We start from the raw sequence: 52,665 nt of genomic DNA, 5'->3' as shown, positions 1-52,665 counted from the left end.
GTGTCCCGTCTGTCCCGGGTCATGACGGGACATGTCCCGGTATTGTCCCGTCTGTCCCGCTCATGAGTATTTCCAGAGAAACGGCAGGATCGCAGGCGAGATAGACATCATCGGTCGCGGTCATCTTTCCGTAATCGACAAGGTCCTTGCGCACTCTCTGGAAGGCCTTCTTTTTGGCTTCCGAGGTGTCTCCCGTATGCTTTCGATAGAACTCCGCCCGCCAGTCCTCCAACTGCACGCCCTTGAACGCCCCATCATCCCAGACGCCATGAGCAAGGGCCGCTGTCTTGTATGTCGTGAGGCCAAGCATCTGCGTTGCCGTGAGGCGCACGCGCCTGACAACTGCCTCTCCTTCGACCAGCACCGCAGACGATCCGCCTCTTTCGAGATCAACCGTTTCCAGCGCAAAGACCTGATCGACGGGCGGCTCTGCGTCCTTCATCTTTGTGTTGGTCAGGGTCAGCGCATCCCCTTCCTTTTCGAGCCGGTATTCGAAGTCGAGGGCACCCTTGAGTGCCATAGCACCGCGTGCCCGTTGCTTCTCTGCATGGCCGGAATGGTGAACGATCAGTAGCACGCACTCGGGCCAGTTTGACCGCAGATCGTCCATCGCTGCGATGAACTGCCCCATCTCTTGGGTGCTGTTCTCGTCGCCTCCACCGAAGTTTCGGGCCAGAGTATCGACGACGATCAGCGCCGGTTCCCCGACCTTGGCAGCCAGTGAGCGCACAGCATTTGTGACCGATTGCGCTGATGCGCCGTCGAGGAACTGTGCCGCCCGTTCGCTCTTGAACATCGGCACGCCTTTCAGGCTGCGCCCGTGATGCTGCGCCCAGGCGTTGAAGCGACGCGCCAGACCGTTATGACCTTCGCCCGCAATATAGATCACGGTCCCCTGTTTTACCGCACGCCCGTGAAACGGCTCCCCAGTGGCTACGGACAAAGACAGGTCCGCCGCGAGGAATGACTTGCCGCAACCCGGATCCCCAAAGAGAAGGCCAAGCGTCTCTGTCTCGATCAACCCTTCGGCAAGGAATACAGGCGGGCGATATTCCAGATCTCCGACCGCAACGAGGTTGAAGGTCTTTGGAGCAACCGCCTTCTGCGCAGGGGTCTGCAACAGATAGAAGATCGTGCCCGCGTTCGAAGTCCCGTCCGGCTTGGCCGTATCCCAGACCCGTTCGGCCTCGCCTTGCTTCTTTTCGCCGGGGAAGCGATTGCAGAAGTCCAGCCACGCCTCTCGCCCGTCATCTCCGAGAGCGTGCTTGAGGGCGAAGCAGAGCCGCACCCAATCTTCGCGCGACAGGTCATTCGGGGCGTCAGCAAGCCGATGCAGGATCAACAGCCGGTCGTCTTCCGTGACGGTCTGCTTTGCCCCTTCCGGCGCACCAGCCTTGCGAGGCACCCAATCGGGGCACGGTTCCGGCTCGTCGTCAGTCTCGAAGCGATATTGCCCGCCCTCAAAGGTCGATGGTTCGAGGAGGATATAGCCCTTGTGCTTGATATCGACGCCTTGGCACAGCTTTCCCAGATACTCGACGCCTTGCTCTGCCTGATAGATGTAGTGGGTTCCGCCGCGCGCCGATTTCTGGATCAGTGTCCACGGGGCTTCACGGCCTTCGATATAGTTCTGCCAGCCGCAATCGGGCTTGTATGTGTCCGCATCCAGCACCACGAGGCCAGAGGCTTCGAGGTTCAATCCGATGTTCGCATCCGGCCATTGCATCCACCATTTGCGCACCTGATCTGGGTCAGACGTGGCGTTGTGATAGCCGCCGTGTCCGGTCAGGTGATCGGACTTGGTGCCGTCCCGGAGCGGGCACACCTTCCAGCCGCGCCCGGCGTATGCGAGCGCGGCCTGTCCTTTTTCTGAGAGGGTTTCGGTTCTTGCGTTCAAGCCCGCCCCTCCTTCTTGTGCAGCCGCACGTGATGCTTGCGGCACAGCCAGATCACCTTGAGCGGGAAGCGATAGTCTGGGTGATGGGCTTCGGATTTCGGATTGCCACAAACCGCGCAGGGCTGTGACTCGATCTCGCCGCGCCGCTTGGCGCGATCAACGGCAAGGTGCGCGTGGTAACGGCTGGGGTGAGCCAGCCGCCACGCCTTTTGACGTGTTACCTCCATCCTAGAGACCGTCCCGCTCCGAGAAGTCGAAGTCCGGGTCGAGGCGAACACCATCCGACACGTAGGAGCGGACCAGCTTGCGCATGTAGGTGAGTTGCGAGGCACTCGGATCCCATCCGGGACGCATTGCCTGCAACTCGATCTTTTCCGCGAACGCCCAGTCTTGCGAGCTCATCGGCACACGAATCATCACGGTGGGCCAGAGACGGATGCACTCTTCGGCGCTATGTTCAGGGGTGAACATCTTGGAACGGAAGGCGCGCATCAGTCCACCTCCCAATTCACGCTGTCAATCACGTCGATCAGCGCCGCGAGCATCGAGACAACCGCTTCCAGATCAAGCCGGTCGCTGCGGTAACCCCCAAACATCACGTCGGCGTTCAGTCCCGTGTCGGTGGCGAGGATGTGGGTCTGAAGGATGCTGATCGCGAACCGCAGGTTGTCTTCGGGCGTGCCCATCTTCACGGGGGTGAACTTGAACATATCGCTCATTCCGCACCCCCGATCTTGCGCAGAGACACGCTGTCGAGGCCGTTGTTCAGTTCGTCGGCCATGGATTGGATCTTCGCAAGCAAGGCCACCGCAATATCGTGATGCTCCTTGTAGTCGATCACGGCATTCAGGGCCTCGGCCAGGCATTCCAGCTGCAACGCCTTCGTCTGCATATCGCTGAGGTAGGTCGCAAGTTCCTTTCTCATGCCTGCACCTCCGCGCGGGAACCGATCCACTCGACCACATCGCAGACGCGCCAGAACGACTTGCGCCCAATCTTCACGGCCTTCGGGAAGCCAGCTTCCGGGTTATGTGTCAGGCGATACAGCGTTGCTTCGCTGATGCCGCCGAGAAGTTCCTTGCGCATGGCCGCAGGTGCCATGAGGCGCGACGGGTGCTCCATGCCTGTCTCAGACACGGATTGCGGAATCATCACCGTCATGGGATGTTGCCTCCTGATTGAGGGTTTCCTTGGTCACCGGGGCAGCGGGGGCGTGGTCGCCAAACTGGACCCCCGCTGCCTTCATCATTGCGCGAACCGCGCGAACCACTTCCGAGTTTTGACTTGAACGGTTGAGCGCTGCTTGTTGCTCAAGCCATTTCTTCATCTCGACGGGGAAGCGGATACCGACCTGAATGGTCTGCATATTCCCTCCTTATGGTCACAACGTGTGAGTATAGTCACACTGAGTGAGCATTGCGTCAAGGGGCTATAGTCACATATTGTGATTTTCTATCGGAATACGGATAGGGGCAGATCCAAATGGCACGAAGCAAGAATGAAGAGACGGGCCAGATCGTTATCCGTCCGCCTGCGGGGATGCGGGCCCGGATCAAAGCCGCCGCCGAAGCGAACAATCGCTCCATGAACGCCGAGATCGTGGCCACGCTGGAGGAGAAGTATCCTGCTCCCGATGACGACCTGGATAGCGCGACAATGACCGAATGGATGGACTATGTCGACAATGCGACCAGCTCCCACGACAGGATAGACCGCATTGAGCAAATCAATGATAGGCTTTCAAAGAGCCCTAAGTATGGCTTTCTTCAGATAAAACTCGTCGACATGAAAGATGGGAACTCCGCAGCCTTTTTCACAACGAAGGATAAGTGGACAGACCTTTCCGCTAAGTTTCTGGCAGACGAATCTGATGACCAGAAATGACAACGCCCGGCAGGCTCTCACCTCCGGGCGCAATACGTCTGTTGGCATCGTTGCAAGGGGGGCTCTTTTTGTCAAGCGTGCGGATAGCCCTCTGCCATCCGAAGGCAGCGCCCGTTCACGATACGCCCCTCTTGCCGCGCGCAGCGTCGACGTGTCGAAGATCCCCGTCCTCGTCGCGGCCTAACCCCTGATCCGCACCACATTATCGGCCTTGCCGTTGACGATCTGCTCCACCAGACCCGCCCAAGCATCGAGCGCCTTGCGCTTTTCGTCGGCATAGTCGTGGCGCTGATAGACCGCAACAATCCCGCCGCCTGTGCCCGAGACATGGTTCAGCACCGCCTCGGTCACGCGCACAGGGATACCGATCCGGGCCATGCCGGTCGCGGCTGTCCTGCGCAGGTCATGGAATATCCAGTGAGGGATTTCGACCGGCTCGCCCCGCTCCTTTGAGGCGATGGCGTTCATGCGGGCGTTGAGTATTTTCATGGCCCTGCTGAAGCCACTGACAGGCGTCTTGCCCGTCGTGGTGAAGATATACCCGGCGGGAGAGTCGAGCCTGCGCAGGCCTGCTATGGTGGTGCGCACGGGGTCGGTCAGCGGCACATCATGCGGGTGCCCGTTCTTCGTTCGCTCCGCCGCGAGGTGCCACACATCGCCGTCGATCTCAGCATCGGTCATCTGAGAAACCTCGCGGAGACGCTGCCCTGTGAGCAGAAGCAAGCGCGCCATAGGACCGAACGGATATGCGGCCTCTCCTGTCGCCTGCCAGAGCCACCGGATTTCATCGTCGGTCAGCACCCGGTCACGCTTGTATTCCTTCACCGGGGCTTTGACCCCCAAAGTTGGAGGCACTTCAATGATGTCGCGGCTGGCACACCAGTTGAAGAACTTGGACAGGATTGTCCTGATCCGGTTCGCCGTCACCGCCGTGCCCGCGTCAACGATCCCATCGAGAAGGTCGATCACGTCGCGCCGGGTGATGGACTGGATTTCCCGCTCTCCCCAGACAGGCAAGACATGAATGTTGAGCCGCTGACGGGTGCCGCGCCCATCACGCAGCTTCGAAAGGTGGCGTCTATCGAACTGTTCGATCAGCGTCTTGACCTTGTCGCGCTCCGTGAGTTCCGCCTCTGCCCGGTCCGCCTTTGCGCGCTTTCTCTCAGCGGCAGGGTTCACGCCTTCCTCTATCCGGCCTTGCGTATCAGCCGCCGCCTTGCGCGCATCCGCCAGCCCCATCAGAGGCCAGCGCCCGAGCGTCAGCTTGGCAGGCTTCCCGCCGAACCGATACCGCAGCGCCCATGATTTCACCCCCGAAGGCTGAACGACCAGATACAGCCCCGCCAACGCCGGGTCCGGTATCTCAATTCGTCTCGAAGGGTTCGGCTTGAGGTTTTCGACGGTCTTCGCAGTCAGGGATTTGGGCATCTCATGCGCTCCGGGGTAACGCTGGGGTAACACTTTCGGGTGGCTGCAAGAGAATGCTCGTGAACGCTTGGGAATGCAATAGAACGTATCAAGCGACGTAATATCAATGCCTTAGTAAAATATTACGAATGTTTCAGACACCCAGAGAACGGAACTGAAAGCTGCTGAAATGCAAGGCTTTCGGTCTCCAAAACCGAGGGTCGTGGGTTCGAGTCCCCCAACCCCTGCCAGGCCGCTTTCCGGACATCGCGACACATCAGACGGGCGGCAAGCCGCTTGTAATCCTGTGGCCGAGCGCGTATCTGGAGCCGGTCGCGAACAAGAGGATCACGTGCATGGCAAACCCCGTTCAGTTCCTGCAGCAGGTGCGCTCGGAAGTGGGCAAGATTGCCTGGCCGACCCGCCGGGAAGTTTTCCTGACGACGGTCATGGTCTTCGTGATGGCGGCGCTGACGGCGCTGTTCTTCTCGCTCGTCGACTGGGCGATCCGCCTCGGCGTCACCGCGGTGATCGGCTGAGGCGGCAAGGCTGCGGCCCCGCGCAATTTGCTTGAAATCATGGGGCTGGGGCGCTAAAGGGGCGGGACCTTTCCGGAACCGGCGTGCAACGATTCGGGTCGTGCGCGCTTTTTTGTTCCGGAATTCGGGGGAACCCGTTGGGGAAATGGAATTTTCGGCGGTCACCGCCGGTGGAAGAGGCAGTGGGCATGGCGAAGCGGTGGTATTCGGTGAGCGTTCTCTCGAACTTCGAGAAGAAGGTCGCCGAGCAGATCAAGCAGGCCGTGGTCGAGAAGGGCCTCGAGGATGAGATCGAAGAGGTTCTCGTTCCCACCGAAGAGGTGATCGAGATTCGTCGTGGCAAGAAGGTCACCTCGGAGCGCCGCTTCATGCCCGGCTATGTGCTGGTGCGGATGGAGATGAGCGACCGGGGCTATCACCTGATCACCTCGATCAACCGGGTCACCGGCTTCCTCGGCCCGCAGGGGCGGCCGACGCCGATGCGCGACGCCGAGGTGAACGCGATGCTGAACCGCACCAGCGAATCGGGTGAGGCGGTCGCGCCGCGCAACCTGATCCGCTTCGAGGTCGGCGAGAATGTGAACGTGACCGACGGGCCCTTCGAGGGCTTCTCGGGCATGGTCGAGGAGGTCGACGATGCGGCAGGCCGCCTGAAGGTCACCGTGTCGATCTTCGGCCGGCCGACGCCGGTCGAGCTGGAATTCACCCAGGTGTCCAAGGTCGCCTGAGTGGGAGCTGCGGGAGGCGAGGGCGACGCCCCGGACCGCACCGCTAAACTTCGCGCCTGATGGCGTGACAGTGAAAAGGAGCAGGCCAGATGGCCAAGAAAGTTATCGGGCAGCTGAAGCTGCAAATCAAGGCCGGGCAGGCCAACCCCTCCCCGCCGGTCGGCCCCGCGCTCGGTCAGCGCGGGATCAACATCATGGAATTCTGCAAGGCGTTCAACGCTCGCACGCAGGAAATGGAACAGGGTTCGCCCGTTCCGGTGGTGATTACCTACTACGCCGACAAGTCGTTCACCTTCGAGACCAAGACCTCGCCCGCCTCCTTCCTGCTGAAGAAGGCCGCCGGTCTGAAGCCTGTCGGCAAGCGCAACCGTCCGAAGGGCTCGGCGAAGCCGGGCCGCGAGGTTGCCGGCACCGTGACCGCCGCCCAGGTGCGTGCGATCGCCGAAGCCAAGATGAAGGACCTGAACGCGAACGACGTCGAAGCCGCGATGCACATCATCCTGGGCTCGGCGAAGTCGATCGGTATCGAGGTTAAGGGGTAAGCCATGGCGAAGCTGGGTAAACGCACGGCCGCCGCGCGCGCCGCTTTCGAAGGCAAGGCGAACCTCTCGGTCGAGGACGCCGTCAAGCTGATCAAGTCGGCCGCTGCGGCGAAGTTCGACGAGACGCTTGAAATCGCCATGAACCTGGGTGTGGACCCGCGTCACGCTGACCAGATGGTCCGCGGCGTGGTCCAGCTGCCGAACGGCACGGGCAAGACCGTGCGCGTGGCGGTGTTCGCCCGCGCGGCCAAGGCTGACGAGGCCAAGGCTGCCGGTGCCGATATCGTCGGCGCCGAGGACCTGATGGAAACCATCCAGTCGGGCAAGATCGAGTTCGATCGCTGCATCGCGACGCCGGACATGATGCCGCTGGTCGGCCGTCTGGGCAAGATCCTCGGGCCGCGCAACCTGATGCCGAACCCGAAGGTCGGCACCGTGACCATGGACGTCGCCAACGCGGTCAAGGCCGCGAAGGGCGGTGAGGTCCAGTTCAAGGTCGAGAAGGCCGGCGTGATCCACGGCGGCATCGGCAAGGTCTCGTTCACCGAGGAAGCCCTCGCCCAGAACGTGCGCGCCTTCGTCGAGGCCGTGTCGAAGGCGAAGCCCGCCGGCGCGAAGGGCACCTACCTGAAGAAGGTGTCGCTGAGCTCGACCATGGGCCCGGGCGTGACCGTCGACCTGTCGTCGGCGACCGCCAACTGAGAATTTGCCGGGAAACCGGCGAATGGCGGGGCGGTGACGCCCCGTCCTGTCCGAGACGGAGGGAGCCGGTTCCCGGCTTAATATCCTTCCTGAGATGGGGAACGAGAAATTCCGGGGGTGACCTCGGGCGATCTTCTCGGGAACCGATCGGACCCGACCTCCGGGCAATCGCCCGAAGGAAATGAGAGCAGGGGGGAAACCCCCGAACTTGGAGTGTAACCGTGGATAGAGCCCAGAAAGAGAAAGTGGTCGAGGAACTCGGCCAGATCTTCGCAAGCTCTGGCGTCGTGGTGGTTGCCCACTACGAAGGCATGACGGTTGCTCAGATGCAGGACCTCCGGGCGCGCATGCGCGAAGCCGGTGGTTCGGTCCGCGTTGCCAAGAACACGCTCGCCAAGATCGCCCTTGAAGGAAAACCCTGCGAAAGCATGGGGAAACTTCTGACGGGGATGACCGTCCTTGCCTTCTCCGAAGACCCGGTGGCTGCGGCCAAGGTCTCGGTGGACTACGCCAAGGCGAACGACAAGTTCGCCATCCTTGGCGGGGCCATGGGCACGGAGGCTCTGGATCCGGCCGGTGTCAAAACCGTGGCTGCCATGCCGTCGCGCGAAGAGCTCATCGCTCAGATCGCCTCGTGCATCGGTGCTCCGGCTTCGAACATCGCCGGCGCCATTGGCGCGCCTGCTTCGAACATCGCGGGTATCCTCAAGACTCTTGAGGAGCGGGAAGCCGCCTGACGCAACCAATTGCCTTCGTCGGAACCGACGTTGGATAACCCTATATCAGAATGGAACGGAAAAATGGCCGATCTTAAAGCCCTTGCCGAGCAGATTGTTAACCTGACCCTGCTCGAAGCCCAGGAACTGAAAACCATCCTCAAGGATGAATACGGCATCGAGCCGGCTGCCGGTGGCGCCGTCATGATGGCTGGCCCGGCTGCTGGCCCGGCTGAAGCCGCCGAAGAAAAGACCGAGTTCGACGTCGTCCTGACCGACGCCGGCGCGAACAAGATCAACGTGATCAAGGAAGTCCGCGCGATCACCGGCCTTGGCCTCAAGGAAGCCAAGGACCTGGTCGAAGCTGGCGGCAAGGTCAAGGAAGGCGCGGCGAAGGCCGAAGCCGAAGAGATCAAGAAGAAGCTCGAAGAAGCCGGCGCCAAGGTCGAGCTCAAGTAATCGGGCCGGATGCGTCTGCATCCGCTTCTGTGAAAATGGGCTGGGTCCGGGGTCTTCCCGGGCCCAGCCGAACCTGTCTTGGCGAGGGCTTCGGCCCGAAGCCTTGTCCAAGGCGGCGTTCGCGGTTCGGGAGCCTTCCGGTGGGACGGAAGGCAGGTATGGAACCGCCCCCCTTGATCGCCACGCGCCGCGCACCGGGCCCCGACGGTGCGTGCGCCCGCGAAACGACGAAAGGTCACGACGAGCATGGCTCAAGCTTACGTTGGTCAGAAGCGCATCCGCCGTTACTACGGTAAAATCCGCGAAGTCCTTGAAATGCCGAACCTCATCGAGGTTCAGAAAGCGTCCTACGATCTGTTCCTGCGCTCGGGCGATGCCGACAAGCCGCTGGATGGCGAGGGCCTCCAGGGCGTGTTCCAGTCGGTCTTCCCGATCAAGGATTTCAACGACAACGCGATCCTCGAATTCGTGAAATACGAACTCGAGAAGCCGAAGTTCGACGTCGAAGAATGCATGCAGCGGGACCTGACCTATTCCGCGCCGCTGAAGGTCACGCTCCGGCTGATCGTGTTCGATGTCGACGAGACGACGGGCGCGCGTTCGGTCAAGGACATCAAGGAGCAGGACGTGTACATGGGCGACATGCCGCTCATGACCTCGAACGGCACCTTCATCGTGAACGGCACCGAGCGTGTCATCGTGTCGCAGATGCACCGCTCCCCGGGCGTGTTCTTCGACCATGACCGCGGCAAGACCCATTCCTCGGGCAAGCTGCTGTTCGCCTGCCGCATCATTCCCTATCGCGGCTCGTGGCTCGATTTCGAGTTCGACGCGAAGGACCTGGTGTTCGCGCGCATCGACCGTCGCCGGAAACTCCCGGTGACGACGCTGCTGTACGCGCTTGGTCTCGACCAGGAAGGCATCATGGATGCCTATTACAACACCGTCACCTTCCGCGCCGAGGGCAAGCGTGGCTGGGTCACGAAGTTCTTCCCCGAGCGCGTGCGCGGCACCCGTCCGACCTATGACCTGATCGACGCCGCCACCGGCGAGGTGATCCTGAATGCCGGCGAGAAGGCCACGCCGCGCATGGTCAAGAAGTGGAGCGACGAGGGCAAGGTCACCGAGCTGCTCGTTCCCTTCGAGCACATCCTCGGCCGCTATTGCGCCAAGGATCTGGTGAACGACCGCACCGGCTTCATCTATATCGAGGCCGGCGAGGAGCTGACCGCGGAATATGACAAGGAAGGCCAGCTCTCGGGTGGCTCGATCAAGACGCTGATCGACAACGGCATCACCGAGGTGCCGGTGCTCGACATCGACAACGTCACCGTCGGCCCCTACATCCGCAACACCATGGCTGCGGACAAGAACTGGAACCGCGACACGGCGCTGATGGATATCTATCGCGTCATGCGTCCGGGCGAGCCGCCGACCGTGGAAGCCGCCTCGACGATGTTCGACGGGCTGTTCTTCGACTCCGAACGCTATGACCTCTCGGCCGTCGGCCGCGTGAAGATGAACATGCGCCTCGACCTCGATGCGCCCGACACGCAGCGCACGCTGCGCAAGGACGACATCATCGCCTGCATCAAGGGCCTGGTGGAACTGCGTGACGGCAAGGGCGAGATCGACGACATCGACCACCTCGGCAACCGCCGCGTGCGCTCGGTCGGCGAGCTGATGGAAAATCAGTATCGCGTCGGCCTGCTGCGCATGGAGCGCGCGATCAAGGAACGCATGTCCTCGGTCGAGATCGACACGGTGATGCCGCAGGACCTGATCAACGCGAAGCCCGCGGCGGCTGCGGTGCGCGAGTTCTTCGGCTCGTCGCAGCTCAGCCAGTTCATGGACCAGACCAACCCGCTGTCGGAAGTGACGCACAAGCGGCGCCTGTCGGCCCTCGGGCCGGGCGGTCTGACCCGCGAGCGCGCCGGCTTCGAGGTACGCGACGTGCACCCCACGCACTACGGCCGCATGTGCCCGATCGAGACGCCGGAAGGTCAGAACATCGGTCTGATCAACTCGCTCGCCACTTTCGCGCGGGTGAACAAGTATGGCTTCATCGAAACCCCCTACCGCAAGGTCGTGGACGGCAAGGTGACCGACGAGGTCGTCTACATGTCGGCCACCGAGGAAATGCGCCACACCATCGCGCAGGCGAACGCCAAGCTCGATGCCGAGGGCCGTTTCGTCGACGAGCTGATCTCGACCCGTCAGTCGGGCGAGTTCATGCTGAACCCGGCCGAGGCGGTGGACCTGATCGACGTGTCGCCGAAACAGCTGGTTTCGGTCGGTGCGGCGCTCATTCCCTTCCTTGAAAACGACGACGCCAACCGCGCCCTGATGGGCGCGAACATGCAGCGTCAGGCGGTTCCGCTGCTGCGTGCCGAGGCGCCCTTCGTCGGCACCGGCATGGAAGCGACCGTGGCGCGCGACTCGGGCGCCGCGATCATGGCGAACCGCGGCGGCATCGTCGACCAGGTCGACGCGCAGCGTATCGTGATCCGGGCGACGGAAGATCTGGGCATCGGCGACGCCGGCGTCGACATCTACCGTCTGCGCAAGTTCAAGCGCTCGAACCAGTCCTCGACCATCAACCAGCGCCCGATCGTGAAGGTGGGCGACCAGGTGGCGAAGGGCCAGGTGATCGCCGACGGTCCGTCGACCGAGCTCGGTGAACTGGCGCTCGGCCGCAACGTGGTCGTCGCCTTCATGCCCTGGCAGGGCTACAACTACGAAGACTCGATCCTCGTGTCGGAGCGCATCCACCACGACGACGTGTTCACCTCGATCCACATCGAGGAATACGAAGTCGCGGCGCGTGACACCAAGCTCGGGCCGGAAGAGATCACCCGCGACATCCCGAACGTCGGCGAGGAAGCGCTGCGCAACCTCGACGAGGCGGGCATCGTCTACATCGGCGCCGAAGTGGGGCCGGGCGACATCCTCGTGGGCAAGATCACGCCGAAGGGCGAAAGCCCGATGACGCCGGAAGAGAAACTTCTGCGCGCCATCTTCGGCGAAAAGGCGTCGGACGTGCGCGATACCTCGCTGCGCCTGCCGCCGGGAGCCTATGGCACGATCGTCGAAGTGCGTGTCTTCAACCGTCACGGCGTCGACAAGGACGAGCGTGCGCTGCAGATCGAGCGTGAGGAAGTCGAACGTCTGGCCCGTGACCGGGACGACGAGCTCGCCATTCTCGAGCGCAACATCTACGCGCGTCTGCGCTCGCTGATCCTCGGCAAGGTCGCGGTGAAGGGGCCGAAGGGCGTGAAGCCGGGGTCGGAAGTGACGCCGGAACTGCTGGGCACCCTCTCGAAGGGCCAGTGGTGGCAGCTCGCGCTTGAAAACGAGGCCGATGCCAAGGAAGTCGAGGCGCTGAACGACCAGTTCGACGCGCAGAAGCGTGCCCTCGATCTGCGGTTCGAGGACAAGGTCGAGAAGGTCCGTCAGGGCGACGACCTGCCTCCGGGCGTGATGAAGATGGTCAAGGTCTTCGTCGCGGTGAAGCGCAAGCTGCAGGCCGGCGACAAGATGGCAGGCCGCCACGGCAACAAGGGTGTCGTCTCGAAGGTCGTTCCGAAGGAAGACATGCCCTTCCTCGCCGACGGCACTCCGGTCGACCTCGTGCTGAACCCGCTGGGCGTGCCGTCGCGCATGAACGTCGGTCAGATCCTCGAGACGCACATGGGCTGGGCGGCCCGCGGCCTCGGGTTGAAGATCGACGAGGCGCTGCGCGAATACCGGCGTTCGGGCGACATGACCCCGGTGCGTGATGCGATGCGGTACGGCTATGGCGACGAGACCTATGAAGAGGTCTTCTCGGACATGGACAGCGACCGCTTCGTCGAATGCGCCGAGAACGTGCGTGGTGGCGTGCCGATCGCGACCCCGGTCTTCGACGGCGCCAAGGAAGCGGACGTCAACGATGCGCTGACGCGCGCGGGCTTCGATACCTCGGGTCAGTCGGACGTCTATGACGGCCGCACCGGCGAGAAGTTCGCCCGCAAGGTCACCGTCGGCGTGAAGTACTTCCTCAAGCTGCACCACCTTGTCGACGACAAGATGCACGCACGCTCGACCGGTCCGTACTCGCTCGTCACCCAGCAGCCGCTGGGTGGTAAGGCGCAGTTCGGCGGCCAACGTCTCGGCGAGATGGAAGTCTGGGCCCTCGAAGCCTACGGCGCCGCCTACACCCTGCAGGAAATGCTGACGGTGAAGTCGGACGACGTGGCAGGCCGGACCAAGGTCTATGAGTCGATCGTCAAGGGTGAGGACAACTTCGAGGCGGGCGTGCCCGAATCGTTCAACGTTCTCGTGAAAGAGGTCCGGGGCCTCGGCCTCAACATGGAACTCCTGGACTCGGAGGAAGAGGAGTGAGCGCCGCGGCGCTCACCACCCTCTGACCTCTCACTCAAGGAATAGCAGATGAACCAGGAACTGACCCAGAATCCGTTCAACCCGCTCGTGTCGCCGAAGGCCTTTGACGAGATCAAGATCTCGCTGGCCTCGCCCGAGCGGATCCTGTCGTGGTCCTATGGCGAGATCAAGAAGCCCGAGACCATCAACTACCGGACCTTCAAGCCCGAGCGCGACGGCCTGTTCTGCGCCCGCATCTTCGGGCCGATCAAGGACTACGAGTGCCTGTGCGGTAAGTACAAGCGGATGAAGTATCGCGGCGTCGTCTGCGAGAAATGCGGCGTCGAAGTGACGCTGCAGAAGGTCCGTCGCGAGCGCATGGGCCATATCGAGCTGGCCTCGCCCGTCGCCCATATCTGGTTCCTCAAGTCGCTGCCCTCGCGCATCGGCCTGATGCTGGACATGACGCTGCGTGACCTCGAGCGCATCCTCTACTTCGAAAACTACGTCGTCATCGAGCCGGGCCTGACGGATCTGTCCTACGGCCAGCTGATGACCGAAGACGAGTACATGGACGCGCAGGACCAGTACGGTTCGGACGCCTTCACCGCCAATATCGGCGCCGAGGCGATCCGCGAGATGCTGGCCGCGATCGACCTCGAGGCGACCGCCGAACAGCTCCGCGAGGAGCTGAAGGAAGCCACGGGCGAGCTGAAGCCGAAGAAGATCATCAAGCGTCTGAAGATCGTCGAGAGCTTCATCGAGTCGGGCAACCGTCCCGAATGGATGATCCTCACGGTGCTGCCGGTGATCCCGCCGGAACTGCGCCCGCTGGTGCCGCTTGATGGCGGCCGCTTCGCGACCTCGGACCTGAACGACCTCTATCGTCGCGTCATCAACCGCAACAACCGTCTGAAGCGGCTGATCGAGCTGCGTGCGCCCGACATCATCGTGCGCAACGAAAAGCGCATGCTGCAGGAATCGGTCGATGCGCTCTTTGACAACGGCCGTCGCGGCCGCGTCATCACCGGCACCAACAAGCGTCCGCTGAAGTCGCTTTCCGACATGCTCAAGGGCAAGCAGGGCCGGTTCCGTCAGAACCTGCTCGGCAAGCGCGTCGACTTCTCGGGCCGTTCGGTCATCGTGACCGGGCCGGAACTCAAGCTGCATCAGTGCGGCCTGCCGAAGAAGATGGCGCTCGAGCTGTTCAAGCCCTTCATCTATTCGCGCCTCGAGGCCAAGGGCCTGTCGAGCACCGTGAAGCAGGCGAAGAAGCTGGTCGAGAAAGAGCGTCCCGAGGTCTGGGATATCCTCGACGAGGTCATCCGCGAACATCCGGTCTTCCTGAACCGCGCGCCGACGCTGCACCGTCTGGGCTTCCAGGCGTTCGAGCCGACGCTGATCGAAGGCAAGGCGATCCAGCTGCACCCGCTCGTCTGCTCGGCTTTCAACGCCGACTTCGACGGTGACCAGATGGCTGTGCACGTTCCGCTGTCGCTCGAAGCGCAGCTCGAAGCGCGCGTGCTGATGATGTCGACGAACAACGTTCTGTCGCCGGCTAACGGCTCGCCGATCATCGTTCCGTCGCAGGATATGATTCTCGGCCTCTACTACACCACGATGGAGCGCAAGGGCCTGCCGGGCGAAGGCATGGTCTTCAGCACCATCGAGGAAGTCGAGCACGCCCTGTTCTCGGGCGCGGTGCACCTGCACTCGAAGATCTCGGCGCGGGTGAAGCAGATCGACGAGGAAGGCAACGAGGTCTTCAAGCGTTTCGAGACCACGCCCGGCCGTCTGCGGCTTGGCGCGCTCCTGCCGCTGAACGCCAAGGCGCCCTTCGACCTGGTGAACCGCCTGCTGCGCAAGAAGGACGTGCAGAACGTCATCGACACCGTCTACCGCTACTGCGGCCAGAAGGAATCGGTGATCTTCTGTGACCAGATCATGTCGATGGGCTTCCGCGAGGCCTTCAAGGCCGGCGTGTCCTTCGGCAAGGACGACATGGTCGTTCCCGACACCAAGTGGACGATCGTCAACCGTGTCCGCGATCAGGTGAAGGAATTCGAGCAGCAGTACATGGACGGCCTGATCACTCAGGGCGAAAAGTACAACAAGGTGGTCGACGCCTGGTCGAAGTGCTCGGACGAAGTCGCCGGCGAGATGATGAAGGAAATCTCCGCCGTTCGCGTCGATGACGCGGGCATGGAGAAGGAACCGAACTCGGTCTACATGATGTCGCACTCCGGTGCGCGTGGTTCGCCGGCGCAGATGAAGCAGCTCGGCGGGATGCGCGGCCTGATGGCCAAGCCCTCGGGCGAGATCATCGAGACGCCGATCATCTCGAACTTCAAGGAAGGCCTGACCGTGCTCGAGTACTTCAACTCGACCCACGGCGCCCGCAAGGGTCTGGCCGACACCGCGCTGAAGACCGCGAACTCGGGCTATCTGACCCGTCGTCTGGTCGACGTCGCCCAGGACTGCATCGTGCGCTCGCATGACTGCGGCACCGAGCACGCGATCACCGCGACCGCGGCCGTCAACGACGGCGAAGTGGTGGCGCCGCTCTCCGAGCGCGTCCTCGGCCGTGTCGCGGCCGATGACGTGCTGGTTCCGGGCACTGACGACGTGATCGTGCGCAAGAACGAGCTGATCGACGAACGCAAGGCCGACCTGATCGAGGCGAACGGCGTGCAGTCGGTGCGGATCCGCTCGGCGCTTACCTGCGAGGCCGAGGAGGGCGTCTGCGCGCTCTGCTACGGTCGCGACCTGGCGCGCGGCACGCTCGTCAACATCGGCGAGGCGGTCGGCATCATCGCCGCCCAGTCGATCGGCGAACCGGGCACGCAGCTGACCATGCGTACCTTCCACATCGGCGGCATCGCCCAGGGCGGCCAGCAGTCGTTCCAGGAAGCGTCGCAGGAAGGCAAGATCGAGTTCCGCAACCCGAACCTGCTGGTGGCCGAGAACGGCGACCAGATCGTCATGGGCCGGAACATGCAGATCGCCATTGTCGATGAGCACGGCACCGAGCGCGTGTCCTACAAGCTCAGCTACGGCTCGAAGCTGCACGTCAAGGAAGGCGATGCGGTCAAGCGTGGCGCCAAGCTGTTCGAATGGGACCCGTACACCCTGCCGATCATCGCCGAAAAGGCCGGTATGGTGCGGTTCGTCGACCTCGTCTCGGGCATCTCGGTGCGCGAAGAGACCGACGAAGCGACCGGCATGACGCAGAAGATCGTCACCGACTGGCGTTCGGCGCCGAAGGGCAACGACCTGAAGCCGGAGATCCTGATCGTCGACGCCGACGGCGAGCCGGTGCGCAACGATGCCGGTCACCCGGTCACCTACCCGATGTCGGTCGACGCGATTCTGTCGGTCGAGGACGGGCATGAGGTGAAAGCCGGCGACACCGTCGCGCGTATCCCGCGCGAAGGTGCGAAGACGAAGGACATCACCGGCGGTCTGCCGCGTGTGGCCGAACTCTTCGAGGCGCGTCGTCCGAAGGACCACGCGATCATCGCCGAGATCGATGGCTATGTGCGCTTCGGCAAGGACTACAAGAACAAGCGCCGGATCGCGATCGAGCCGACGAAGGAAGGTCTGGAGCCGGTCGAATACATGGTGCCGAAAGGCAAGCACATCCCGGTGCAGGAAGGCGACTTCGTGCAGAAGGGTGACTACATCATGGACGGCAATCCGGCGCCGCACGACATTCTGCGCATCATGGGGGTCGAGGCTCTGGCCGACTACCTCATCGACGAGGTGCAGGACGTCTATCGTCTGCAGGGCGTGAAGATCAACGACAAGCACATCGAGGTGATCGTTCGCCAGATGCTGCAGAAGATCGAGATCCGCGACTCGGGCGACACCACGCTGCTGAAGGGCGAGAACATCGACCGGCAGGAGTTCGAGGAAGAGAACGCCAAGGTCGAGGCCCGTGGCGGCCGTCCGGCCTCGGGCGAGCCGGTGCTTCTGGGCATCACCAAGGCTTCGCTGCAGACGCGCTCGTTCATCTCGGCGGCCTCCTTCCAGGAGACCACCCGCGTGCTCACCGAGGCTTCGGTGCAGGGCAAGCGCGACAAGCTGGTCGGCCTGAAGGAGAACGTGATCGTCGGCCGTCTGATCCCGGCGGGCACGGGTGGCGCCACCACCCGCGTGCGCAAGATCGCGACCGAGCGCGACAGCAAGGTGATCGAGGCGCGTCGCGCCGAGGCGGAAGCGGCGGCGGCCCTCGCGGCGCCGATTGACACCTCCTATGGCGAAGAGGACTTCGGTCCGGTGGACACGCCCGAAAGCCGCGAGTGATCGCGGCCAAGGCCTGAAAATCAGCCCCCGCGCGATCGCTCGCGCGGGGGTTTTCCGTTTCCGCGACGGGTTGACGCAGCCCCGACAGAGGCGCAGGACTGACCCGTTCCACGGGAGAACGGCGCGCAGGTGCCGTGCGGAACACGGAGGACAGAATGAACAGGATCACCCAGGCTGCGCTTGCGGCCGTCCTTGGGACGCTGGCGCTGCCGGCGCTGGCGAGCCCTTTCACCGATGCCGAGGCGCAGCTGCGCGCGGTCTATGGCGACTATCGCGCGGCACTGTTTCTGTCGAATGCCGGAAAGGCGCCCGAGACGGCGAAGGCGTTGGCGGGGTTCGACACCGCCTGGAGCGAGATGTCGGCGCAATGGGGCACCACCCCGCCGCCGCAATACGCCGCCGATGCCGCGCTGCCGCAGACCTTCGACGCGGTCTCGGCGCTGATCGGCAAGGCCCGCGACGAGGTCGCGGCGGGCAAGCTGCCGGCGGCGCATGAGACGCTCGAGGGCGTGCGGGCCGAGATTGCAGGGCTGCATGAGCGCGCCGGGCTGATCGGCTTTTCCGACCGGATGAACGCCTATCACGCCGCGATGGAAGAGGTTCTGGGGCGCGACTATGCGGCGATGGGGCCGGGGGCCGCGGCGGCGTTGGCGGGGGATGCGGCGGTGCTCGATTATCTCGCGGCACAGATCGTCGCGAACCCGGCGCCCGAGGCGGAAAATCCCGCCTATGCGCCGCTGGTCGATGCTTTCGCAGCCTCGGCCAGGGCGTTCCGGGCCGCGGCCGACAGCGGGGACGTGGCCGGGGCCCTTGCGGCCCGTGGCGCGCTGAAGGTGCCCTATTCCAAGCTCTTCGCCCAGTTCGGCTGAACCGTGCCGAGCGCCGCGCCGGGGGCGGCCCCCGGCGCGTGCTCCGTTTACAACTTCGGGGCCTGCGGGTAAGAGGTGGCGGCCCGTGCCGGGCGGAAAGGGCCGCGACAGATGACCGAAGTTTCCATCGTGATCCCCGCCAAGAACGAGGCGGAAAACATCGAGACGCTGCTCGACGGGATCGACGCGGCGCTTGCGGGCCGCGACTACGAGGTGATCGTGGTCGACGATGCCTCGGACGACGGCATGGCCGAGATTCTGCGCGCGAGGCTGGCGCGGGCGCCGCGGCTGCGGGTGCTGCGCCACGACCTGTCGGGCGGGCAGTCGGCCGCCGTGAACTCGGGTGTGCGCGTGGCGCAGGGGGCGATTTGTGCGACGCTCGACGGCGACGGACAGAACCCGCCCGAGGAACTGCCGAAGCTGATCGCGCCGCTCGAGGCACCCGGGTCCGAGGCGATCGGGCTGGTCGCCGGGCAGCGCGTGGCGCGTCAGGACACGCTGTCGAAGCGGCTGGCGTCGAAATTCGCGAACGGGCTGCGGGCGCGGGTGCTCAATGACCACACCCGCGACACCGGCTGCGGGCTCAAGGCCTTCCGTCGCGCGGCCTATCTGGAGCTGCCTTATTTCAATCACATGCACCGCTATCTGCCGGCGCTCTTCGCGCGTGACGGCTGGGGCGTGGCGCATGTCGACGTGAGCCATCGGCCGCGCGGCGGCGGGCGCTCGCATTATTCGAACCTGCAGCGCGGACTTGTCGGCATCGTCGATCTGGCGGGCGTTGCCTGGCTGATCCGGCGCCGCAAGACGGCGCGCCCGACCGAGGTGACGAAATGACCGAATGGCTGGAAAAGCTGCTCCATGTCGGCTCGATGACCGAGCTCGCATGGGTGATCTTCGGCCTTGCCGCGCAGCTGATGTTCACCGCGCGCTTCCTGCTGCAGTGGATCGCGTCGGAGCGCGCCAGGGACTCGGTGATGCCGGTGGCGTTTTGGTATTTCTCGCTTGCGGGCGGGGTGATGCTGCTCGCCTATGCGCTTTACCGCGCCGATCCGGTGTTCATCCTGGGGCAGGCGCTTGGCGTGGTGATCTACGCCCGTAACCTGTGGCTGATCTATGCCAAGCGTCGACGTGAAGCCTGAGGCGCGCGGCTGGCTCGGCCCGGCGCTGGCGATCGTCGCCGCAGTGACGGTCGCGCGGGTGCTGGCACTGGCCTTCGACCGCACCGACCTCTTCGTCGACGAGGCGCAATACTGGCTCTGGGGCCAGCGCTTCGATTTCGGCTATTACTCGAAGCCGCCGCTGATCGGCTGGCTGATCCGCGCTGTGACCGATCTGGCGGGATCGAGCGCGCCGTTCTGGGTGCGGCTGCCGGCGCCGCTGCTGCACGGGCTGACCGGTGTGATCCTTGCGGCGCTTGCCGCCCGCATCGCCGGGCGCGGCGCGGCGATCTGGACCGCGGCGCTTTACGTCACGCTGCCCTTCACCGCCGTCGGCTCGGCGATGATCTCCACCGACACGGTGATGGCGCCCTTCTTCGCGGGCGGCATGCTGTTCTTCTGGCGCCTTGGCGAGAGCCGGCGGGCGGGCGATGCGCTGGCGCTTGGCCTGTGCGCGGGCTTTGCCTTCATGGCGAAATACGTGGCGCTGTTCCTGCCGGCGGGGATCGTGCTGGCGGTGCTGGTCGCGCCCACGCGGCGGATCAGCTGGGGCAATGCGCTGCTCGCGACGCTGGCCTTCGCGCTGGTGATCGCGCCGAATGTCGCCTGGAACATGACGCATCAGTTCGCCACGCTCGAGCACACGATGGACAATGTCGGCTGGCTGCGCGAGGGCGAGAGCGCGGGGCTGAACTGGGGCTCGATGGGCGGCTGGCTTGTGGCGCAGATCGCGGTCTTCGGCCCGGTGACGATGGGCGGGCTGGTCTTCGGCGTGTTGCGCGCGCGCACGGCGGAACGGCGCGTTCTGGCCGTGCTGACGCTTCCGCCGCTGCTCGTGGTGACGCTGCAGGCGCTGCTCGAGAAGGCCTATGCGAACTGGGCAGTCTCGGCCTATCTCGCGGGGGTGATTCTGGCCGTTCTGGTGCTGCCGCGGTGGGGCCGGTGGCTGGCGCTGGTGACGAATCTTGCCGCGGTGACGGCGGTCGCGGCGCTGACGGTGCTGGCCCCGTGGCCCGCGCCGGGCGGCAAGCCGCTCCTGAACCGCTATCTCGGCCGCACCGAGCTGAGCCGGCGCATCCTCGCCCTTGCCACCGCCGAGGGCGTGCCGGTCTACAGCGACGACCGCGACATCCTTGCTGATCTCTTCTACACCGGCCGCGATGCCGGGGTGACGATCTATGCGCCGCGCCCGACGGGCCGGCCGATGAACTATTACGAGCAGAATTTCCCATTGCCCGCGGGTTTTGCCGGCCGCATTCTGGTCATTCGCCGCAGCCCGATCGACTGCGGCGCGGGGCCCGTGCCGCCGGCAGGAATGCTGAACGGCTCGGGCACCTGGGAGGGGAAGGGGGTCACCCCCTACATCGTGCCGGGAGAGTGCCTGAATGCCGCGTCTTGACCTGAGCCTGACCGGACGCTGGCTGCTGGCCGGCTGGTTCGCCGCGGTGATGCTGTTCCGTGGCGCGCCCTCGGTCGATCTGGCGGTCTCTGGGCTGTTCTGGCATGCGGGATCTGGGTTCGACGTGATCACCAACCCGTTGTGGGAATGGCTGCGGCAGCGGCTGTGGGATCTGGCGTTGATCGTGCTTGCGGTGGCGATCGTCGCCGGGCTGCGCGCCTTTGCCAAGGGGCGCAGCGTCTGGGGCCTGCCGGCGCGGGCCTGGGGATTCGTCGTGGCGCTTTATGTCCTCGGGCCGGGGCTGATCGTGAACGGCTTTCTCAAGGCCTATTCCGGTCGCGCCCGCCCGGCCTTCGTGACCGAGTTCGGTGGCACCAAGCTGTTCACCCCGGCAGGCACCTTTACCGACCAGTGTGCGCGCAATTGCTCCTTTGTCTCGGGCGAGGTCTCGGCGGCGGTGGCGCTCGCCGTGGCGCTGTGGCTTGCCTCGGTGCTCTGGACCCGGATCGAGGGCTGGCAGCGGCTGTATCTGCGCGCTGTCGCACTGTTCATCCCCGCCTTCGTCATCGTGCAGCGGGTGGCGACGGGGCGGCACTTCGCCTCGGACGCGGTCTTTGCCGCGCTGATCACCCTGACGCTCGCCTGGGGGCTCTACGCCCTCTTCGCCGGCCAGCTCGGGACGCGGCGCAATGCCGCCGGGGCGCCCTGAGGGCGCTGTTGACAAGGGGTCCGACTCCTCCTATAGCCGCCGCTACCTGATGGGCGCAGTGTGTCCTGAAGGTGGATTTCAGCGGTCAGGACCGGCCAACCGGCCTCTTTCCCTGAAGACGACGACGCATTCGCCCCGCCGCAAGACGGGAAGGGTGCGGTTTGGCGTTTCACGATCTGCGTGAAGCGCCGTCGAGAAGCGGCTCAGCCTCGCGCGGGGATCCCACCGGGCCGGGTTGAGAGTATTGACAGAGCAAACACGGGGAACCGGAATGCCTACCATCCAGCAGCTGATCCGCAAGCCGCGGCAGCCCAAGGTGCAGCGATCGAAATCGCAGCACCTTCAGCAGTGCCCGCAGAAGCGCGGCGTCTGCACGCGCGTCTACACCACGACGCCGAAGAAACCGAACTCGGCTATGCGTAAGGTCGCCAAGGTGCGCCTGACGAACGGCTTCGAAGTCATCTCCTACATCCCGGGCGAAAAGCACAACCTGCAGGAGCACTCCGTTGTGCTCATCCGCGGCGGTCGTGTGAAGGACCTTCCGGGTGTGCGCTATCACATCCTGCGCGGTGTTCTGGATACCCAGGGCGTCAAGGATCGTCGTCAGCGTCGTTCGAAATACGGCGCGAAGCGGCCGAAGTGAGGAGTGTGAAGCATGTCTCGTCGTCACGCCGCTGAGAAGCGCGAAGTTCTGCCCGACGCCAAATATGGCGATCGCGTGCTGACCAAATTCATGAACAACCTGATGATCGACGGCAAGAAGTCCACTGCCGAGCGGATCGTCTACAATGCCCTCGAACGGATCGAAGGCAAGCTCAAGCGCGAGCCCGTGGAAGTCTTCCACGAGGCGCTCGACAACGTGAAGCCTTCGGTCGAAGTGCGTTCGCGTCGCGTCGGCGGTGCCACCTACCAGGTTCCGGTCGAAGTGCGTCCGACCCGTCGTGAGGCGCTGGCGATTCGCTGGCTCATCACCGCGGCGAAGAACCGCAACGAGCACACCATGGAAGAACGCCTTGCGGGCGAACTTCTCGATGCGGTGAACTCGCGCGGCTCTGCCGTGAAGAAGCGGGAAGACACCCACAAGATGGCCGACGCCAACAAGGCGTTCAGCCACTACCGCTGGTAAGAGAGGAACCCCTCATGGCACGCGAATATCCGCTGGAGCTCTATCGCAACTTCGGGATCATGGCCCACATCGATGCGGGCAAGACCACGACGACGGAGCGCATCCTCTACTACACCGGCAAGTCCCATAAGATCGGCGAAGTCCACGACGGCGCCGCGACGATGGACTGGATGGAGCAGGAGCAGGAACGCGGTATCACCATCACCTCGGCTGCGACGACCACCTTCTGGCAGCGCACCGAGACCGGCACCCATGAGGGGCCGAAATACCGCTTCAACATCATCGACACCCCCGGCCACGTCGATTTCACCATCGAAGTCGAACGCTCGCTGGCGGTGCTCGACGGTGCTGTGTGTCTGCTCGACGCCAACGCTGGCGTCGAGCCGCAGACCGAAACCGTGTGGCGTCAGGCTGACCGCTACAAGGTTCCGCGTATCGTCTACGTCAACAAGATGGACAAGATCGGCGCTGACTTCTTCAACTGCGTGAGGATGATCAAGGACCGCACCGGCGCCACCCCGGCCCCGGTCGCCCTGCCGATCGGCGCCGAAGACAAGCTGGAAGGCATTGTCGACCTCGTCACCATGGACGAATGGGTCTGGAAGGGCGAAGACCTCGGCGCGAGCTGGGTCCGTCAGCCGATCCGTGACGAGCTGAAGGACGTCGCCGACGAATGGCGCGGCAAGCTCGTCGAGCTGGCCGTCGAACAGGACGACGCCGCGATGGAAGCCTACCTCGAGGGCACCGAGCCCGAAGAGGCGGAACTGCGCAAGCTGATCCGCAAGGGCACCCTTGCCATGGCCTTCGTTCCGGTCCTCGCCGGTTCGTCGTTCAAGAACAAGGGCGTGCAGCCGATGCTGAACGCCGTGGTCGACTACCTGCCGAGCCCGGTGGACGTTCCGGCCTACGTGGGCTTCGCCCCGGGCGACGAAACGGAAACCCGCAACATCGAGCGTCATCCGGCGGACGAAGAGCCCTTCTCGGCTCTGGCGTTCAAGATCATGAACGACCCCTTCGTCGGCTCGCTGACCTTCACCCGCATCTACTCGGGCGTCCTCAAGAAGGGCGACTCGATCCTGAACGCGACGAAGGGCAAGAAAGAGCGCATCGGTCGTATGATGATGATGCACGCCATCAACCGCGAGGAAATCGAAGAAGCCTTCGCGGGCGACATCATCGCGCTGGCCGGCCTGAAGGAAACCACCACGGGCGACACCCTGTGCGACACCGCCAAGCCGGTCGTCCTGGAAACCATGACCTTCCCCGAGCCGGTGATCGAGATCGCCGTCGAGCCGAAGTCGAAGGCTGACCAGGAAAAGATGGGCATCGCTCTGGCGCGTCTCGCGGCCGAGGATCCGTCCTTCCGCGTCGAGACCAACTTCGAATCGGGCCAGACGATCATGAAGGGGATGGGCGAGCTTCACCTCGACATTCTCGTCGACCGCATGCGGCGCGAATTCAAGGTCGAGGCGAACATCGGTGCGCCGCAGGTGGCCTATCGCGAGACGATCTCGCGCGAAGCCGAAATCGACTACACGCACAAGAAGCAGACCGGTGGTACCGGCCAGTTCGCGCGCGTCAAGCTCGTCATCACCCCGACCGAACCGGGCGAAGGTTATTCGTTCGAGTCGAAGATCGTGGGCGGTGCGGTGCCGAAGGAATACATCCCCGGCGTCGAAAAGGGCATCAAGTCGGTGATGGACTCGGGTCCGCTCGCGGGCTTCCCGGTGATCGACTTCAAGGTGGCGCTGATCGACGGTGCGTTCCACGACGTCGACTCCTCGGTGCTCGCCTTCGAAATCGCGACCCGCGCGGCGATGCGTGAAGGCCTGAAGAAGGCCGGCGCCAAGCTGCTCGAGCCGATCATGAAAGTCGAAGTGGTGACCCCGGAAGAATACACCGGCGGCATCATCGGTGACCTCACCAGCCGTCGCGGCATGGTGCAGGGCCAGGACACCCGCGGCAACGCGAACGTGATCAACGCCTTCGTGCCGCTCGCGAACATGTTCGGCTACATCAACAACCTGCGGTCGATGTCCTCGGGCCGCGCGGTCTTCACCATGATCTTCGATCACTACGAAGCCGTGCCGCAGAACATCTCGGACGAGATCCAGAAGAAATACGCCTGAGGTTGACGGCGTCCGGGGGCGACCCCGGGCGCCTCTTCCCAGGTTCACGGACTACAGGAGGCCAGTATGGCAAAGGCAAAGTTTGAACGGACGAAACCGCACGTCAACATCGGCACGATCGGCCACGTTGACCACGGCAAGACGACGCTGACGGCTGCGATCACCAAGTACTTCGGTGAATTCAAGGCCTACGACCAGATCGACGGCGCGCCGGAAGAGAAAGCCCGCGGGATCACGATCTCGACGGCGCACGTGGAATACGAGACGGCCGCGCGTCACTATGCGCACGTCGACTGCCCCGGCCACGCGGACTACGTGAAGAACATGATCACGGGTGCTGCGCAGATGGACGGCGCGATCCTGGTGGTTTCGGCGGCCGACGGCCCGATGCCGCAGACGCGCGAGCACATCCTGCTCGGCCGTCAGGTCGGCATCCCGTACATCGTGGTGTACATGAACAAGGTCGACCAGGTGGACGACGAAGAGCTGCTGGAGCTCGTGGAAATGGAAATCCGCGAACTTCTGTCGGCCTACGGCTACCCGGGCGACGAGACCCCGATCGTCAAGGGTTCGGCTCTGGCCGCGCTCGAAGGCCGTGATCCGGAAATCGGCGAGAACTCGATCCGCTCGCTGCTGGCGGCGGTCGACGAGTACATCCCGACCCCGGTGCGCGCTGTCGACCAGCCGTTCCTGATGCCGATCGAAGACGTGTTCTCGATCTCGGGCCGCGGCACGGTTGTGACCGGCCGTGTCGAGCGTGGCGCCGTGAACGTGGGCGACGAACTCGAGATCGTCGGCATCCGCGACACCAAGAAGACGACCTGCACGGGCGTCGAGATGTTCCGCAAGCTGCTGGATCGCGGCGAGGCTGGCGACAACATCGGCGCGCTGCTGCGCGGCATCGACCGTGACGGCGTGGAGCGTGGTCAGGTTCTGTGCAAGCCGGGTTCGGTGAAGCCGCACACGGAGTTCGAGGCCGAGGCCTACATCCTGACGAAGGAAGAAGGCGGCCGTCACACGCCGTTCTTCGCGAACTACCGTCCGCAGTTCTACTTCCGCACCACGGACGTCACCGGCACCGTGAAGCTGCCGGAAGGCACCGAGATGGTGATGCCGGGCGACAACCTGAAGTTCACCGTCGAGCTGATCGCCCCGATCGCGATGGAAGAGAAGCTCCGCTTCGCCATCCGTGAAGGCGGCCGCACCGTCGGCGCCGGCGTCGTCTCCAAGATCCTCAAGTGATCGGGCGGCGGGGCGACCCGCCACCGACATCGAGATGCGAATGAATGGTGCGCCTTCGGGCGCACCATTTGCTCTTGACAGACTCAGGTGCCTCCCGTAGAGCGCCCCGGATCTCCAAGAGATTGTGGTTCGATGCAGGCGTCGCATTCGGCGGTGTCTGCCTCTCAACCTGATAGCCCCTGCGAGAGGCAAGACTAAATGAGTGGTCAGAACATCCGCATCCGGCTCAAGGCGTTCGATTACCGCGTGCTGGACGCCAGCACCCAGGAAATCGTGAACACCGCCAAGCGTACCGGTGCACAGGTCCGCGGGCCGATCCCGCTGCCCAACAAGATCGAGAAATTCACGGTTCTCCGTGGTCCGCACATCGACAAGAAGTCGCGCGACCAGTGGGAAATCCGCACGCACAAGCGTCTGCTCGACATCGTCGACCCGACCCCCCAGACCGTGGACGCGCTGATGAAGCTCGACCTCGCCGCTGGCGTCGACGTCGAGATCAAGGTCTGAGGAGGCACGCCATGACTCAACGTTCTGGTGTTATCGCCAAGAAGCTGGGCATGACCCGGCTGTTCCTCGAAGACGGCAAGCAGGTCCCGGTGACCGTGCTGCAGCTCGACAACCTCCAGGTCGTCGCGCAGCGCACCGTCGAGACCGACGGCTATTCGGCCGTTCAGCTCGGCGCCGGCGAAGCCAAGGCGAAGCGCGTGTCGGCTGCGATGCGTGGTCACTTCGCGAAGGCGAACGTCGCTCCGAAGCGCAAGCTGGCCGAGTTCCGCGTGGACCCGGAAAACCTGATCGAAGTCGGTGCCGAGATCTCGGCTGAGCACTACAATGCCGGCCAGTTCGTCGACATCGCCGGCACCTCGATCGGTAAGGGCTTTGCGGGCGTCATGAAGCGCCACAACTTCGGCGGTCTGCGCGCCTCGCACGGCGTGTCGATCTCGCACCGTTCGCACGGTTCGACCGGCCAGTGCCAGGACCCGGGCAAGGTGTTCAAGGGCAAGAAGATGGCTGGCCATCTGGGTGCCGTGCGTGTCACCACGCAGAACATCCAGGTCGTCAAGACCGATGCCGACCGCGGCCTGATCCTGGTGAAGGGCTCCGTGCCCGGCGCCAAGGGTGGCTGGGTCACCATCAAGGACGCCGTCAAGAAGCCGCTGCCGTCGGACGTTCCGATGCCGGCCGGTCTGAAGACGGCTGCCGCTGCTCCGGCCGAAGAAGTCTCGGTCGAAGGGGGTGAAGCATGAAACTCGATGTGATCACGCTTGACGGCGGCAAGGCCGGCTCGATCGATCTGGACGATGCGCTGTTCGGCCTCGAGCCGCGCGCCGACATCCTGCACCGCGTCGTGCGCTGGCAGCGCGCGAAGGCCCAGGCTGGCACCCACTCGGTGCTCGGCAAGTCGGACGTGTCGTACTCGACCAAGAAGATCTACCGCCAGAAGGGCACCGGTGGCGCGCGTCACGGTTCCAAGAAGGCTCCGATCTTCCGTCACGGTGGCGTCTACAAGGGCCCGACCCCGCGGTCGCACGCCCATGACCTGACGAAGAAGTTCCGCGCGCTCGGCCTGCGCCACGCGCTCTCGGCCAAGGCGAAAGCCGGCAACCTCGTGGTTCTGGATGCGGCCGACATGGCCGAAGCCAAGACCAAGCTGCTTGCCAAGGCCGCGAAGGAGCTGGGCTGGAAGAAGGTTCTGGTGATCGACGGCTCCGCCGTGAACGAGAACTTCGCCAAAGCCGCGCGCAACATCGAAGGCATCGACGTGCTGCCCTCGATGGGCGCCAACGTCTATGACATCCTCAAGCGTGAGACCCTGGTCCTCACGAAGGCGGGTGTCGAAGCTCTGGAGGCTCGCCTGAAATGAGCGCGAAACCCGAACACTACGACGTGATCGTGAAGCCGATCATCACCGAAAAGGCCACCATGGCCTCGGAGAACGGCGCGGTGGTCTTCCAGGTCGCGAAAACGGCTACCAAGCCGGCGATCAAGGAAGCCGTCGAGACCCTCTTCGGTGTCAAGGTGAAGGCGGTCAACACCACCATCACCAAGGGCAAGACCAAGCGTTTCCGCGGCATGGCCGGCGTGCGCTCGGACGTGAAGAAGGCCTATGTGACGCTGGAAGACGGTCAGACGATCGACGTCTCGACCGGCCTCTGAGCCGATCTGTCAGAACCTGGAAAGGCCCTCGCGCAAGCGGGGGCCTTTTGCTTTGGGGTAGCATAACGTCGGGTGTTTTTGTCGGGGCGAGGAGGCGGTCTAATCGTAAAATGGAAGATATATTTATAATAAAAGATCTTTAATCACAAATAAGGAAGTCATATGCGAGTTTAAGGGTTGACTCGCGTGCCTTTGTGGTGTATGTTTTGTGTTATGGGCAAGGGTGCCCTGGATTAAAAAAGGAGAACCATTATGATGGATAACATTGATACCAACGTCGTCGCTGCAGTTCGTGCACTTTATGCTTCGGACGAGAATGCGAAGCTTTTCTTGGACTGGTGTGCCGAGAAGCAGAGGGATGTTCGGGAAACCACAATCGAACGGATGATGCAGGTGATCGATATTTCTCGATCGGCTGCCGTTGCGTTGGCTCGGGCTCTTGAGGCTGCCGGCTGCGGTGAGTTCCTGGTCGGCCGCCGTGGCGCTACGTCGAGGTTCGTGTGGGCGTACAGCCGGATTAGTATTGGGCAAATCGCTGCGGGGGAAGTCGAGGAACTCGAGGGGGTCATCGACCCTGTCGATGAGGACGAAGAGGGGGCGTCAGGTGTTCGGCCGCTGACTATTCGCGAGGCAAAAAACTTGCTGGCTGACAGCCTCGGGGTCTCGGTGGAGCAGATCGAGATTCTTGTGAGGGCATAAGGCGCATTGGTGGGGTGGGTTCCCCCTAGACTCCCCACCCCAACCCTGCTACATCGCGCCAGTCCCGCAGCCCCGGATTCGTTCCGGGGCGCTTGACTATTGAACTCGGGGACCTTCGGGGCCCTTTACACACAGACAGGCGGGGCAACCCGCCGCAAGCTAACGGAAGACAGAAAGCATGGCACTCAAGTCGTATAAGCCGACGACGCCGGGCCAGCGTGGGCTGGTTCTGATCGACCGTTCGGAGCTTTGGAAAGGCCGTCCGGTCAAAGCCCTCACTGAGGGCCTGATCAAGACCGGTGGCCGGAACAATACCGGGCGCGTCACGATGTGGCACAAGGGTGGTGGCGCCAAGCGTCTCTACCGCGTCGTCGATTTCAAGCGTCGCAAGTTCGACGTCCCGGCGGTCGTCGAGCGGATCGAATACGATCCGAACCGTACCGCCTTCATCGCGCTGATCAAGTACCAGGACGGCGAGCTCGCCTACATCCTGGCGCCGCAGCGTCTCGCCGTCGGCGACACCGTTTTCTCGGGTCCGAAGCACGACATCAAGCCGGGCAACGCGATGCCGTTCTCGGGCATGCCGATCGGTACGATCGTGCACAACGTCGAGCTGAAGCCGGGCAAGGGCGGTCAGCTGGCCCGTGCCGCGGGCACCTACGCCCAGTTCGTCGGCCGTGACGGCGGCTATGCCCAGATCCGCCTCTCGTCGGGCGAGCTGCGCATCGTGCGTCAGGAATGCATGGCCACCATCGGTGCCGTGTCGAACGCCGACCACTCGAACCAGAACTTCGGTAAAGCCGGCCGTATGCGCCACAAGGGCATCCGTCCGACCGTCCGCGGCGTCGCGATGAACCCGATCGACCACCCGCATGGCGGTGGTGAAGGCCGGACCTCGGGTGGCCGTACCCCGGTGACCCCGTGGGGCAAGGACACCAAGGGCAAGAAGACTCGCTCGAACAAGAAGACGGACAAGTACATTCTCCGTTCGCGCAACGCCAAGAAGGGTCGCTAACACATGGCACGTTCTATCTGGAAAGGCCCCTTCGTCGACGCCTATCTGCTGAAGAAGGCGGAGAAGGCGAAAGCTTCGGGCAAATCGGACGTGATCAAGATCTGGTCGCGCCGCTCCACCATCCTGCCGCAGTTCGTCGGTCTGACCTTCGGCGTCTACAACGGCCAGAAGCACATCCCGGTCAACGTGACCGAGGAAATGATCGGCCAGAAGTTCGGTGAATATTCGCCGACCCGGACCTATTACGGTCACGCCGCCGACAAGAAAGCCAAGAGGAAGTAAGAGCCATGGGTAAGGAAAACAATCCGCGCCGCGTGGCGGACAACGAAGCTTTCGCCAAGACGAAGATGCTTCGCACCTCGCCGCAGAAGCTGAACCTCGTCGCTGCGATGATCCGCGGCAAGAAGGTCGACAAGGCTCTCGCCGATCTCACCTTCTCGAAGCGCCGCATCGCCGGTGACGTGAAGAAGTGCCTGCAGTCGGCCATCGCCAATGCCGAGAACAACCATGGCCTCGACGTCGACAACCTGGTCGTCGCGGAAGCCTGGGTCGGCAAGAACCTGGTCATGAAACGCGGCCGTCCGCGCGCCCGTGGTCGTTTCGGCAAGATCATGAAGCCGTTTTCGGAAATCACCATCAAGGTGCGTCAGATCGAGGAGCGTGCGTAATGGGACAGAAGGTCAACCCGATCGGGATGCGCCTCCAGGTCAACCGCACCTGGGACAGCCGCTGGTTCGCCGAGTCGAAAGACTATGGTGACATGCTGCTCGAAGACCTGAAGATGCGCGACTTCATCCACGAAGAAGCCAAGCAGGCCGGCATCAGCCGCGTGATCATCGAGCGTCCGCACAAGAAGTGCCGCGTGACCATTCACGCTGCGCGTCCGGGCGTCATCATCGGCAAGAAGGGCGCGGACATCGAGGTCCTGCGCAAGAAGCTGGCGAACTTCACGAAGTCGGAACTGCACCTCAACATCGTCGAGGTCCGCAAGCCCGAGCTCGACGCCCAGCTGGTGGCCGAATCGATCGCGCAGCAGCTCGAGCGCCGCGTGTCCTTCCGTCGCGCGATGAAGCGTGCCGTGCAGAACGCGATGCGCATGGGTGCCCTCGGCATCCGGGTGAACGTTGCCGGCCGTCTCGGCGGCGCGGAAATCGCCCGCACCGAATGGTACCGTGAAGGTCGCGTGCCGCTGCACACCCTGCGTGCCGACATCGACTATGCACTGTCCGAAGCGTCGACCCCCTACGGGATCATCGGCGTGAAGGTCTGGATCTTCAAAGGCGAGATCATGGAACATGATCCGCAAGCACGCGACCGCAAGTCCGCCGAGGCCCAGGAGGGCCCGGCGCCGCGTGGCCCGCGTCGCGACGCTCGTTGAGGGGTATGAGAGATGCTGCAACCGAAACGGACGAAGTTCCGCAAACAGCACAAGGGCCGTATTCACGGTGAGGCCAAGGGCGGCTTCAACCTGAACTTCGGGTCCTTCGCGCTGAAAGCCACCGAGCCGGAGCGTGTGACCGCGCGCCAGATCGAAGCTGCGCGTCGTGCGATCACCCGTCACATGAAGCGTCAGGGCCGGGTCTGGATCCGCGTCTTCCCGGATGTGCCGGTGTCGTCGAAGCCCACCGAAGTCCGTATGGGTAAAGGTAAGGGCTCGGTCGATTACTGGGCGGCCAAGGTGAAGCCGGGCCGGATCATGTTCGAGATCGACGGTGTGTCGGAAGTGGTTGCGCGCGAGGCTCTGCGCCTTGGCGCCAACAAGCTGCCGGTGCTGACCCGCATCGTGGCGCGCGAAGACTGGTAATCCGGTCCTTCCGTCAAGAGATCAGGCCCCCCGAGCGAATCGGGGGGCCTTTTCTTTTGGCGGTTCTGGCGGCGGGGCAGGGGCCCGGCACCGGAGCGGGGGCAGAAACGCGAAAAGCCCGCGACGAATCGCGGGGGAGCACCATCTGGTGCCGAGCGGATCATTTTTTTGCCGGGGGAGGTTGGCTGCCCTCCGTGGATTCGAACCACGCTTACCTGAGTCAGAATCAGGCGTCCTGCCGCTAGACGAGAGGGCAACAGGGAGAAAGCGCTTCGCCGCGAACGGCTTCTGCCTTCTTGCGTGGCCCAAGTAAGGGGTTGTGCGGCCGGCGTCAACCGGGAAATTGCATTTTGTCGCGCTTCCGTGAAGAAGCGGCATTTGTCATTGCCAGACTGGGGCTCTGGTGCTATAGGCCGCGGGTCCGGCACGCCGGGCAGACATAACCCACCAGGATCAGGGTCACCCCAAGGGGCCCTCTGGTGCCAAAAAAGGACCGTGGCATGAAAGCCCAAGAACTCAAGGCGAAGACGCCTGATGAGCTCCGCGACGCGCTGATCGCGCTGAAGAAGGAAGCCTTCAACCTCCGCTTCCAGCAGGCCACCGGCCAGCTCGAGAACACCGCCCGCATGCGCAACGTCCGTCGCGACGTCGCCCGCATCCAGACGGTGCTGACCGCCAAAGCCGCTGAAGCCGCGAAGTAAGGAGTCTTCCGATGCCCAAACGTATCCTGCAAGGCGTCGTCACCTCGGACAAGAACGACCAGACGGTCACCGTCCTCGTGGAACGCCGCTTCAAGCACCCGCTTCTCCAGAAGACGGTGCGGAAGTCGAAGAAATACCGCGCCCATGACGCGGAGAACACTTTCAAGACCGGTGACACCGTTCGCATCGAAGAGTGCGCGCCGATCTCGAAAACGAAACGCTGGAAGGTTGTCGTCGAGGCCTGACTTCCGTCAGGTCCCGGCGATAAACGTTCAGTTTATCGAAACCCTGGGGCTCGTCCCCAAAGGTCGGGAGTAACCAAATGATCCAGATGCAGACCAATCTGGATGTCGCTGACAACTCCGGCGCACGCCGAGTTCAGTGCATCAAGGTCCTGGGCGGCTCGCATCGCCGCTACGCATCCGTGGGCGACATCATCGTGGTGTCGGTCAAGGAGGCGATTCCGAAGGGCCGCGTGAAGAAGGGTGACGTCCGCAAGGCCGTTGTCGTTCGCACCGCCAAGGAAGTCCGTCGCGAAGATGGCACCGCCATCCGCTTCGACCGCAACGCCGCCGTCATCCTGAACAACCAGGGCGAACCGGTCGGCACCCGTATCTTCGGGCCGGTCGTTCGTGAACTGCGCGCGAAGAACTTCATGAAGATCATCTCGCTCGCTCCGGAGGTGCTGTAATGGCTGCGAAGCTCCGCAAAGGCGACAAGGTCGTCGTTCTCGCCGGCAAGGACAAAGGCAAGCAGGGTGAAATCACCTCTGTCATGCCGAAGGACAACAAGGCCGTCGTCGAAGGCGTGAACATGGCGATCCGCCATACCCGCCAGACCCAGACCTCGCAGGGGGGCCGCATCTCCAAGGCGATGCCGATCGACCTGTCGAACCTCGCGCTCGTCGATGCCAACGGCAAGGCGACCCGTGTCGGCTTCCGCGTGGAAGGCGAGAACAAGGTCCGTTACGCCAAGACCACCGGGGAGGCGATCTGATGCTCGACCAGGCAACCTACACGCCCCGCCTGAAGACGCTGTACCGGGAAACCATCCGTCCGGCGCTGAAGGAAGAGTTTGGCTTCAAGAACGACATGCAGATCCCGCGTCTGGACAAGATCGTCCTGAACATGGGCGTCGGCGAAGCCGTCAAGGACACCAAGAAGGTCAAGCAGGCCGCCGAAGAGCTGACGCTCATCGCCGGTCAGAAGGCTGTCATCACCCACGCCAAGAAGTCGGTCGCCGGCTTCCGCGTTCGTGAAGAAATGCCGCTCGGCTGCAAGGTGACCCTGCGCGGTGACCGCATGTATGAATTCCTCGATCGTCTGATCAACGTGGCCCTGCCGCGCGTCCGCGACTTCCGCGGCGTGAAGGGCTCTTCGTTCGATGGCCGTGGCAACTACGCGATGGGGCTCAAAGAGCAGATCGTGTTCCCCGAAATCGACTTCGACAAGGTCGACGAGGTGCTCGGCATGGACATCATCATCTGCACCACCTCGAGCGTGGATGCGGAAGCGAAGGCGCTGTTGAAGCATTTCAACATGCCGTTCAACAGCTGATCGCCGGAGAGAATTTATGGCCAAGAAATCCATGGTTGAACGCGAAGTGAAGCGCGCGAAGCTGGTGAAACAGTACGCCACCAAGCGCGCCTCGCTGAAAGCGATCATCGAAGACCAGTCCAAGCCGATGGAAGAGCGCTTCAAGGCGACCCTGAAGCTCGCGGAACTGCCGCGCAACTCGTCGGCGACCCGGCTGCACAACCGTTGCCAGCTGACCGGTCGTCCGCATGCTTACTACCGTAAGCTCAAACTCTCGCGGATCATGCTCCGTGACCTGGCCTCGTTCGGCCAGATCCCGGGCATGGTGAAGTCGAGCTGGTAAGGGAGAGACGGGAATGTCTGTGAACGATCCTCTCGGCGATATGCTGACCCGCATCCGCAACGCGCAAATGCGCGGCAAGTCCACCGTGCGCACCCCCGCGTCCAAGCTGCGTGCTTGGGTGCTCGACGTGCTGGCGGCGGAAGGCTACATCCGTGGCTACGAGAAGAAGGACGGCACGCAGGGCCTGCCGGAACTCGAGATCTCGCTCAAGTATTTCGAGGGCACCCCGGTGATCCGCGAACTGAAGCGCGTCTCGACCCCCGGCCGTCGCGTGTACGCTTCGGTCAAGGAGATCCCGACGGTCCGTCAGGGCCTGGGCATCTCGATCGTCTCCACGCCCAAGGGCGTCATGACGGACGCGGCCGCGCGCACTGCCAACGTTGGCGGTGAAGTGCTCTGCACCGTGTTCTAAGGAGGGAAGCATGTCTCGTATTGGTAAAAAACCGGTCGAGCTGCCCGCTGGCACCACTGCCAAGCTGGACGGTCAGACCATCGAAGTGAAGGGCCCGAAAGGGACCCGCAGCTTCACCGCCACCGACGACGTGACCCTCACGCTCGAGGGCAACACCGTCAAGGTCACTCCGCGTGGCACGTCCAAACGGGCGCGTCAGCAGTGGGGCATGGCCCGCTCGATGATCGAGAACCTCGGCATCGGCGTCACCACCGGCTTCAAGAAAGAGCTCGAGATCCAGGGCGTGGGTTACCGCGCCGCGATGCAGGGCAAGGTTCTGAAGCTCTCGCTCGGCTATTCGCACGAAGTGAACTTCGAAGTGCCCGAAGGCGTGACCGTCACGTCGGCGAAGCCCACCGAAATCACCGTCGAAGGCATCGACCAGCAGCTGGTCGGTCAGGTCGCGGCGAACATCCGCGAGTGGCGGCAGCCGGAGCCCTACAAGGGCAAGGGCATTCGCTACAAGGGCGAGTACATCTTCCGCAAGGAAGGCAAGAAGAAGTAAGGGTGGCGAAAATGGCGAACAACAAACGCGATCTGTTCCTCAAGCGCCGCCTGCGCGTGCGGAACAAGCTTCGTGCGATGGCCAACGGGCGTCTGCGCCTCTCGGTCCATCGCTCCTCGAAGAACATCAGCGTCCAGCTGATCGACGACGTCAAGGGCGTGACCCTTGCCTCGGCCTCGACTCTCGAAAAAGAGCTCGGTGTCGTCGGCAAGAACAACGTCGAAGCGGCGGCGAAGATCGGTGCGGCGATTGCCGAGCGCGCGAAGGCGGCGGGTGTCGAAGAATGCTACTTCGACCGTGGCGGCTTCCTCTTCCACGGGAAGATCAAGGCGCTTGCCGATGCGGCCCGCGAGGGCGGCCTGAAGTTCTGATCCGGTGGGGGACGTTCGCGTCCCCCCGATGATCCGGGAATGGCCCGGCGGTTCGCCGCTTCGGGTCGTTCACCAGGATTGGACAAAACGGCGTGTGCGCACGCCATCACGAAAAGGAATGCCTCATGGCAGAACGTGAACATCGCCGGGACCGCCGCGCCGAGCGCGAGGAAACCCCGGAATTCGCCGATCGTCTGGTTGCGATCAACCGCGTGTCGAAGACCGTGAAGGGCGGCAAGCGCTTCGGTTTCGCCGCGCTCGTGGTGGTCGGTGACCAGCGCGGCCGCGTCGGCTTCGGCAAGGGCAAGGCCAAGGAAGTTCCGGAAGCGATCCGCAAGGCGACCGAACAGGCGAAGCGTTCGCTCGTCCGCGTTCCGCTGCGCGACGGCCGCACGCTGCACCACGACGTCGAGGGCCGTCACGGCGCCGGCAAGGTGGTGATGCGCACCGCCGTTGCCGGTACCGGGATCATCGCCGGCGGCCCGATGCGTGCCGTCTTCGAGATGCTGGGCGTGCAGGACGTGGTTGCGAAGTCGATCGGCTCGCAGAACCCGTACAACATGATCCGGGCCACGCTCGACGGCCTGAAGAAGGAAGCCTCGCCCCGTCACGTCGCGGCCCGCCGCGGCAAGAAGGTGGCGGACATCCTCGCCAAGCCCGAAGCCGACGCTTCGGCCGAAGCCTGAGGAGACTGACCGATGACGAAGAAAACCATCGTCGTGCAGCAGGTGGCCTCGGCCGCCCGCCGTCCCGCGATCCAGACCGCGACCCTGAAGGGCCTCGGCCTGAACAAGGTCCGCCGCACCCGCGAGCTGGAAGACACCCCGGCCGTCCGCGGCATGGTCAACAAGATCTCGCATCTTGTGAAGATCATCGAAGAGCGCGGCTGAGCCTCGTTCGAAACGATTGAAAACGCCCCGGCCTGGCCGGGGCGTTTTTCATTGGAACCTGACCGCGCGATGAAGGAGACGGCGATGGACATGAAACAGCAGAAGGCGGAGACGCTGCGGACCTTCCGCGAGATCGCCGCGATGGAACCGCTGCCCGAACGTGGTCGTGTGGCCTTCCAGTTCGTCGCCGAGGATCCGCGCGCTGACTGGGACGGCTTCGGCGAGGCGGTCGAGGATCTGGGCTATGAGGCCGAGGGCTTCGAGGCGGTGGAGGACGACGAGGAGGACTGCCTCGAGATCATCACGCCCGAGATGGCGCTGACGGCCGAGGGGCTGTGGGCCGAGGAAGAGAAGCTCACCCTGCTCGCCGCGGTCTACGGCTTCATCCCCGACGGCTGGGGATTCGTCGGCGCCTGACGGGCGCCCGCGAAGATGAGTTTGCGCGATGAGTGAGGGCATGGACTGTGCGCCGGTTGACGAGCGCATCTGCAAGCTGTGCAGGTTTGCGCGGAGATTCTTCCTGCTGGCCTGGCTCCACTCTGCGACATTCGCGGCCGTAAGCGTTTCGCTCGGGGGCACGACGAGCCTCGGCAAAGTCGTCGATGGCCAGCATTTTCTGGGGGATCACGGGCGCTACAGGCCGGTGTCGCAGTCCGGCTACGAGCTGATGGCGGTCTATGAGCGCGTTGCCCTGGTGGTCTTCATCCTCGGCTTTACCGCGATCGTGCTTCATAACGTGCTGCGGCAGTGCAAGGACGTCCCGAAGCGTTGGGGGGTCTGGTGAGGGCCGATCAACCGGCTTGACCGGCGCGCCCCATTCCCGCTATACGCCCCCGGTGGTCTTCGGACCCGGACTCAACAAGAAACGCCGTGTGCCCTCTTCTGTCGCTTGCGAGGGGGTTTCCGGCAAAGGAGAAGCGACATGAAACTCAACGAACTCCGCGACAACGCGGGCGCCGCCAAGAAATCCAAGCGCGTTGCGCGCGGCCCGGGCTCGGGCAAGGGCAAGACCGCCGGCCGTGGTATCAAGGGCCAGAAATCGCGTTCGGGCGTCGCCATCGGCGGCTACGAAGGCGGCCAGATGCCGCTCTACCGGCGTCTGCCGAAGCGCGGCTTCACCAAGCCGAACCGCCTCGACTTCGCCGTCGTCAACCTCGGCCTGATCGAGAAGTTCATCGCGGAAGGCAAGATCGACGCCTCGGTCGAGATCACCGAGGACGTGCTGGTCGCGTCGGGCCTCGTGCGCCGCAAGCTCGACGGCATCCGTGTTCTGGCCAAGGGCGAGATCACCTCGAAGGTCACGCTGACCGTGACCGGCGCCTCGAAGCCGGCGATCGAAGCCGTCGAGAAGGCCGGTGGCAAGCTGACCGTTGCCGCTGCCGAATAATCGGTTGTGAGCGGGCCCCGGCCCGCTTACATAAGGCAACAGTTTTCCAGGCGCCGCCGACCGGAAGACGGTCGCGCGGCGCCTCTCGTATGAAAGAGACTGCATATGGCTTCTGCTGCAGAGCAAATGGCGGCGAACCTCAGCTGGGAGGCCCTCGGCAAGGCCACCGAGCTGCGGCAGCGCATCTACTTCACCATCGGCCTCCTCATCATCTACCGGCTCGGCACCTACATCCCGGTGCCCGGCATTGATGCGAACGCGCTGCGCGAGTTCATGGACAAGGCGGGCTCGGGCATCGGCGGCATGCTGTCGATGTTCACCGGCGGCGCGCTTGGTCGCATGGGCGTCTTCGCGCTCGGCATCATGCCCTACATCTCGGCCTCGATCATCGTGCAGCTGCTGACCGCCCTCGTGCCGTCGCTCGAGCAGATGAAGAAGGAAGGCGAGCAGGGCCGCAAGAAGATCAACCAGATCACGCGCTATGCGACCGTGGGCCTTGCCACGTTCCAGGCCTGGGGCCTGGCCGTCAGTCTCGAGAAGGGCGACCTTGCCCACACCCCGGGCATCTTCTTCCTCGCCTCGGTGGTCATCACCCTCGTTGGCGGCACGATGTTCCTGATGTGGCTGGGCGAGCAGATCACCTCGCGCGGCATCGGCAACGGCGTCTCGCTGATCATCTTCGTCGGCATCGTCGCGAACATCCCGCATGCGCTCGCGAGCTTCCTCGAGCAGGGCCGCACCGGCGCCGTCTCGACGCCGGTGATCCTCGGCGTGATCGTGATGGTGGTCGCGGTGATCGCCTTCGTGGTGTTCATGGAACGCGCCCTGCGCAAGATCCATATCCAGTATCCCCGCCGCCAGGTGGGCATGAAGATCTATGACGGCGGCTCGTCGCACCTGCCGATCAAGGTGAACCCGGCGGGCGTGATCCCGGCGATCTTCGCCTCGTCGCTGCTGCTGCTGCCGACCACGATCTCGACCTTCTCGGGCAGCCAGACCGGCCCGATCATGTCGACGATTCTCGCCTATTTCGGCCCCGGCCAGCCGCTCTATCTCGCGTTCTTCACCGCGATGATCGTCTTCTTCGCCTATTTCTACACCGCGAACGTGGCGTTCAAATCGGACGAGGTTGCCGACAACCTGAAGAACCAGGGCGGTTTCATCCCGGGCATCCGGCCCGGCAAGAAGACCGAGGAATATCTCGATTACGTCGTGGCGCGCGTTCTGGTGATCGGCTCGGCCTATCTCGCCGCCGTCTGCCTGCTGCCCGAGATCCTGCGCTCGCAGCTGTCGATCCCGTTCTACTTCGGCGGCACCTCGGTGCTGATCGTGGTCTCGGTGACGATGGACACGATCAACCAGGTCCAGTCGCATCTGCTCGCGCACCAGTACGAGGGGCTGATCGAACGTTCGCAATTGCGCGGCAAGAAAAAGTCGGGCCGCAAGGCGCCCGCACGCCGCTGATCTACCGGGGGAAGTGACATGACCAACATCATCCTGCTGGGGCCGCCCGGCGCAGGCAAGGGCACGCAGGCGCGCAAGCTGGTGGAGGAGCGCGGCATGGTGCAGCTGTCGACCGGCGACATGCTGCGCGAGGCCAAGACCTCGGGCACCGAGATGGGCCGCCGCGTCGCCGAGGTGATGGACCGGGGGCAGCTGGTGACGGACGAGATCGTCATCGGCCTGATCGAGGAGAAGCTGAACACGGTGAAGGCCTCGGGCTTCATCTTCGACGGCTTCCCGCGCACGCTGGCCCAGGCCGATGCGCTTGGCGAGCTGCTGGCGAAGAACGGCCAGACCCTCGATGCGGTGATCGAGATGCGCGTCGACGATGCCGCGCTTGTTGCCCGCATCACCGGCCGCTACACCTGCGGCAATTGCGGCGAGGTCTATCACGACGAGACCAAGCCGACGAAGGTTGCGGGCGTGTGTGACGTCTGCGGCAGCCACGACATGAAGCGGCGTGCCGACGACAACGAGGACAGCCTCAAGACCCGGCTGATGGAATATTACAAGAAGACCTCGCCGCTGATCGGGTATTACTACCACGCGCGCAAGCTCTTCACTGTCGACGGGCTGGCCGAGATCGACGCGGTGGCCTCGGCCGTGGCCGCGATCCTCGACGGCAAGGCAGAGTGACATCTTGACGCTTGACCCGGTGGGCAAAAGCCTCTAGGTCACGGCGTCTCGCAAGAGAATCGCCTGAGTCTTCAGGTGAGGGGCCCGGAGCAAGAGGTTTCGGGCCTTGTTGTGAAAAAAGGTTCTGGCGCTACGGAACCGCAACGAAGGGATCCACGCTTTGGCACGTATTGCTGGCGTCAACATTCCGACCGGGAAACGCGTCCCGATCGCTCTTCAGTACATCCACGGCATCGGCCCGATGTTCGCCACCCAGATCGTCGAGGCCGTCGGCATCGATCCGACCCGCCGCGTGAATGATCTGACCGACGCCGAAGTGCTCGCCATTCGCGAATACATCGACGCCAACCTCACGGTCGAGGGCGACCTGCGCCGTGAAGTGTCGATGAACATCAAGCGTCTGATGGACCTCGGCTGCTACCGCGGCCTGCGTCACCGCAAGAACCTTCCGGTTCGCGGCCAGCGCACCCACACCAACGCTCGTACCCGCAAGGGCCCGGCCAAGCCGATCGCCGGCAAGAAGAAGTAAGGGGAGGCTGAGACAATGGCTCGCGACAAGACCCGCGTTAAGCGCAAAGAGCGCAAGAACATCGCCGCTGGCGTTGTTCACGTGAACTCCTCGTTCAACAACACCAAGATCCTGATCTCGGACGTGCAGGGCAACGCCATCTCGTGGTCGTCCTCGGGCACCATGGGCTTCAAGGGCTCGCGTAAGTCGACCCCCTACGCTGCCCAGATGGCCGCCGAAGACGCCGCCAAGAAGGCGCAGGACCACGGCCTGAAGACCGTCGACGTCGAAGTGCAGGGGCCCGGTTCGGGCCGTGAGTCGGCGCTGCGCGCGCTGGCCGCCGTCGGCCTCACGATCACCTCGATCCGTGACGTGACCCCGATCGCGCACAACGGCTGCCGCCCGCCGAAGCGTCGCCGCGTCTGATCTGATTTTCAACGATCGGGCCGTGTGGGAGATCCCCGCGCGGCCCGGTCGCTTACGTTTTTAACCTCGGGCGTTCCGCGCTTACGGACATGGGCACGGGACAGGTATGGAGGCAGAACGCATGATCCACAAGAATTGGGCCGAGCTCATCAAGCCGACGCAGCTTGAAGTCAAGCCGGGCAACGACCCGCAGCGTCAGGCGACGGTGATCGCCGAGCCGCTGGAGCGTGGCTTTGGCCTCACGCTCGGCAACGCGCTGCGGCGTGTGCTGATGTCGTCGCTGCAGGGCGCGGCGATCACCTCGGTGCAGATCGACAACGTGCTGCACGAGTTCTCTTCCGTCGCCGGCGTGCGCGAAGATGTCACCGACATCATCCTGAACCTGAAGGGCGTTTCGCTCAAGATGGACGTCGAGGGGCCGAAGCGGCTGTCGATCTCGGCGAAGGGGCCGGGCGTCGTCACCGGCGGTGACATCTCGGAATCGGCCGGCATCGAGGTCCTGAACAAGGATCACGTGATCTGCCACCTCGACGACGGCGCCGACCTGTTCATGGAACTCACCGTGAACACCGGCAAGGGCTATGTCGCGGCCGACAAGAACAAGCCGGAAGATGCGCCGATCGGCCTGATCGCCATCGACGCGATCTACTCGCCGGTGAAGAAGGTTGCCTACGAAGTCCAGCCGACCCGTGAGGGCCAGGTGCTCGACTACGACAAGCTGACGATGAAGATCGAGACGAACGGCGCGCTGACCCCCGAGGACGCCGTGGCCTATGCCGCGCGCATCCTGCAGGACCAGCTGAGCATCTTCGTCAACTTCGAGGAACCGGAATCGGCCTCGAAGCAGGACGCGGAAGACGGGCTCGAGTTCAACCCGCTGCTGCTGAAGAAGGTCGACGAGCTGGAACTGTCGGTCCGTTCGGCCAACTGCCTGAAGAACGACAACATCGTCTACATCGGCGACCTGATCCAGAAGACCGAAGCCGAGATGCTCCGCACCCCGAACTTCGGCCGCAAGTCGCTGAACGAGATCAAGGAAGTGCTCTCGGGCATGGGGCTGCACCTCGGCATGGAAGTCGAGGACTGGCCGCCGGAGAACATCGAGGATCTGGCGAAGCGCTTCGAAGACCAGTTCTGAGCGCTGTCGCTTGACTCTTTCGGGGGGCGTGGAGTACACGCCCCCCATTCAATGCCCGGGATGCCGGGGAATGAGGGAAGGAGAGGCTCCGGTGGAGCGTCGACGACCCGAATGGGCATGATGCCCCAACGACGCACCGTCCAACGCAGGCGGCGCAACACAAAGCAAAACGCAATTTCGGAGAAGACCCATGCGTCACGCCCGCGGCTATCGCCGTCTGAACCGCACCCACGAACACCGCAAGGCGCTGTTCGCCAACATGGCCGGCTCGCTGATCGAGCACGAGCAGATCAAGACCACCCTGCCGAAGGCGAAGGAACTGCGCCCGGTCGTCGAGAAGCTGATCACCCTCGCCAAGCGCGGTGACCTGCACGCCCGCCGCCAGGTTGCTGCCATGCTGAAGGAAGACAAGGACGTCGTGAAGCTGTTCGACGTTCTCGCCGCCCGCTACAAGGACCGTCAGGGGGGCTACACCCGCGTCCTGAAGGCCGGCTTCCGCTACGGCGACATGGCGCCGATGGCGATCATCGAATTCGTCGACCGCGACCACTCGGCCAAGGGCGCCGCCGACAAGGCCCGCCTCGAGGCCGAAGAGGCTGCCGAAGACTGAGCCGTTCCCACAAGGGAAGGCCGGAAATCCCGCCCTCTGGGCGGGATTTTTTGTTTCCGGGCAATCACGTCGATCGGCGCGATGGCCCCTCAGAGTTGATCGGCCGGATACAATTCCCAGTTGATTCTTTCGCCGCGCGCCTGTCTAAAAAGGCATGTCCATTCATGTCGACATCAACAAATGCCTTGCCGAGCTTGGCCGTCTCGCGCCGGACGGCTATTTCGTCGGCCTGCATATCCGCTTCGCCGCCCCGATCATGCAGTTCCAGACCTATCCCGAGGCCTGGAGCGAGCATTACACGCGCGAGGCCTATGCGCTGCGTGACCCGACCATCGCCTGGGGCTTCTCGACCGAGGGCGCCTCGCGCTGGAGCGAGTTCACCCTGCCGGACCCGTTTAACATTCTCGGAGAGGCGCGAAAATTCGGCCTGAACTACGGGCTGACCGTCTCTTGCGGGCCGATCAGCTCGCGCACGATCGCGAGCTTCACCCGCCGCGACCGGGAATTCACCAATGACGAGATTGTCGCGATCTCGCACCAGATCCGGCGACTGCATGACATTACACAGCCGCCGGAGAGCCTGACGAAGGCTCAGATCGAGGCCCTGCGGTGTATCGCTGCAGGGGACCGACATGCCGCTGCCGCTGCAAAACTCGGAATCTCGGAAAGCGCGCTCAAGGCCCGGCTCCTGTCTGCTCGGGAACGGTTGATGGCGCGCACCACTGCCGAAACCATTCAGAGAGCGAAGGAGTACCGGCTGCTGTAGGTCCCTTTGCAACGGTCCGCCCCGGGCATAGCTGCCAACCCGGAGAAAGACCATGCAGACCACTACCCTGTCCTTTGCCAACATGCACAACTACGGCGAGCTTTTCGCGAACCTCTTTCGCGCACGGCGGCAAAGCTTCATCGTCCAGAAGAACTGGGACCTGCCCGAAGAGATGGGCATGGAGTTCGACCAGTACGACACGCCGCAAAGCCGCTGGATCGCGATCCACGACTTCGGTCACGTGCTGGCCGGTATGCGGCTGACGCCGACCACGGCGCGCTGCGGCATCTATTCCTACATGATCCGCGACGCGCAGAAGGGGCTGCTTGGCGGCTCCATCCCCTCCGACCTGCTCTTCGACGAGGCGCCGGTCTCGCCGCAGATCTGGGAGAGCACGCGGGTGTTCGTCTCGCACGACATCCCGCAGAGCCTGCGCCGCAAGGTGCACTTCCGCCTCGCCGAGACGATGACCAGCGCGGCGCGTGAACTCGGCGCGACGCGGCTCATCGCGCTCACCGCGGCGAACTGGCCGCGCTGGTACGGGCGTTGCGGCCTGGCCGCCGAGGCGATCGGCCGGCCGATGTTCATCGACGACGGCGATTACCAGTGCGTCTCGATCGACCTGAGCGGCAAGATGCACTGAACGTTGCCGATGCGGGGGCGGGCCTTCGGGCCCGCTCCGATCTGCCCCTTCCGTCCCGGGCGCCGGGGCGATACTGTGGGCCACCATGTCCGACCTTTTCGACAGCCCCACCCGGGAGCCCGCGCACGAGGCGCCGCGCCCGCTCGCGGACCGGATCCGCCCGCAACACCTTGCCGAGGTGATCGGGCAGGAACATGTGCTTGGCCCCGAGGCACCGCTTGGCGCGATGCTGGCTGCGGGCTCGCTCTCGTCGATCATCCTGTGGGGCCCGCCCGGCGTCGGCAAGACGACGATCGCCCGGCTTCTGGCGTCCGAAACCGACCGCGCCTTCGTGCAGATCTCGGCGATCTTCACCGGCGTGCCGGAGTTGCGCAAGGTGTTCGAGGCGGCGAAGCTGCGCTTCTCGCAGGGCAAGGGCACGCTGCTCTTCGTCGACGAGATCCACCGTTTCAACAAGGCGCAGCAGGACAGCTTTCTGCCCTACATGGAGGATGGCACCATCCTTCTCGTGGGTGCGACGACCGAGAACCCGAGCTTTGAGCTGAACGCCGCCGTGCTGTCGCGCGCGCAGGTGCTGATCCTCGAGCGGCTGAGCCTTGCAAGCCTCGAGCGCCTCGCGCAGCGCGCCGAGAAGGCGCTTGACCGGGCGCTGCCGCTCAAGGCGCCGGCGCGCGAGGCGCTGCTCGAGATGGCCGATGGCGACGGGCGGGCGCTGCTGAACCTGATCGAGCAGGTGATGGCCTGGAAGGTCGCCGCGCCGCTTGACACGGAGGCGCTGTCGGCGCGGCTGATGCGGCGGGCGGCGAAATACGACAAGTCGGGCGACGAGCATTACAACCTGATTTCGGCGCTGCACAAATCGGTGCGCGGCTCGGACCCGGATGCGGCGCTTTACTGGTATGCGCGGATGCTCGAGGGGGGCGAGGACCCGCGTTTCCTGGCCCGGCGGCTGGTGCGGATGGCGGTCGAGGATATCGCCCTTGCCGATCCGCAGGCGCAGACCGTGTGCCTGCACGCCTGGGAGACCTATGAACGCCTCGGCTCGCCCGAGGGCGAACTCGCGCTTGCCCAGGCGGTGATCTATCTCGCCCTCGCGCCGAAGTCGAACGCGGGCTATGTCGCCTACAAGGCGGCGCGGGCGGCGGCGAAGAAGACAGGTTCGGAACCGCCGCCGCGCCACATCCTGAACGCGCCGACCCGGCTGATGGAAGAGCAGGGCTTTGGTGCGGGTTATCAGTATGACCACGACGCCGAGGACGGCTTCTCGGGACAGAACTACTTCCCCGAGACGATGAAGCGCCCGGTCTTCTATGCCCCGGTCGAGCGCGGTTTCGAGCGCGAGCTGAAGAAGCGCGTCGACTGGTTCGCGAAGCTGCGCGACAAGCGCAAAACTTGACATTCCGGCCCCCGGAGGCTTTGAGGGCGGCAAAGGAGAGACCCATGCTGTCCACCGTTTTCCAGGTCGCGCTCGGAGGGGCCCTCGGCGCCTCGGCGCGCTACCTCTCGGGCGTGGCGATCCTGCGTGCGCTCGGCCCACAGACGATTCCGCTCGGGGTGATCTTCGTGAACATCCTCGGGTCCGTCGTCATGGGGGCGCTGGTGACCTTTCTGGGGCAGAAGGAACTGACGCATTGGAACGCCTTTCTCGCGACGGGCATTCTCGGCGGCTTCACCACCTTCTCCTCCTTCTCGCTCGAGGCCTGGACGCTGATCGAGCGGGGCGATGTGGGCCATGCGGCCTTTTACGTGTTTGCCTCCGTGGGCGCGGCGCTGGCCGGGCTGATCTTCGGGGTGCATCTGATGAGATGGGTATTGGCATGAGCGCTGTGCAGACGATCCGGGTGACCGAGGCCGAGGGCGACAGCCGTCTCGACCGCTGGCTGAAGAAACGCTTTCCGCAGCTGACGCAGGGCGCGATCGAGAAGATGTGCCGCAAGGGCGAGTTGCGCGTCGATGGCGGGCGGGTCAAGGCGAACAGCCGCGTCGCGCCGGGGCAGGAGGTGCGCGTGCCGCCGCTGCCAGATGCCGCCGCCGCGCCGCGCCGCTCGGACGAGCGCCGCGAGGGGCTGCAGATCTCGGATGCCGATGCGGCGATGATCCAGTCCTGCGTGCTGTGGAAGGACGAGCACATCATTGCGCTGAACAAGCCGCCGGGGCTGCCCTCGCAGGGCGGCTCGGGGCAGGGCGACCGCCATGTCGACGGCCTGCTCGACGCGCTGCGCTTCGGCTACAAGGACCGGCCGAAGATGGTGCACCGGCTCGACAAGGACACCTCGGGGGTGCTGCTGGTCGCGCGCACCGACCGCATCGCGCGGCATCTGTCCGAGGCGTTCCGGCTGAAGACCACGCGCAAGATCTATTGGGCGGCGGTCGCGGGCGTGCCGAACCCGAAGATGGGTACGGTGCGCTATGGCCTCGTCAAGGCGCCGGGCCATGGCCGCGGCGGCGAGGGCGAGAAGATGATCTGCATCCATCCCTCGAAGGTCGACGCGACCGAGGGGGCGAAACGCGCCACCACCGATTATGCCGTGCTCGATTCGCTCGGCACGCGGGTGAGCTGGGTTGCGCTGGTGCCGATCACCGGCCGCACCCACCAGCTGCGCGCGCATATGGCCGAGATGGGGCACCCGATCATCGGCGATGGCAAGTATGGTGGCTCGGGGCAGGAGAACCTGGGCGACGGCTGGGGCGCGCAGCTCGGCGGCGAGATCTCGCGCAAGCTGCACCTGCATGCGCGCCAGATCAGCTTCGACCATCCGATCACCAAGAAGCGCATCACCGTGGTCGCCCCCCTGCCGTCGCACATGCAGCGCACCTGGAAGACGCTGGGCTGGTACGAGAATGACGTGCCCGCCGATCCGTTCGAGGAGCTTGAATGAAGCTCGTCATCTTCGACGTCGATGGCACGCTCTCGGACAGCGCGGCGCAGATTTGCGCCTCGATGGACTGGGGCTTCTCGCAGCTTGGCCTGCCGGTGCCCTCGCGCGCCGCGACGCTGTCGATCGTCGGGTTGTCGCTGCCCGAGGCGGTGGCGCAGCTGGTGCCCGAGCTGCCCGCGGCGACCCGCGCCGAGATCGTCGAATTCTACAAGAAAAGCTATCAGGACCGCCGCATCGCGCAGCCTGCGCCGCTGTTTGCCGGCGCGGCCGAGACGCTCGATCGGCTGTCGGGGCGCGAAGACCTGCTGCTGGGCGTCGCCACCGGCAAGTCGCGACGCGGGCTTGACGCGCTGATCGCCCATCACGGGCTGACGGGCACCTTCTTCACCCGGCAGGTGGCGGACGATCACCCCTCGAAGCCGCATCCGTCGATGGTGCTGACGGCGCTGGCGGATGCCGGTGCCGATCCGGCCGAGGCGGTGATGATCGGCGACACCACCTATGACATCGAGATGGGGCGCGCCGCGGGCGTCGCCACCATCGGGGTCCGCTGGGGGTATCACCCGGCCGAGGACCTCGTGGCCGCCGGTGCCGACCGGCTGGTCGACGATTTCGCCGCGCTCGAGACGGCGGTGGACGAGCTTCTGGGAGGATGCGCATGAGTGCCTGGGCACCGAAACGGTTCTGGACCGCGACCGATGTGGCCGAGGTGCCGGGCGGCTTTGCCGTTACCCTCGACGGGCGGCATGTGAAGACCCCGGCGAAGGCGCCGCTCGTCGTGCCGAGCCGGGCGCTGGCCGAGGCGATCGCGCGCGAATGGCAGGCGCAGGACGAGAAGATCGATCCGGCGACGATGCCGGTCACCCGCGGTGCGAATGCCGCGATCGACAAGGTACGCAGCCAGCATGCCGAAGTCGCGGCGCTGATCGCCGACTATGGCGGCACCGACCTTCTGTGCTATCGCGCTGAGGCCCCGCGCGAGCTGGTGGCGCGGCAATCCGCGCATTGGGATCCGCTGCTCGACTGGGCCGAGGCGGCGCTTGGCGCGCGGCTTGCGGTGACGCAGGGCGTGGTGCCGGTGGCGCAGCCCGAGGCGGCGCTGGCAGCGCTTTCCGCCCGCGTCGCGGCGATGGACGAGTGGCAGCTTGCGGCGCTGCATGATCTTGTCGGCCTCACCGGCTCGCTCGTTCTGGGCCTTGCCGTGGCCGAGGGGCGGCTGACGGCGGACGAGGCCTGGACGATCGCGCAGATCGACGAGACCTGGCAGGCCGAGCAATGGGGCGCCGACGACGAGGCCGCCGCGCATGCCGAACGCAAGCGCGCCGCGCTGCTCGATGCCGAACGATTCTGGCGGATGCGTCACGCGCTTTAAGACGCGGCGCCGTCGGCGGGCCGTTCGCGCCCGTCTTTCACTCATATGCCTGAGTTTTGGGCAGGCGACGCCGCGGCGTCGTTCAACTCCCCTTGACCTTTTTTGATCCTTCGGACCAAACTTGGTCACTGGGGGCGACCCCCAAATAACGTTCCAGACCCCACAGGGGCACTTTTGCCGCCGTCCGCTGGCGGAAACTCAGGAAGAGGTACACATGAAGAAATCGGTATTCTTCGGCACGCTGATGGCGGCCGGTCTGACCGCGGGCATCGCTTCGGCGACCACGCTCGAGGACGTCAAGGCCCGCGGCGTGCTGAACTGCGGCGTGAACACGGGCCTCGTGGGCTTCGCCGCTCCCGATGCCAACGGCAACTGGTCCGGCTTTGACGTTGCACTGTGCAAGGCTGTCGCGGCTGCCGTCCTGGGCGATCCGACGAAGGTCAAATATGTGCCGACCACCGGCCAGACCCGCTTCACCGCGCTGACCTCGGGCGAGGTCGACATGCTCGCGCGCAACTCCACCTGGACCTTCTCGCGCGATACCGACCTGAAGATGGATTTCGCCGGCGTGAACTACTACGACGGTCAGGGCTTCATGGTGCGCAAGGACAGCGGCATCACCTCCGCCAAGGAGCTCGACGGCGCCTCGGTCTGCATCCAGACCGGCACCACCACCGAGATGAACCTCGCCGACTATTTCAAGGCGAACAACATGACCTATCAGCCGATCGCGGTTGATTCGAACGCCGAGGGCGAACAGCAGTATCTGGCCGGCGCCTGCGATGCCTATACCACCGATGCCTCGGGCTTGGCCGCCACCCGCGCCGCCTATGCCGATCCGGAAAACCACGTCATCCTGCCGGAAATCATCTCGAAGGAACCGCTCGGGCCGGCCGTGCGCCATGGCGACAACCAGTGGGGCGACATCGTGCGCTGGACCCTCTTCGCGCTGATCGCGGCGGAGGAATATGGCATCACCTCGGCCAATATCGACGAGCTCGCCAAGGGCACCGAGAACCCGGAGATCAACCGCATTCTCGGCGTCGACGGCGATCTCGGGCCGATGACTGGTCTCGAGAAGGACTGGGCCGTAAAGGCGATCAAGGCCGGCGGCAACTATGGCGAGATCTTCGCCGCCACCATCGGCGAGTCGACCCCGATCGGCCTTGCCCGTGGTCTGAACGCGCAGTGGACCCAGGGCGGGCTGATGTACGCCCCGCCGTTCCGCTGAGCCACCACTTGCAAGGGGCGTCGCACCGCGGCGCCCCTCTGCCATGAAAAGCAAACCTGCCGGCGGGGCCTGACCCCACCTCACATGGGCAAAAGCCCGGACACCGGACAGGAACAGGGGATACACCATGACCAGCGCATCCGACGCGCCGGACCGAGGGTTCCGGCTCAGTCAGCTTATCTACGACACCCGATACCGCTCGCTCACCATCCAGGTCATCACGCTGATCGTGGTGATGGGGGCTGCGGGCTGGCTCGTCGACAACACGATCCAGAACCTCAGGGTTCTCGGCAAGGATTTCAACTTCGGGTTCCTTGACAACCGCGCGGGCTATGACATCGCGCAGCACCTGATCCCCTATACCAACGACAACACCCATGCCCGGGCGATGCTGGTGGGGCTGCTGAACACGATCTGGGTATCGCTGCTCGGCTGCGCCACGGCGACGGTGATCGGCATCTTCGTCGGCGTGCTGCGTCTGTCGAAGAACTGGCTCGTCGCGCGGCTGATGACCGTCTATGTCGAGACCTTCCGCAACGTCCCGGTGCTGCTGTGGATCCTGGTCGCGATGGCGGTGCTGACCGAGATCACGCCGGCGCCGAACGCTTACAAGGTGAACCCGGCGACGGGCGAGGCGAATGCCTCGATGATCCTCGACTCGATCGCCCTCACCAACCGCTACACCGCCATCCCCGCGGTCAGTTTCGAGCGTTCGCTCGGCGTGATCGACACCGCGCTGGCGCCGGTCTCGCTCAACGTGCTGGCGATCGTGCTGGTGCTCGCGGGCGCGATCTGGGTGAACCGCAGGCTGCTCGCCCATGCGAGCGCGGTGCAGGATGCCACCGGCGCCCGCCCGGTGACCTGGTGGAAGAGCCTGCTGCTCCTTCTGGGGCCGCTCGCCCTGCTGCTGGCCGCGCTTGGCTTCCAGCTGCACGGGCCCACGCTCAAGGGCTTCAACTTCACCGGCGGCACCAATGTGTCGAACGCCTTCGTCGCGCTCTGGGCCGGCCTGTCGCTCTATACCGGTGCCTTCATCGCCGAGATCGTGCGCGCCGGCATCCTCGCCATCTCCAAGGGCCAGACCGAGGCCGCCTTCGCCCTTGGCCTGCGGCCGGGCAAGACGATGCGCCTGGTGATCCTGCCGCAGGCGCTGCGGGTGATCGTGCCGCCGCTGATCTCGCAGTTCCTGAACCTGACAAAGAACTCCTCGCTCGCCATCGCGGTGGGCTACATGGACCTGCGCGGCACGCTGGGCGGCATCACGCTGAACCAGACCGGCCGCGAGCTCGAGGCGATCTTGCTGATGATGCTGATCTACCTGGCGATCTCGCTGGTGATCTCGGGGGTGATGAACCTCTACAACCACAAGGTCCGGCTGAAGGAGCGCTGAGATGAGTGACACGTCGCACAGTGCCGTCTTCGTCCGCAAGACGATGCTTCCCCCCGAACCCGCGCCGGCGCGGCAGACGGGGGTGTCGAAATGGGTGCGCGAGAACCTGTTCTCGGGCTGGCTGAACACGATCCTCACCCTCGCGGGAATCGCGCTGATCTGGGGCCTCGCCAGCCATTTCTACCCCTGGTTCCGCCATGGCGTGTGGAACGCGGCCTCGTTGCCCGAATGCCGCCAGATCATCGCCGCGCGCTGGGGCGAGGGCGCGACCGGCGCCTGCTGGGCCGTGATCCATGCCCGCTGGACGCAGTTCATCTTCGGCTTCTACCCGCCCGAGCTGTTCTGGCGCCCGGTGCTGACCTTCGGGCTGATGCTCGTCGCGGTGGCGCCGGTGCTCTTCACCCAGTTGCCGCGGGGGATGCTGAAGGTCTCGGCCGTGTTCCCGCTGCTCGCCATCTGGCTGCTCTGGGGCGGCTCGATCTGGCCGGTGGTGATGATCGCCGCGGGCTTTGCCGTGGGCTATCTGGTGGCCCGGATCCTCGCCCGCTGGGGGATGATCCTCGCGATCCTGGGGGCCGTCGTCGCGGCGGTGCTGTTCTGGATCTTCGTGCCGGGCCCGGTCGATGCGGTTCTCGGCCGCGTGCTGCCGATCGCGCTCGAGCCCGTGGCCTCGCGCCAGTTCGGCGGCTTCCTGCTCGCCATCACGCTGGGCGCCGGCGGCATCGCGATGTCGCTGCCGCTCGGCATCCTGCTGGCGCTCGGCCGGCAGTCGGACATGTTCCTGATCAAGACCTTCTCGATCATGTTCATCGAGTTCATCCGCGGCGTGCCGCTGATCACGCTGCTGTTCGTGGCCTCGCTTCTGCTGAACTACTTCCTGCCGCCGGGCACCAACTTCGACATTATCTTGCGGGTGATGATCCTCGTCACGCTGTTCTCGGCCGCCTATATCGCCGAGGTCATCCGCGGCGGTCTCGCGGCGCTGCCGCGCGGGCAGTACGAGGCGGCCGATGCGCTTGGTCTCGACTACTGGAAGGCGCAGCGGCTGGTGATCCTGCCGCAGGCGCTGAAGATCTCGATCCCGGGCATCGTCTCGACCTTCATCAGCATGTTCAAGGACACCACGCTCGTCACCTTCGTGGGCCTGTTCGAGCCGCTGAAGTCCATCCCCGATTCGATCCGCGCCGACATCGCGTGGAAGGGCACCTACTGGGAGCACTTCATCTTCGTCGGCGCCATCTTCTTCATCCTCAACTTCAGCATGTCGCGCTACTCGATGTATCTCGAGCGCAAGCTGAAGCGTGACCATCGCTAAGGAGTTCCCCCATGTCGGAACCGCACATCGAGCGCCCCGTCGACCGCAGCAAGCTGCAGGTCTCGGACGAGGTGGCGATCCAGATCGAGAACATGAACAAGTGGTACGGCGCGTTTCACGTGCTGCGCGACGTGAACCTGACGGTGAACCGGGGCGAGCGGATCGTCATCGCCGGGCCCTCGGGCTCGGGCAAGTCGACGCTGATCCGCTGCATCAAC

At 64.2% G+C, this 52,665-nt stretch carries 67 protein-coding genes and 1 tRNA gene; 59 read left to right on the top strand and 9 right to left on the bottom strand.

The window, feature by feature from the left end; all coding sequences use genetic code 11:
• Positions 1–19 precede the first annotated feature (19 nt).
• Genes EOW65_RS17690 through EOW65_RS20145 form a run of 7 tightly spaced genes read right to left on the bottom strand, consistent with a single transcriptional unit; the run spans position 20 to position 3,263 of the window.
• Positions 20–1,897: an AAA family ATPase gene (locus EOW65_RS17690; RefSeq protein ID WP_128151675.1), complete on the bottom strand. Its 1,878-nt coding sequence runs from the start codon at positions 1,895–1,897 to the stop codon at positions 20–22.
• Positions 1,894–2,124 (bottom strand): hypothetical protein, encoded by a 231-nt coding sequence (locus tag EOW65_RS17685; RefSeq protein WP_128151673.1) that lies wholly within the window; start codon positions 2,122–2,124, stop codon positions 1,894–1,896. Before EOW65_RS17685 ends, EOW65_RS17690 begins: the two co-directional genes overlap by 4 nt.
• Position 2,125: 1 nt before the next feature.
• Complete coding sequence (locus EOW65_RS17680) at positions 2,126–2,389, bottom strand: hypothetical protein (protein ID WP_128151671.1); 264 nt, start codon at positions 2,387–2,389, stop codon at positions 2,126–2,128.
• Positions 2,389–2,616, bottom strand: coding sequence for a hypothetical protein (locus tag EOW65_RS17675; protein WP_128151669.1), 228 nt, complete (start codon positions 2,614–2,616; stop codon positions 2,389–2,391). The genes EOW65_RS17680 and EOW65_RS17675 overlap by 1 nt, the downstream gene beginning before the upstream one ends.
• On the bottom strand, positions 2,613–2,822 hold the full coding sequence (locus EOW65_RS17670; RefSeq protein WP_128151667.1) for a hypothetical protein: 210 nt from the start codon (positions 2,820–2,822) through the stop codon (positions 2,613–2,615). The genes EOW65_RS17675 and EOW65_RS17670 overlap by 4 nt, the downstream gene beginning before the upstream one ends.
• Positions 2,819–3,058 carry a helix-turn-helix transcriptional regulator gene (locus EOW65_RS17665; protein WP_128151665.1) on the bottom strand — a complete coding sequence of 80 codons (240 nt, stop codon included), beginning with the start codon at positions 3,056–3,058 and terminating at the stop codon, positions 2,819–2,821. The genes EOW65_RS17670 and EOW65_RS17665 overlap by 4 nt, the downstream gene beginning before the upstream one ends.
• Entirely contained in the window at positions 3,027–3,263 is a 237-nt protein-coding gene (locus EOW65_RS20145; protein WP_206364093.1) for a hypothetical protein, read from the bottom strand. The genes EOW65_RS17665 and EOW65_RS20145 overlap by 32 nt, the downstream gene beginning before the upstream one ends.
• A gap of 116 nt (positions 3,264–3,379) precedes the next feature.
• Here EOW65_RS20145 and EOW65_RS17655 point away from each other — a divergent pair, with 116 nt between their 5' ends.
• Positions 3,380–3,781 (top strand): Arc family DNA-binding protein, encoded by a 402-nt coding sequence (locus tag EOW65_RS17655; RefSeq protein ID WP_128151663.1) that lies wholly within the window; start codon positions 3,380–3,382, stop codon positions 3,779–3,781.
• A gap of 180 nt (positions 3,782–3,961) precedes the next feature.
• Here the strand turns inward: EOW65_RS17655 and EOW65_RS17650 are convergent, their stop codons facing one another.
• Complete coding sequence (locus EOW65_RS17650) at positions 3,962–5,209, bottom strand: tyrosine-type recombinase/integrase (protein WP_128151661.1); 1,248 nt, start codon at positions 5,207–5,209, stop codon at positions 3,962–3,964.
• Between the two features lie 335 nt (positions 5,210–5,544).
• Here EOW65_RS17650 and secE point away from each other — a divergent pair, with 335 nt between their 5' ends.
• The 27 genes from secE (at position 5,545) to rplP (ending at position 31,847) form a co-directional block, all read left to right on the top strand.
• The gene (gene secE / locus EOW65_RS17645; RefSeq protein ID WP_113901717.1) at positions 5,545–5,727 is read left to right on the top strand and encodes a preprotein translocase subunit SecE; all 183 of its coding nucleotides are present in this window, start codon (positions 5,545–5,547) and stop codon (positions 5,725–5,727) included.
• 188 nt (positions 5,728–5,915) lie between these two features.
• Positions 5,916–6,455 carry a transcription termination/antitermination protein NusG gene (nusG, locus tag EOW65_RS17640; protein WP_113901718.1) on the top strand — a complete coding sequence of 180 codons (540 nt, stop codon included), beginning with the start codon at positions 5,916–5,918 and terminating at the stop codon, positions 6,453–6,455.
• Between the two features lie 89 nt (positions 6,456–6,544).
• Positions 6,545–6,997 carry a 50S ribosomal protein L11 gene (rplK, locus tag EOW65_RS17635; RefSeq protein WP_113901719.1) on the top strand — a complete coding sequence of 151 codons (453 nt, stop codon included), beginning with the start codon at positions 6,545–6,547 and terminating at the stop codon, positions 6,995–6,997.
• A gap of 3 nt (positions 6,998–7,000) precedes the next feature.
• On the top strand, positions 7,001–7,699 hold the full coding sequence (gene rplA / locus EOW65_RS17630) for a 50S ribosomal protein L1 (RefSeq protein WP_113901720.1): 699 nt from the start codon (positions 7,001–7,003) through the stop codon (positions 7,697–7,699).
• A gap of 221 nt (positions 7,700–7,920) precedes the next feature.
• The gene (gene rplJ, locus EOW65_RS17625) at positions 7,921–8,436 is read left to right on the top strand and encodes a 50S ribosomal protein L10 (RefSeq protein WP_128151659.1); all 516 of its coding nucleotides are present in this window, start codon (positions 7,921–7,923) and stop codon (positions 8,434–8,436) included.
• Positions 8,437–8,499: 63 nt separating this feature from the next.
• Positions 8,500–8,874, top strand: coding sequence for a 50S ribosomal protein L7/L12 (rplL, locus tag EOW65_RS17620; protein WP_113901722.1), 375 nt, complete (start codon positions 8,500–8,502; stop codon positions 8,872–8,874).
• 246 nt (positions 8,875–9,120) lie between these two features.
• Positions 9,121–13,257: a DNA-directed RNA polymerase subunit beta gene (gene rpoB, locus EOW65_RS17615; protein ID WP_128151657.1), complete on the top strand. Its 4,137-nt coding sequence runs from the start codon at positions 9,121–9,123 to the stop codon at positions 13,255–13,257.
• 48 nt (positions 13,258–13,305) lie between these two features.
• Positions 13,306–17,541 (top strand): DNA-directed RNA polymerase subunit beta', encoded by a 4,236-nt coding sequence (rpoC, locus tag EOW65_RS17610; protein ID WP_128151655.1) that lies wholly within the window; start codon positions 13,306–13,308, stop codon positions 17,539–17,541.
• 155 nt (positions 17,542–17,696) lie between these two features.
• Complete coding sequence (locus EOW65_RS17605; protein WP_128151654.1) at positions 17,697–18,410, top strand: hypothetical protein; 714 nt, start codon at positions 17,697–17,699, stop codon at positions 18,408–18,410.
• 111 nt (positions 18,411–18,521) lie between these two features.
• A complete protein-coding gene (locus EOW65_RS17600; RefSeq protein WP_128151652.1) occupies positions 18,522–19,244 on the top strand; it encodes a glycosyltransferase family 2 protein in 723 nt (240 codons plus the stop codon).
• Positions 19,241–19,549: a lipid-A-disaccharide synthase N-terminal domain-containing protein gene (locus tag EOW65_RS17595; RefSeq protein ID WP_113901740.1), complete on the top strand. Its 309-nt coding sequence runs from the start codon at positions 19,241–19,243 to the stop codon at positions 19,547–19,549. Before EOW65_RS17600 ends, EOW65_RS17595 begins: the two co-directional genes overlap by 4 nt.
• A complete protein-coding gene (locus tag EOW65_RS17590) occupies positions 19,524–20,966 on the top strand; it encodes an ArnT family glycosyltransferase (protein WP_128151650.1) in 1,443 nt (480 codons plus the stop codon). Before EOW65_RS17595 ends, EOW65_RS17590 begins: the two co-directional genes overlap by 26 nt.
• The gene (locus EOW65_RS17585; RefSeq protein WP_128151648.1) at positions 20,953–21,675 is read left to right on the top strand and encodes a phosphatase PAP2 family protein; all 723 of its coding nucleotides are present in this window, start codon (positions 20,953–20,955) and stop codon (positions 21,673–21,675) included. The genes EOW65_RS17590 and EOW65_RS17585 overlap by 14 nt, the downstream gene beginning before the upstream one ends.
• Before the next feature lie 271 nt (positions 21,676–21,946).
• Complete coding sequence (gene rpsL, locus EOW65_RS17580) at positions 21,947–22,318, top strand: 30S ribosomal protein S12 (protein ID WP_096433949.1); 372 nt, start codon at positions 21,947–21,949, stop codon at positions 22,316–22,318.
• A gap of 12 nt (positions 22,319–22,330) precedes the next feature.
• Positions 22,331–22,801 (top strand): 30S ribosomal protein S7, encoded by a 471-nt coding sequence (rpsG, locus tag EOW65_RS17575; protein WP_121534849.1) that lies wholly within the window; start codon positions 22,331–22,333, stop codon positions 22,799–22,801.
• 14 nt (positions 22,802–22,815) lie between these two features.
• The gene (gene fusA / locus EOW65_RS17570; protein ID WP_128151646.1) at positions 22,816–24,930 is read left to right on the top strand and encodes an elongation factor G; all 2,115 of its coding nucleotides are present in this window, start codon (positions 22,816–22,818) and stop codon (positions 24,928–24,930) included.
• A 66-nt stretch (positions 24,931–24,996) separates the two neighbouring features.
• Positions 24,997–26,172, top strand: coding sequence for an elongation factor Tu (gene tuf / locus EOW65_RS17565; protein ID WP_128151644.1), 1,176 nt, complete (start codon positions 24,997–24,999; stop codon positions 26,170–26,172).
• A 198-nt stretch (positions 26,173–26,370) separates the two neighbouring features.
• On the top strand, positions 26,371–26,679 hold the full coding sequence (rpsJ, locus tag EOW65_RS17560; protein WP_013066043.1) for a 30S ribosomal protein S10: 309 nt from the start codon (positions 26,371–26,373) through the stop codon (positions 26,677–26,679).
• An 11-nt stretch (positions 26,680–26,690) separates the two neighbouring features.
• Positions 26,691–27,419, top strand: a complete 729-nt coding sequence (gene rplC, locus EOW65_RS17555) for a 50S ribosomal protein L3 (protein WP_128151642.1) — start codon at positions 26,691–26,693, stop codon at positions 27,417–27,419.
• The gene (gene rplD, locus EOW65_RS17550) at positions 27,416–28,036 is read left to right on the top strand and encodes a 50S ribosomal protein L4 (RefSeq protein ID WP_113901732.1); all 621 of its coding nucleotides are present in this window, start codon (positions 27,416–27,418) and stop codon (positions 28,034–28,036) included. Before rplC ends, rplD begins: the two co-directional genes overlap by 4 nt.
• The gene (locus EOW65_RS17545; protein WP_121534851.1) at positions 28,033–28,329 is read left to right on the top strand and encodes a 50S ribosomal protein L23; all 297 of its coding nucleotides are present in this window, start codon (positions 28,033–28,035) and stop codon (positions 28,327–28,329) included. The genes rplD and EOW65_RS17545 overlap by 4 nt, the downstream gene beginning before the upstream one ends.
• Before the next feature lie 255 nt (positions 28,330–28,584).
• On the top strand, positions 28,585–29,028 hold the full coding sequence (locus EOW65_RS17540; protein WP_128151640.1) for a hypothetical protein: 444 nt from the start codon (positions 28,585–28,587) through the stop codon (positions 29,026–29,028).
• 178 nt (positions 29,029–29,206) lie between these two features.
• Positions 29,207–30,043 carry a 50S ribosomal protein L2 gene (gene rplB / locus EOW65_RS17535; protein ID WP_128151638.1) on the top strand — a complete coding sequence of 279 codons (837 nt, stop codon included), beginning with the start codon at positions 29,207–29,209 and terminating at the stop codon, positions 30,041–30,043.
• Positions 30,044–30,046: 3 nt separating this feature from the next.
• Entirely contained in the window at positions 30,047–30,325 is a 279-nt protein-coding gene (gene rpsS / locus EOW65_RS17530) for a 30S ribosomal protein S19 (protein ID WP_113901736.1), read from the top strand.
• 5 nt (positions 30,326–30,330) lie between these two features.
• A complete protein-coding gene (gene rplV, locus EOW65_RS17525) occupies positions 30,331–30,711 on the top strand; it encodes a 50S ribosomal protein L22 (RefSeq protein WP_121534854.1) in 381 nt (126 codons plus the stop codon).
• Positions 30,711–31,421, top strand: a complete 711-nt coding sequence (gene rpsC / locus EOW65_RS17520; protein ID WP_128151636.1) for a 30S ribosomal protein S3 — start codon at positions 30,711–30,713, stop codon at positions 31,419–31,421. The genes rplV and rpsC overlap by 1 nt, the downstream gene beginning before the upstream one ends.
• A 12-nt stretch (positions 31,422–31,433) precedes the next feature.
• The gene (gene rplP, locus EOW65_RS17515) at positions 31,434–31,847 is read left to right on the top strand and encodes a 50S ribosomal protein L16 (RefSeq protein WP_113901739.1); all 414 of its coding nucleotides are present in this window, start codon (positions 31,434–31,436) and stop codon (positions 31,845–31,847) included.
• A gap of 182 nt (positions 31,848–32,029) precedes the next feature.
• Here the strand turns inward: rplP and EOW65_RS17510 are convergent.
• Positions 32,030–32,103, bottom strand: a tRNA-Gln gene (locus EOW65_RS17510).
• Between the two features lie 244 nt (positions 32,104–32,347).
• Here EOW65_RS17510 and rpmC point away from each other — a divergent pair.
• From rpmC to EOW65_RS17355, 31 genes are all read left to right on the top strand, one after another.
• A complete protein-coding gene (gene rpmC, locus EOW65_RS17505; RefSeq protein WP_128151634.1) occupies positions 32,348–32,548 on the top strand; it encodes a 50S ribosomal protein L29 in 201 nt (66 codons plus the stop codon).
• An 11-nt stretch (positions 32,549–32,559) separates the two neighbouring features.
• Positions 32,560–32,793, top strand: a complete 234-nt coding sequence (gene rpsQ / locus EOW65_RS17500) for a 30S ribosomal protein S17 (RefSeq protein ID WP_113902045.1) — start codon at positions 32,560–32,562, stop codon at positions 32,791–32,793.
• 77 nt (positions 32,794–32,870) lie between these two features.
• On the top strand, positions 32,871–33,239 hold the full coding sequence (gene rplN, locus EOW65_RS17495) for a 50S ribosomal protein L14 (protein ID WP_013066055.1): 369 nt from the start codon (positions 32,871–32,873) through the stop codon (positions 33,237–33,239).
• On the top strand, positions 33,239–33,544 hold the full coding sequence (gene rplX, locus EOW65_RS17490; protein WP_128151632.1) for a 50S ribosomal protein L24: 306 nt from the start codon (positions 33,239–33,241) through the stop codon (positions 33,542–33,544). The genes rplN and rplX overlap by 1 nt, the downstream gene beginning before the upstream one ends.
• Entirely contained in the window at positions 33,544–34,104 is a 561-nt protein-coding gene (gene rplE / locus EOW65_RS17485; protein ID WP_113902049.1) for a 50S ribosomal protein L5, read from the top strand. Before rplX ends, rplE begins: the two co-directional genes overlap by 1 nt.
• 16 nt (positions 34,105–34,120) lie before the next feature.
• The gene (gene rpsN / locus EOW65_RS17480; protein WP_113902051.1) at positions 34,121–34,426 is read left to right on the top strand and encodes a 30S ribosomal protein S14; all 306 of its coding nucleotides are present in this window, start codon (positions 34,121–34,123) and stop codon (positions 34,424–34,426) included.
• A 13-nt stretch (positions 34,427–34,439) separates the two neighbouring features.
• Positions 34,440–34,838 carry a 30S ribosomal protein S8 gene (gene rpsH / locus EOW65_RS17475; RefSeq protein WP_113902053.1) on the top strand — a complete coding sequence of 133 codons (399 nt, stop codon included), beginning with the start codon at positions 34,440–34,442 and terminating at the stop codon, positions 34,836–34,838.
• 10 nt (positions 34,839–34,848) lie between these two features.
• The gene (gene rplF / locus EOW65_RS17470; protein ID WP_128151630.1) at positions 34,849–35,382 is read left to right on the top strand and encodes a 50S ribosomal protein L6; all 534 of its coding nucleotides are present in this window, start codon (positions 34,849–34,851) and stop codon (positions 35,380–35,382) included.
• An 11-nt stretch (positions 35,383–35,393) separates the two neighbouring features.
• Entirely contained in the window at positions 35,394–35,753 is a 360-nt protein-coding gene (rplR, locus tag EOW65_RS17465) for a 50S ribosomal protein L18 (protein ID WP_128151628.1), read from the top strand.
• A gap of 125 nt (positions 35,754–35,878) precedes the next feature.
• The gene (gene rpsE / locus EOW65_RS17460) at positions 35,879–36,439 is read left to right on the top strand and encodes a 30S ribosomal protein S5 (RefSeq protein ID WP_113902056.1); all 561 of its coding nucleotides are present in this window, start codon (positions 35,879–35,881) and stop codon (positions 36,437–36,439) included.
• Positions 36,440–36,451: 12 nt separating this feature from the next.
• Positions 36,452–36,643 carry a 50S ribosomal protein L30 gene (rpmD, locus tag EOW65_RS17455; protein ID WP_113902057.1) on the top strand — a complete coding sequence of 64 codons (192 nt, stop codon included), beginning with the start codon at positions 36,452–36,454 and terminating at the stop codon, positions 36,641–36,643.
• Between the two features lie 84 nt (positions 36,644–36,727).
• On the top strand, positions 36,728–37,060 hold the full coding sequence (locus tag EOW65_RS17450) for a ribonuclease E inhibitor RraB (protein WP_164880149.1): 333 nt from the start codon (positions 36,728–36,730) through the stop codon (positions 37,058–37,060).
• Between the two features lie 28 nt (positions 37,061–37,088).
• Positions 37,089–37,427, top strand: a complete 339-nt coding sequence (locus EOW65_RS17445) for a hypothetical protein (RefSeq protein ID WP_128151624.1) — start codon at positions 37,089–37,091, stop codon at positions 37,425–37,427.
• A 138-nt stretch (positions 37,428–37,565) separates the two neighbouring features.
• A complete protein-coding gene (gene rplO, locus EOW65_RS17440; RefSeq protein WP_121531574.1) occupies positions 37,566–38,030 on the top strand; it encodes a 50S ribosomal protein L15 in 465 nt (154 codons plus the stop codon).
• A gap of 105 nt (positions 38,031–38,135) precedes the next feature.
• The gene (gene secY / locus EOW65_RS17435; protein ID WP_128151622.1) at positions 38,136–39,494 is read left to right on the top strand and encodes a preprotein translocase subunit SecY; all 1,359 of its coding nucleotides are present in this window, start codon (positions 38,136–38,138) and stop codon (positions 39,492–39,494) included.
• An 18-nt stretch (positions 39,495–39,512) separates the two neighbouring features.
• A complete protein-coding gene (locus EOW65_RS17430) occupies positions 39,513–40,169 on the top strand; it encodes an adenylate kinase (RefSeq protein WP_121531577.1) in 657 nt (218 codons plus the stop codon).
• A gap of 160 nt (positions 40,170–40,329) precedes the next feature.
• Entirely contained in the window at positions 40,330–40,698 is a 369-nt protein-coding gene (gene rpsM / locus EOW65_RS17425; RefSeq protein ID WP_113902066.1) for a 30S ribosomal protein S13, read from the top strand.
• Between the two features lie 15 nt (positions 40,699–40,713).
• Positions 40,714–41,103 carry a 30S ribosomal protein S11 gene (gene rpsK / locus EOW65_RS17420; RefSeq protein WP_113902068.1) on the top strand — a complete coding sequence of 130 codons (390 nt, stop codon included), beginning with the start codon at positions 40,714–40,716 and terminating at the stop codon, positions 41,101–41,103.
• 121 nt (positions 41,104–41,224) lie between these two features.
• Entirely contained in the window at positions 41,225–42,241 is a 1,017-nt protein-coding gene (locus EOW65_RS17415; RefSeq protein ID WP_121532041.1) for a DNA-directed RNA polymerase subunit alpha, read from the top strand.
• Positions 42,242–42,431: 190 nt separating this feature from the next.
• The gene (rplQ, locus tag EOW65_RS17410) at positions 42,432–42,851 is read left to right on the top strand and encodes a 50S ribosomal protein L17 (RefSeq protein WP_121531581.1); all 420 of its coding nucleotides are present in this window, start codon (positions 42,432–42,434) and stop codon (positions 42,849–42,851) included.
• A gap of 154 nt (positions 42,852–43,005) precedes the next feature.
• The gene (locus EOW65_RS17405) at positions 43,006–43,617 is read left to right on the top strand and encodes an autoinducer binding domain-containing protein (protein WP_113902071.1); all 612 of its coding nucleotides are present in this window, start codon (positions 43,006–43,008) and stop codon (positions 43,615–43,617) included.
• 52 nt (positions 43,618–43,669) lie between these two features.
• Positions 43,670–44,260: an acyl-homoserine-lactone synthase gene (locus EOW65_RS17400; protein ID WP_121531585.1), complete on the top strand. Its 591-nt coding sequence runs from the start codon at positions 43,670–43,672 to the stop codon at positions 44,258–44,260.
• Positions 44,261–44,345: 85 nt separating this feature from the next.
• On the top strand, positions 44,346–45,656 hold the full coding sequence (locus EOW65_RS17395; RefSeq protein WP_128151620.1) for a replication-associated recombination protein A: 1,311 nt from the start codon (positions 44,346–44,348) through the stop codon (positions 45,654–45,656).
• A 44-nt stretch (positions 45,657–45,700) separates the two neighbouring features.
• Positions 45,701–46,081, top strand: a complete 381-nt coding sequence (gene crcB, locus EOW65_RS17390) for a fluoride efflux transporter CrcB (protein WP_128151618.1) — start codon at positions 45,701–45,703, stop codon at positions 46,079–46,081.
• Positions 46,078–47,139, top strand: a complete 1,062-nt coding sequence (locus EOW65_RS17385; RefSeq protein ID WP_128151616.1) for an RluA family pseudouridine synthase — start codon at positions 46,078–46,080, stop codon at positions 47,137–47,139. The genes crcB and EOW65_RS17385 overlap by 4 nt, the downstream gene beginning before the upstream one ends.
• Positions 47,136–47,801 carry an HAD-IA family hydrolase gene (locus EOW65_RS17380; protein ID WP_128151614.1) on the top strand — a complete coding sequence of 222 codons (666 nt, stop codon included), beginning with the start codon at positions 47,136–47,138 and terminating at the stop codon, positions 47,799–47,801. The genes EOW65_RS17385 and EOW65_RS17380 overlap by 4 nt, the downstream gene beginning before the upstream one ends.
• Positions 47,798–48,511, top strand: a complete 714-nt coding sequence (locus tag EOW65_RS17375) for an ATP12 family chaperone protein (RefSeq protein ID WP_128151612.1) — start codon at positions 47,798–47,800, stop codon at positions 48,509–48,511. The genes EOW65_RS17380 and EOW65_RS17375 overlap by 4 nt, the downstream gene beginning before the upstream one ends.
• A gap of 214 nt (positions 48,512–48,725) precedes the next feature.
• Positions 48,726–49,742, top strand: a complete 1,017-nt coding sequence (locus EOW65_RS17370) for an amino acid ABC transporter substrate-binding protein (RefSeq protein WP_128151610.1) — start codon at positions 48,726–48,728, stop codon at positions 49,740–49,742.
• A gap of 127 nt (positions 49,743–49,869) precedes the next feature.
• A complete protein-coding gene (locus EOW65_RS17365; RefSeq protein ID WP_128151608.1) occupies positions 49,870–51,132 on the top strand; it encodes an amino acid ABC transporter permease in 1,263 nt (420 codons plus the stop codon).
• A 553-nt stretch (positions 51,133–51,685) separates the two neighbouring features.
• Entirely contained in the window at positions 51,686–52,447 is a 762-nt protein-coding gene (locus EOW65_RS20470; protein ID WP_394342758.1) for an amino acid ABC transporter permease, read from the top strand.
• A gap of 11 nt (positions 52,448–52,458) precedes the next feature.
• Positions 52,459–52,665 (top strand): ATP-binding cassette domain-containing protein (locus tag EOW65_RS17355; protein ID WP_164880148.1); only part of this gene is annotated, 207 nt, incomplete at its 3' end.

The organism is Paenirhodobacter ferrireducens (assembly GCF_004022265.1).
Classification (GTDB): Bacteria; Pseudomonadota; Alphaproteobacteria; order Rhodobacterales; family Rhodobacteraceae; genus Rhodobacter; species Rhodobacter ferrireducens.
The sequence above is the reverse complement of the archived record's forward strand: the minus strand, read 5'-3'. Positions and strand labels throughout refer to the sequence as shown.

What these genes read in the sequence shown, in the direction of transcription:
- EOW65_RS17675 (WP_128151669.1), bottom strand. Translation starts at nt 2,616, where the DNA reads ATGAGCGATATGTTCAAGTTCACCCCCGTGAAGATGGGCACGCCCGAA.
- EOW65_RS17685 (WP_128151673.1), bottom strand. Translation starts at nt 2,124, where the DNA reads ATGGAGGTAACACGTCAAAAGGCGTGGCGGCTGGCTCACCCCAGCCGT.
- EOW65_RS17380 (WP_128151614.1), top strand. Translation starts at nt 47,136, where the DNA reads ATGAAGCTCGTCATCTTCGACGTCGATGGCACGCTCTCGGACAGCGCG.
- rpsN (WP_113902051.1), top strand. Translation starts at nt 34,121, where the DNA reads ATGGCCAAGAAATCCATGGTTGAACGCGAAGTGAAGCGCGCGAAGCTG.
- rpsL (WP_096433949.1), top strand. Translation starts at nt 21,947, where the DNA reads ATGCCTACCATCCAGCAGCTGATCCGCAAGCCGCGGCAGCCCAAGGTG.
- crcB (WP_128151618.1), top strand. Translation starts at nt 45,701, where the DNA reads ATGCTGTCCACCGTTTTCCAGGTCGCGCTCGGAGGGGCCCTCGGCGCC.
- rpsS (WP_113901736.1), top strand. Translation starts at nt 30,047, where the DNA reads ATGGCACGTTCTATCTGGAAAGGCCCCTTCGTCGACGCCTATCTGCTG.
- rpsG (WP_121534849.1), top strand. Translation starts at nt 22,331, where the DNA reads ATGTCTCGTCGTCACGCCGCTGAGAAGCGCGAAGTTCTGCCCGACGCC.
- rpsE (WP_113902056.1), top strand. Translation starts at nt 35,879, where the DNA reads ATGGCAGAACGTGAACATCGCCGGGACCGCCGCGCCGAGCGCGAGGAA.
- rpsH (WP_113902053.1), top strand. Translation starts at nt 34,440, where the DNA reads ATGTCTGTGAACGATCCTCTCGGCGATATGCTGACCCGCATCCGCAAC.
- tuf (WP_128151644.1), top strand. Translation starts at nt 24,997, where the DNA reads ATGGCAAAGGCAAAGTTTGAACGGACGAAACCGCACGTCAACATCGGC.
- EOW65_RS17655 (WP_128151663.1), top strand. Translation starts at nt 3,380, where the DNA reads ATGGCACGAAGCAAGAATGAAGAGACGGGCCAGATCGTTATCCGTCCG.
- rpsC (WP_128151636.1), top strand. Translation starts at nt 30,711, where the DNA reads ATGGGACAGAAGGTCAACCCGATCGGGATGCGCCTCCAGGTCAACCGC.
- rplK (WP_113901719.1), top strand. Translation starts at nt 6,545, where the DNA reads ATGGCCAAGAAAGTTATCGGGCAGCTGAAGCTGCAAATCAAGGCCGGG.
- secE (WP_113901717.1), top strand. Translation starts at nt 5,545, where the DNA reads ATGGCAAACCCCGTTCAGTTCCTGCAGCAGGTGCGCTCGGAAGTGGGC.
- EOW65_RS17450 (WP_164880149.1), top strand. Translation starts at nt 36,728, where the DNA reads ATGGACATGAAACAGCAGAAGGCGGAGACGCTGCGGACCTTCCGCGAG.
- EOW65_RS17585 (WP_128151648.1), top strand. Translation starts at nt 20,953, where the DNA reads ATGCCGCGTCTTGACCTGAGCCTGACCGGACGCTGGCTGCTGGCCGGC.
- EOW65_RS17365 (WP_128151608.1), top strand. Translation starts at nt 49,870, where the DNA reads ATGACCAGCGCATCCGACGCGCCGGACCGAGGGTTCCGGCTCAGTCAG.
- EOW65_RS17605 (WP_128151654.1), top strand. Translation starts at nt 17,697, where the DNA reads ATGAACAGGATCACCCAGGCTGCGCTTGCGGCCGTCCTTGGGACGCTG.
- EOW65_RS20470 (WP_394342758.1), top strand. Translation starts at nt 51,686, where the DNA reads ATGATCCTCGCGATCCTGGGGGCCGTCGTCGCGGCGGTGCTGTTCTGG.
- rpoB (WP_128151657.1), top strand. Translation starts at nt 9,121, where the DNA reads ATGGCTCAAGCTTACGTTGGTCAGAAGCGCATCCGCCGTTACTACGGT.
- EOW65_RS17680 (WP_128151671.1), bottom strand. Translation starts at nt 2,389, where the DNA reads ATGCGCGCCTTCCGTTCCAAGATGTTCACCCCTGAACATAGCGCCGAA.
- rpsJ (WP_013066043.1), top strand. Translation starts at nt 26,371, where the DNA reads ATGAGTGGTCAGAACATCCGCATCCGGCTCAAGGCGTTCGATTACCGC.
- rplO (WP_121531574.1), top strand. Translation starts at nt 37,566, where the DNA reads ATGAAACTCAACGAACTCCGCGACAACGCGGGCGCCGCCAAGAAATCC.
- rplP (WP_113901739.1), top strand. Translation starts at nt 31,434, where the DNA reads ATGCTGCAACCGAAACGGACGAAGTTCCGCAAACAGCACAAGGGCCGT.
- EOW65_RS20145 (WP_206364093.1), bottom strand. Translation starts at nt 3,263, where the DNA reads ATGCAGACCATTCAGGTCGGTATCCGCTTCCCCGTCGAGATGAAGAAA.
- EOW65_RS17375 (WP_128151612.1), top strand. Translation starts at nt 47,798, where the DNA reads ATGAGTGCCTGGGCACCGAAACGGTTCTGGACCGCGACCGATGTGGCC.
- rplX (WP_128151632.1), top strand. Translation starts at nt 33,239, where the DNA reads ATGGCTGCGAAGCTCCGCAAAGGCGACAAGGTCGTCGTTCTCGCCGGC.
- EOW65_RS17600 (WP_128151652.1), top strand. Translation starts at nt 18,522, where the DNA reads ATGACCGAAGTTTCCATCGTGATCCCCGCCAAGAACGAGGCGGAAAAC.
- rpsQ (WP_113902045.1), top strand. Translation starts at nt 32,560, where the DNA reads ATGCCCAAACGTATCCTGCAAGGCGTCGTCACCTCGGACAAGAACGAC.
- EOW65_RS17665 (WP_128151665.1), bottom strand. Translation starts at nt 3,058, where the DNA reads ATGACGGTGATGATTCCGCAATCCGTGTCTGAGACAGGCATGGAGCAC.
- EOW65_RS17415 (WP_121532041.1), top strand. Translation starts at nt 41,225, where the DNA reads ATGATCCACAAGAATTGGGCCGAGCTCATCAAGCCGACGCAGCTTGAA.
- rplD (WP_113901732.1), top strand. Translation starts at nt 27,416, where the DNA reads ATGAAACTCGATGTGATCACGCTTGACGGCGGCAAGGCCGGCTCGATC.
- EOW65_RS17445 (WP_128151624.1), top strand. Translation starts at nt 37,089, where the DNA reads ATGAGTGAGGGCATGGACTGTGCGCCGGTTGACGAGCGCATCTGCAAG.
- rplC (WP_128151642.1), top strand. Translation starts at nt 26,691, where the DNA reads ATGACTCAACGTTCTGGTGTTATCGCCAAGAAGCTGGGCATGACCCGG.
- rplV (WP_121534854.1), top strand. Translation starts at nt 30,331, where the DNA reads ATGGGTAAGGAAAACAATCCGCGCCGCGTGGCGGACAACGAAGCTTTC.
- EOW65_RS17370 (WP_128151610.1), top strand. Translation starts at nt 48,726, where the DNA reads ATGAAGAAATCGGTATTCTTCGGCACGCTGATGGCGGCCGGTCTGACC.
- EOW65_RS17400 (WP_121531585.1), top strand. Translation starts at nt 43,670, where the DNA reads ATGCAGACCACTACCCTGTCCTTTGCCAACATGCACAACTACGGCGAG.
- rplE (WP_113902049.1), top strand. Translation starts at nt 33,544, where the DNA reads ATGCTCGACCAGGCAACCTACACGCCCCGCCTGAAGACGCTGTACCGG.
- secY (WP_128151622.1), top strand. Translation starts at nt 38,136, where the DNA reads ATGGCTTCTGCTGCAGAGCAAATGGCGGCGAACCTCAGCTGGGAGGCC.
- fusA (WP_128151646.1), top strand. Translation starts at nt 22,816, where the DNA reads ATGGCACGCGAATATCCGCTGGAGCTCTATCGCAACTTCGGGATCATG.
- EOW65_RS17430 (WP_121531577.1), top strand. Translation starts at nt 39,513, where the DNA reads ATGACCAACATCATCCTGCTGGGGCCGCCCGGCGCAGGCAAGGGCACG.
- rplL (WP_113901722.1), top strand. Translation starts at nt 8,500, where the DNA reads ATGGCCGATCTTAAAGCCCTTGCCGAGCAGATTGTTAACCTGACCCTG.
- EOW65_RS17670 (WP_128151667.1), bottom strand. Translation starts at nt 2,822, where the DNA reads ATGAGAAAGGAACTTGCGACCTACCTCAGCGATATGCAGACGAAGGCG.
- EOW65_RS17395 (WP_128151620.1), top strand. Translation starts at nt 44,346, where the DNA reads ATGTCCGACCTTTTCGACAGCCCCACCCGGGAGCCCGCGCACGAGGCG.
- rplQ (WP_121531581.1), top strand. Translation starts at nt 42,432, where the DNA reads ATGCGTCACGCCCGCGGCTATCGCCGTCTGAACCGCACCCACGAACAC.
- EOW65_RS17595 (WP_113901740.1), top strand. Translation starts at nt 19,241, where the DNA reads ATGACCGAATGGCTGGAAAAGCTGCTCCATGTCGGCTCGATGACCGAG.
- rplF (WP_128151630.1), top strand. Translation starts at nt 34,849, where the DNA reads ATGTCTCGTATTGGTAAAAAACCGGTCGAGCTGCCCGCTGGCACCACT.
- rplA (WP_113901720.1), top strand. Translation starts at nt 7,001, where the DNA reads ATGGCGAAGCTGGGTAAACGCACGGCCGCCGCGCGCGCCGCTTTCGAA.
- EOW65_RS17545 (WP_121534851.1), top strand. Translation starts at nt 28,033, where the DNA reads ATGAGCGCGAAACCCGAACACTACGACGTGATCGTGAAGCCGATCATC.
- rplR (WP_128151628.1), top strand. Translation starts at nt 35,394, where the DNA reads ATGGCGAACAACAAACGCGATCTGTTCCTCAAGCGCCGCCTGCGCGTG.
- EOW65_RS17650 (WP_128151661.1), bottom strand. Translation starts at nt 5,209, where the DNA reads ATGCCCAAATCCCTGACTGCGAAGACCGTCGAAAACCTCAAGCCGAAC.
- rplN (WP_013066055.1), top strand. Translation starts at nt 32,871, where the DNA reads ATGATCCAGATGCAGACCAATCTGGATGTCGCTGACAACTCCGGCGCA.
- EOW65_RS17590 (WP_128151650.1), top strand. Translation starts at nt 19,524, where the DNA reads ATGCCAAGCGTCGACGTGAAGCCTGAGGCGCGCGGCTGGCTCGGCCCG.
- rpmD (WP_113902057.1), top strand. Translation starts at nt 36,452, where the DNA reads ATGACGAAGAAAACCATCGTCGTGCAGCAGGTGGCCTCGGCCGCCCGC.
- EOW65_RS17540 (WP_128151640.1), top strand. Translation starts at nt 28,585, where the DNA reads ATGGATAACATTGATACCAACGTCGTCGCTGCAGTTCGTGCACTTTAT.
- rplB (WP_128151638.1), top strand. Translation starts at nt 29,207, where the DNA reads ATGGCACTCAAGTCGTATAAGCCGACGACGCCGGGCCAGCGTGGGCTG.
- rpoC (WP_128151655.1), top strand. Translation starts at nt 13,306, where the DNA reads ATGAACCAGGAACTGACCCAGAATCCGTTCAACCCGCTCGTGTCGCCG.
- EOW65_RS17405 (WP_113902071.1), top strand. Translation starts at nt 43,006, where the DNA reads ATGTCCATTCATGTCGACATCAACAAATGCCTTGCCGAGCTTGGCCGT.
- EOW65_RS17385 (WP_128151616.1), top strand. Translation starts at nt 46,078, where the DNA reads ATGAGCGCTGTGCAGACGATCCGGGTGACCGAGGCCGAGGGCGACAGC.
- nusG (WP_113901718.1), top strand. Translation starts at nt 5,916, where the DNA reads ATGGCGAAGCGGTGGTATTCGGTGAGCGTTCTCTCGAACTTCGAGAAG.
- rpsK (WP_113902068.1), top strand. Translation starts at nt 40,714, where the DNA reads ATGGCTCGCGACAAGACCCGCGTTAAGCGCAAAGAGCGCAAGAACATC.
- rpmC (WP_128151634.1), top strand. Translation starts at nt 32,348, where the DNA reads ATGAAAGCCCAAGAACTCAAGGCGAAGACGCCTGATGAGCTCCGCGAC.